Raw genomic sequence first — 55,384 nt, 5'->3', positions numbered from 1 at the left:
CGCTGTGCAGGCCCGGGGTCCATGCGTAGCCCTGCCCGACGGCGGACGGCTGGATGCCCTCCGTGATGATCAGGCCGGCCGAGGCGCGCTGCGCGTAGTACTCGGCGGTCAGGTCGGTGGCGGTGCCGCCCTCGCCGGCCCGGCTGCGGGTCATCGGGGCCATGGCGATGCGGTTGGCGAGCTGGACGCCGGAGAGGTCTATCGGATCGAAGGCGGTGGTCATGGCTACTCCATCCAAGGGCGGGCAAGGCAACGCCGACCAATATGTGGTCGGCCAAGTAATCGAGCCGTGTGCCACTGTAGCCCATTCATTGGCCGACCAAGGTAATCTCTGTGTGAAGAGACCGAACCCCCGTGGAGAGACCGGACTCCACGGCGAGGCCGGAACCGATCAGGAGCTGTCATGACGGACGAGCCACCTTGTAGTGAGCACCTGCCCGAGGCCGCCCGCTGCGGTCCCGTCAGCCATGCGCTCTCCCGCGTGGCACGGCTGCACCGGATCACCGCGGGCAAGCTGCTGCGCGGGCTGGGCCTCTATCCGGGGCAGGAGTTCCTGATGATGCACCTGTGGGACAAGGGGCCGGTGCGTCAGTCGGAGCTCATCAAGGCGGTCGACCTGGACCCGTCCACGGTGACGAAGATGCTCCAGCGACTCGAACAGGCCGGCCATGTACGCCGGTGCCCCGACCCGCGCGACCGGCGGGCCGTGCTCGTGGAGACGACGGACTCCAGCTGCGGCCTGCTCGGCGACGTGCAGCACAAGTGGGGCGACCTGGAGGACCACACGCTGCGCGGCCTCGACAAGGAGGAGCGGACCGAACTCCTGCGGCTGCTCGCCAAGGTCGAGGCGAACCTGTGCACGGATCCGGCGAGCTGCCCGGAGGCGGAACCGGTCGACGGATGATCTCGGCGTTACGGGCGGCGCCGCTCCGGCCCCCGCTGCGGATGGGCGGCGGGGGCCGGAGCGGCCCCGACGGGCAGGGGCCGGATCGGTCTGACGTCTGAAGCGCTCAGCCCGTGGGTTCAGCCGGAGAGCGCCTCAAGGAGCCGGTCGACGTCGGACTCCGTGTTGTACAGGTGGAAGGCCGCCCGCAGGTTGCCCGCGCGGTCGGAGACCTCGATGCCGGCCCGGCTCAGCTCCGGCTGCCGTACGCCGAGCCCAGGGACGGAGACCACGGGCGAACCCGGCGCGGGCACGGGCGCGTGGCCGAGCGTGGCCAGGCCCGCGCGGAAGCGGTCGGCCAGGGCGAGGTCGTGGGCGCGGATCGTGCCGACGCCGAGTTCCTCGACGAGCTCCAGGGAGTGCCGCGCGCCCGCGTACGAGAACAGACTGGGGCTCTCGTCGAACCGCCGTGCGGAGTGCGCGAGCTCCTCCACGGGCCCGTAGCAGCTGTCCCACGGGCGCTCGCCCGCGACCCAGCCCGCGAAGACCGCGCTGAGCGAGCCCAGGTCCTCGGGGACGACGAAGAAGGTCACGCCGCGCGGGCACAGGAGCCACTTGAAGGCGACGGCGGACGTGTAGTCCTGCGCGTCCGCGTCGACGGGAAGCCAGCCGGCCGCCTGGGAGCAGTCGATGTAGGTGCGGGCACCGTGGGCGCGGGCCGCGTCGCGGATCGCGGGCAGGTCGGCGACGCGTCCGTCGGCGGACTGGGCCGCGCTGACGGCGACCAGCGCCGTGCCGGGGCGCACGGCGTCGGCGATCCCTTCCAGGGGCGCGGTGCGGACCTTGAGGTCGCCGCGTACGTGGAAGGGGTTCACGGTGGAGCTGAAGTCGTCCTGCGCGGTGAGGACCTCGGCGCCCGACGGGAGCGAGGCGGCGATGACTCCGGTGTAGACGGCGACCGAGGCGCCGGCCGCCACCCGGTCGGCCGGCACGCCGGCGATCCGGGCGAAGGCGGCGCGGGCGGCCTCGACGTCCGCGAACATGTCGGCGGGCCGGCCGGCCGCGACGGAGGCGACCGCGTCGCTCATGGCCGCCACCGAGCGGGACGGGAGCAGCCCGGTGCTCGCGGTGTTCAGATAGGTGGTGACGGGTGCGAACTCGGCGCGCACGAGGGCGTGATCGAGAGTCTCCATGCGTCCACTGTGCCGCCTCGCCAACTATCGGTCCATTGCGAGTTGTTGAGCAGTACCCCTAAGCGCCTCTTATAAGTGCTGCTCCCGCGGTTGAGCGCTGCTCCCGCGGCGTGTGTCAGTTCTGCGGGACGGCGCATCCGTCCGGGCCGCACGCCTCGGCGTCGCCGCTGTCGATGACCTGGAGCGGCGAGCGGCTGTCCCACGCCTGCTCCAGGGCCTGGGCGAAGACCTCGGCGGGCTGGGCGCCGGAGACGCCGTACTTTCGGTCGAGGACGAAGAAGGGCACGCCGTTCGCGCCGAGCTCGGCGGCCTCGCGCTCGTCGGCGCGCACGTCGTCGGCGTACCGGGCGGGGTCGGCGAGGACGGCGCGGGCCTCGGCGGCGTCGAGACCGGCCTCGGCGGCGAGGCCGATCAGATGCTCGTCGGCGTCGGCGAAGACGGACCGCTCCTCGGCGAAGTTCGCCCGGTACAGGAGGCCGATCAACTCGTCCTGGCGACCCTGCTCCTTCGCGAAGTGGAGGAGGCGGTGCATGTCGAAGGTGTTGCCGTGGTCGCGGCCCTCGGTGAGGTAGGCGAGGCCCTCGGAGGCGGCGTTCTCGCCGAGGTTGCGCTCGGCGGCCTGCGCCTGGTCCTCGGTCATGCCGTACTTCTGCGCGAGCATCGGGATGACGAGTCCGCTGTCGCCCTTGGCGCGCGTCGGGTCGAGCTCGAAGGAGCGGTGGACCACCTCGACGCCGTCACGGTGCGGGAAGGCGGCCAGGGCCTTCTCGAAGCGGGCCTTGCCGACGTAGCACCAGGGGCAGGCTATGTCGGACCAGATCTCGACGCGCATGGGGGTCACTCCAGATTCGTACGGCGCAGGGGGTGCCCTGCGAGCCGTTTCAACACGCGCCTTCGGTGCCTCATTCCCCGGGCCGGGAGGTCAGGTGCAGCCGCATCCGCAGGTGGCTGCCGCCGTCGTCGCCGTATCCCTCGTCGGTCCAGCCCTGGCGGGCGTAGAACGCCTGGGCGCGCGCGTTGTCGCCGTGCACGTCGAGATACGCCTGCTCGACGCCGTCCGCGTGCCACTCCTCGACGCAGGCGGCGTGCAGCTCGGCGCCGACGCCGCGGCGCCAGAGGCCGGGGCTGACGTGGAACTGGAACAGCTTGACCACCTCCTTCGGCTCACCGTCGGGCGTGCGGAAGGAGGCGAGGCCGGCGAGCCCGCCCTCCCGTACGGAGACCAGGACGTGCGAGCGGGGGCGGCTGATCGTCTCCACCCATACCTGCTCCCAGTCGGTGCCGTCGTCCGGCAGACCGTCGGGGTAGTACGTGGCGCGGGCGCGCAGGTGCAGGGCGGCGATGGCCGGGGCGTCGGCAGGGACGGCTGTTCTGATCACGCCGGGAAAGACGTCCCCTCCGGCTCCCGGGTTCCCGCGCCCCCGGGTGTCCGGGGTGTCAGGAACCGTCGCGCAGTCCCTGCGGCCAGCTCGGGCGGAACTCGATGTCCTCGTACGTGACGACGCAGCCGTCGCCGACCGGGGCCTGCGCCATGAAGCCGACCAGAGCCGCGCCCGCGGACTCCTCGTCGCCCAGCGAGAAGATCCGGACGAAGGTCCACTTCTCGCCGTCCGGCGAGGCGTGGAAGGCGAACGCCGAACCGGTGCGGCTGATGCGCAGCCACACCGTGCTGCCGCCCACGACGAACGCGTTCGCGTCGTCGGAGCGGCCGCGCGTGACGACGGTGCACACGGTCGGCTCGTCGGGCGAGCGCTCCAGGCACAGCTTGGCCCACTCGCGCTCGCCGACGTGCAGATACAGCACGCCCGCGTCGAAGGCGGCGGTGAAGCCGACCGTGACCCGGGCGAGCAGCTGGAAGTCGCCCTTCGGCGCCCCGAGCAGGCGGGGCGCGTCGGACGCCGGGTCCAGGGCCGTGCCGGTGGGCGGCACGAAGCGGTCCTGGCGGGGTCCGGCCCAGCCGGTGAGCGCCCCGTCCTCGTACGACCAGTGCCCGTCGGGGCCGTAGGTGCGCAGCGGGAACGGGAGTTCGGGGAGTTCGATGTCCATCGGGTCAGTTTTCCAGGTGACGAGCGGCGGGCGGGTTCAGAGTTCCTGACGGCCTTCGTAGCGACGCGGCAGGCCCAGCGGGTTGTCGTCGCGCAGCTCCGGCGGCAGGAGCGCCTCGGGGGTGTTCTGGTACGCGACCGGGCGCAGCCAGCGCTCGACGGCGGTGCCGCCCACGGACGTCGAGGTGGACGTCGTGGCCGGGTACGGGCCGCCATGGTGCTGGGCAGGGGCGACGGCGACACCGGTGGGCCAGCCGTTGACCAGGACGCGGCCCGCGAGCGGGGTGAGCTCGGCGAGGATCTCGGCGCCACGTCCCTGGCCCGCGGCCTCGCCCTCGGACAGGTGGACGGTGGCCGAGAGGTTGCCGGGCAGCCGCGAGAGCACGGAGGTGACCTCGGCGTCGTCCTCGTAGCGGGCGACGACCGTGACCGGGCCGAAGCACTCCTCCAGAAGGAGGTCGTGATCACCGCCGTCGGTGGCCAGGCGCTGGGCGGGGACGGTGAGGAAGCCGGGGCTGACGGTGTGCTCGCTGCCCGCCCCCGGGGTCACGGGGGCGTCCACGCCGGGGAGCTCCGCGCGTTCGGCGACGCCCGCGACGAAGTTGTCGCGCATGCGGTGGTCGAGGAGCACGCCCGCGTCGGTGTCGCTGACGGCATCGGTGAGGGACTTGACGAGGCGGTCGCCGTCGGCGCCGTTGGGCGCGAAGACGAGGCCGGGCTTCACGCAGAACTGGCCGACGCCGAGCGTCATCGAGCCCGCGAGCCCGGCGCCGATCTGCTCGGCGCGCTCGGCCGCGGCCTCGGCCGTGATGACCACGGGGTTGAGGGAGCCGAGTTCGCCGTGGAAGGGGATCGGCACGGGGCGGGCGGCCGCCGCGTCGAAGAGGGCGCGTCCGCCCCGTACGGAACCGGTGAATCCGGCGGCCGAGACCAGCGGGTGCTTGACGAGCTCGACGCCCGCCTCGAACCCGTGGACCAGGCCGAGGACGCCCTCCGGGATGCCGTGCCGGGCCGCGGCCCTGCGCAGCACGGAGGCGACCAGTTCGGAGGTGGCGGGGTGGTCGGGGTGGGCCTTCACGACGACGGGGCAGCCCGCGGCGAGCGCGCTCGCGGTGTCGCCGCCTGGTACGGAGAAGGCGAACGGGAAGTTCGACGCCGAGTAGACGGCGACGACGCCCAGCGGCACCTTGTAGCGGCGCAGGTCCGGGATCGGCGGGGTCGCCGAGTCGTCGGGGTGGTCGATGACGATGCCCAGGAAGGCGCCCTCGTCGACGATGTCCGCGAAGGCGCGCAACTGGTAGCTGGTGCGGGCGAGTTCACCGGTGAGGCGGACGGGGCCGAGAGCGGTCTCCGCGTCCGCGGCCTCCACCAGGTGGTCCTTCGAGGCGTCGAGGAGCTCGGCGGCGCTGCGCAGGAAGGCGGCGCGCACGGTGCGGTCCGCGAGGGCGCCCGTGGCGGCGCGCGCTGCGCGGACCGCCTGGTCCACCTCTTCGGCTGTGGCTTCCACCGCAACCTGCTCCCGCCGCTTCCCGGTTCGGGGGTCGACACTCCAGACTGGTGCTGCTGCCACCGAGGGTTCCTCCCAGATCTGTGCCGCTCACCTGACGACGAACAGCAGCTGTTCGATATGCTGAACGCTGTCCCTGATGATGAATACGCTACGGACTCAGGACACTAATTCTCGTCGAACGAAGGGGTCAAGGGAATGTCGGCAGGTGAGACGGGCGGCGGGGCGCAGGTCAAGTCCGCGGTACGGACCGTGGAATTGCTCGAATACTTCGCGGGCCGGCCCGGTATGCACTCCCTGGCGGCCGTCCAGGAAGCGGTCGGCTACCCCAAATCCAGCCTCTATATGCTCCTTCGCACGCTCGTCGAGCTCGGCTGGGTGGAGACGGACGCGACGGGCACGCGGTACGGCATCGGCGTACGCGCCCTGCTCGTCGGTACGTCGTACATCGACGGCGACGAGGTGGTGGCCGCGGCCCGCCCCACCCTCGACCGGCTCTCCGACGACACCACGGAGACGATCCACCTGGCGCGCCTCGACGGCACGAACGTCGTCTATCTGGCCACGCGCCAGTCGCAGCACTATCTGCGGCCCTTCACCCGCGTCGGCCGCCGGCTGCCCGCGCACTCCACGTCCCTCGGCAAGGCGCTCCTCGCGACCCACACCGACGAGCAGGTCCGCAAGATGCTCCCCGAGACCCTCCCGGCGCTCACCGAGCACACCATCACCGACCGTGAGAAGCTCATCGAGGAGCTGCACGCGGTGCGCGAGCAGGGCATCGCGGTGGACCGCGAGGAGAACACGCTGGGCCTTCGCTGCTTCGGCGTCGCGATCCCGTACCGCACGCCGGCGCGCGACGCGATCAGCTGCTCGGTGCCGGTGGCGCGCCTGACCCCCGCGCACGAGCAGATGGTGAAGGACGCGCTGTTCGACGCCCGCGACCGGCTGACCCTGGCGACGCGCAGGCTCTGACGCGAGGGCCTTCCGGGGCGGCCCCGTCTCCCCCGTGCGGCGGAGGCGGATCGCCCGCCGGCAGGACGTGTGGCGGGGGTCGGGGCGGGAGCGTGGACGTATGACGCACACGCTCGTCTCCACTCCCCGTACCGCTCCCGGCTCCACGCCCCGCACCGACCGGCTCCGCCGGGTGCTGCGGGCGGTCGCCGTCGTGTCCTGCCTGCCCTATCTGGCCGTCAAGGCCGCCTGGATCGCGGGCAGCCACCTCGGAATCCCCGACGGCAGCCCCCTCCTCGGCCACCGCGCATCGATGATCGTGGCCAACAGCCTCAGCGCGCTGCTCGACAGCGCCGTGATCGTCCTCGCGCTGCTGCTGACCCGGCCGTGGGGTCGGCGCGCCCCGGCCTGGCTCCTCGTGTTCCCGATGTGGGTGGCGACCGGACTGCTCGCCCCGATCATGACCGGGTACCCGCTCCAGCTGCTGGTCAGGGCGTTCGGCGGCTCCGTGAACCACGGCGGGTCCAAGGGCGAACCCTTCCTCGACGAGTGGGTGTTCGGGGTCGTCTACACCGGCTTCATCCTCCAAGGGCTCACCCTCGGCGCCCTGTTCGCGCTGTACGCACGCGACCGCTGGGGCCACACGTGGCACGGCCCGGTCCGGGAGCTGCCGCGCCCCCCGGCCGACGCCGGCCGGCGGACCCTGGCCGTCGCCGCCGCGGTGCTCGCCCTGTTTCCCCTGGCCCTGCACGCGCTGTGGGCGTGCGGCGCGACCACGGGACTCAACACCGCCCGGATCGCGGACCGTTCAAGTGACTTCTACGTCCTGGAGGCGACGGACGTGGCCTTCCTGGCCGCCGCCGCGCTCGGCGCGCTGTCCCTCGTCTTCCGGCGCGGCGGCGGTCTGCCGGTGAAGCTGCCACTGGCCCTCGCGTGGCTCGGCTCCGGGGCCGTGGCCTGCTGGGGCGGCTGGCTCGCGCTCGCCTCCCTCGCCGGTGTCGACGACATCGCCCGGCGGCCGACACCGGCCATGAACCTCACCTACGCTGTCCAGATGATCGTCGGGATCCTGGTCGTCGCCGTCGGCGTCCGCTTCCTCGCGGGCCGCGCGGAGCGACGTACGGCGTCATGAGGGGTTTCTGGACCATATTGTTCGGGCGGCGGGCGCGCCGGCGGTGGATCCATCTGATCCTCGGCGGCGCACTCGCCATGCCGTACGTCCTGGTGGGTTCGGTCGTCATCGGACCGCTCACCGGCGTGAGCGACGTCTTCACCTCGCTGACGCTCCAACTCGGCTCGTTCGCCGTGGGGTTGCCGCTCGCCGCGGTCACCGCGCTGTTCCCGCTGACCCGGCCGATCTCGGTGGCGGCGGTGCGAGCGCTGTGCGGGGTGCCGGCCGACGCACTCGCCGACGGGCCGCCCCGGAGCCGCGCCGCGCGGGGGCGGACCGTCGCCTGGTTCACGCTGCACCTCGGGTTCGGCGGGGTGCTCAGCGGGATGACGCTCGCGCTGCCCCCGTTCGCGGTGACGCTGATGGCGCTTCCCCTGTTCGCCGGGCTACGCGACTCGGCCCTCGCGCTGCCCGAAGTCCTGCACCACACCTGGGCGTTGGCGCTCGCCCCTGTCGCGGGCGCGGCGATGCTCGTGGCGCTCGCGGGCTGCGCCGCGGTGGCCGGCGCCCTCCTGGCGCGGTGGGCTCCGGTGCTCCTCGGGCCGACCCCGGCGGACCGGCTCGCCGCAGCCGAGCGCCGCGCCGCCGACCTCGCCGTACGCAACCGGCTCGCGCGCGAGCTGCACGACTCGGTGGGCCACGCCCTGAGCGCGGTCACCCTCCAGGCGAGCGCGGCCCGCCGGGTCCTCGACCACGACCCGGAGTTCGTCCGTGAGGCCCTCGCGGCGATCGAGGACACCACGCGGCGCACGGTGGGTGAACTCGACGCCGTACTGGGCGTGTTGCGGGAGGCGGGCGACCCCGCGTCCACGGCGCCCGCGCCGACCCTCGCCGCCGATCTGGACGGGCTGCTGAGCCGCACGCGGGCCGGCGGCCTGCGCGTACGGGTGGATGCCGTGGCCCTCGACCCGGCCGCGCTGCCGCCGCTGGTGTCCCGCGAGGCGTACCGGATCGTGCAGGAGGTGCTGAGCAACGCGCTGCGGCACGCGGGCACGTCCCTCACGCTGCGTCTCGCGCGCGACGGCGACGACCTGCTGATCACCGCCGAGAACCCGCTGCCGCCGCACCCGCCGCGCACCCGCCCCGGCGGCGGCCACGGGCTGCGCGGCATCGCGGACCGCGCCCGGCTGCTGGGCGGCACCACCGAGGCGGGTCCTGGGCACGGGTCCTGGCGCGTGACCGTACGGCTGCCCCTGAAGGCGAGCGCATGACATGAGAGGAACCTCCCCATGAGCGCGATCCGTGTCGTCCTCGCCGACGACGAGCGCATGGTGCGCACCGCCCTGCGCGCCATCCTGTCCGCCGAGGACGGCATCGAGGTCGTGGGCGAGGCCGCGACCGGCGCCGAGGCGGTGTCCGTGGTGCGCGAGCTGGCGCCCGACGTGGTCCTCATGGACGTCCGGATGCCGGAGGTCGACGGCATCCGCGCCACGGAACAGATCCTCGGGTCGACGGCCGCGCCCCCGCGCATCGTCGTGGTCACCACCTTCGAGAACGACGCGTACGTGTACGAGGCGCTGCGCGCCGGGGCCGCGGGGTTCCTCCTCAAACGCGCCGAGGCGGACGCGCTCGTGCAGGCGGTGCGCCTGGTCGCACACACGGACTCCCTGCTGTTCCCCGCGGCCGTGCGCGCCCTCGCCGCGGAGTACGGGCGCGCCGAGCCCTCGGCGGCCGCGTGGGTGGCGCGGCTCACGGGCCGTGAGAGCGAGGTACTGCGGCACATGGCCGCGGGCCTGACCAACGCGGAGATCGCGCGGCGGATGGGGGTGGGCCCCGCCACGGTGAAGACGCATGTGGCGGCGGTCCTCGCGAAGACCGGGGCCCGGGACCGTACACAGGCCGTGATCGCGGCGTACGAGGGCGGCTTCATGAAGGCGTGAGCCTCATGGCGACGGGCGTCTCCGGCCGGGGCGTGACGCGGATCTCTTGATGAGGATTCACTGAGAAACCGGGCCGGAACGGAACGATTCGCTCTCGTCCGCTCGTCTTCTGTGCGGGATGAACAAGACGATCAGACGCGCCTCGGTCTTCTGTCTGCTCCTCGTGCTCGCTCTGCTGGTGAGGGCGACGTGGGTGCAGTTCTACGACGGCCGGGCCCTCGCGGACAACAAGAACAACCGGCGGAACGTGATGGAGCAGTACGCGTATCCCCTGGGCGACATCATCGTGGGCGGCGAGGCGGTCACCGGTTCGAAGAGAACGGGCGACGGCAGCGACCTCGCGTACAAGCGCACGTACAAGGACGGCGATCTCTATGCGGGTGTGACGGGCTTCAGCTCGCAGGTGTACGGCCAGACGCAGCTCGAGGGCATCTACCAGGACATCCTCGACGGGACGGACACCCGGCTCAAGAACCCCGTCGACGCGGTCACCGGCAAGCACACCGAGCCGGGTGACGTGGTCACGACCATCGACCCGTCGGTGCAGAAGGCCGCGTACCGCGCGCTCGGCGAGAAGAAGGGCGCGGCCGTCGCGATCGACCCGAAGACCGGGAAGGTGCTCGGCCTCGTCTCGACGCCGTCGTTCGACCCGTCGAAGATCAGCGGATCGGACTCGTCCACGGACGGCAAGGCGTGGACGGCGCTGTCGAAGGACAAGGACCAGCCGACGCTGAACCGAGCGATCAAGCAGGCACTGCCGCCCGGATCCACGTTCAAGCTGGTCGTCGCGGCGGCCGCGCTGGAGGACGGGCTCTACTCGTCGGTGGACGCGAAGACCGACAGCCCGAATCCGTTCCGCCTGCCGGGCACGACCACCGACCTGAAGAACGAGAGCGCGTCCGCGCCCTGCAAGGACGCCTCGATCCGTACGGCGCTGCAGTACTCCTGCAACAACGTCTTCGGGAAGATCGCCGTCGACCTGGGCCAGGACAAGGTCAGGGCGATGGCCGAGAAGTTCGGCTTCAACGACGCCGCGCAGGACATGCCGGTCCGGGCCTCGCAGAGCGTGTACCCGAAGGACATGGACAAGGCGCAGACGGGCCTGTCGGGCATCGGACAGTTCGATGTGACGGCGACGCCGCTGCAGATGGCGATGGTCTCGGCGACGATCGCCAACGGCGGCGAGCAGGCATCCCCGCACATGGTCTCGCAGGTCACGGACGCCGACGGCAACGCGATCAAGAGCTTCGCCGACGGTGACGACACGCGCGTGGTCAGCTCGTCGACGGCCTCGCAGCTCCAGTCGGCGATGGAGACGGTCGTGAACCAGGGCACCGGTACGAACGCGCAGATCGCGGGCGCGACGGTGGGCGGCAAGACGGGCACGGCCCAGCACGGCGAGAACAACAGCAAGACGCCGTACGCCTGGTTCACGTCGTACGCGAAGGACGACTCCACCGGCAAGGAGGTCGCGGTGGCGGTCGTGGTGGAACAGTCGGACGCGGCCCGCTCGGAGGTGAGCGGCAACGGTCTGGCGGCGCCGATCGCGAAGGCGATGATGTCGGCGGCGCTCAAGGGATAGACGGGCTCGGCGAGGGGCCGGAACCGGCGTTCCGGCCCCTCGTCATGAAGCCCTAGCGGCGCCGGCCGCGTACCGCCCAGGCGGTCACCGGCGGCACCAGTGCTCCCGCCGGCAGGCCCACCGCGAGACCGACGCCGAAGCCGGTACCGGTGCTGGCCGCCACCACGACAGCGGCGACGAGGACCAGGGCGCCACCCATGAGTACGCAGCCGCGCCGGCGCCCCGGGAACGTGGGGCGCCGCGGGACCGGCGGCGGTTCGGGCGGCGCGGGTGCCGGGCCGGCGCCGACCTCCTTCTCCCGCTTGAACCACGCGTACACGACCCAGCTGCCGCACGGCTCCCAGCCGTCGCGCACGAGCCGCTCGTCGAGGCGTTCACCGCCCCCGCTGATCAGCTCGCGCCGGTACTCCCAGCGTCGCGGCCGCTCCGGGTCACGGTGGCTGACGAAGCGGCCGAGCGGGTCGACCCGCTCGACCTCCCAGCCCTCGTCGCCGAAGCGGTTCAGGAGGTGCTCGTCGACATACGTGTCGGCGAGCCAGCGCCAGGTCTCCAGGTGCTCGTCGGCTGCGGACGCCCCGCGCGGGGCGAGGCGCCGGGCGAACGCGTCGACCGGACCGAACGCGTCCTGCGGGTCCGCTCCCCCGGCCTGCGCCAGATACGCCGCGAGATCGGCGACCGTGGCGGCGACATGGTCCGGCGGAAGCCCGTGCGCCTCGCGCAGCAGCTCCGCGAGGCGGTCGAGATAGCCGGTCATCGCACCACGGTAGATCACCGGATCCCGCCTACCTGACGCCGAGCAGTTGCTCCAAGGGGTCGATCGCGAAGTACACGAGGAAGAGGGCGGAGGCGCCCCAGAGCAGCCAGTGCACCTCACGCGCCTTGCCGACGACGGTCTTGATGACGACGTACGCAAGGAAGCCGACGCCGATACCGTTCGTGATCGAGTACGTGAACGGCATCACGGCGATGGTCAGGAACGCCGGCACCGCGATGTCGTAGCGGTCCCAGTCGATGTGCTTGACCTGCGTCATCATCAGGAAGCCGACCGCGACGAGGGCGGGGGCCGCGGCCTGGAGCGGCACGATGGTCAGGAGCGGGGACAGGAAGAGGGCGAGCGCGAAGAGGCCGCCCGTGACGAGGTTGGCGAATCCGGTGCGTGCGCCCTCGCCGACACCGGCCGCGGACTCGATGTAGGTGGTCGAGGAGGAGGCGGAGGCCGCGCCGCCCGCGACGGCGGCGGCACCGTCGATGAGCAGCACCCGCCCCAGATTGGGTACTTGACCCTTCTCGTCCAGCAGCCCGGCTTCGGCGGTGATACCCACCACCGTGCCCATCGTGTCGAAGAAGTCCGACAGGATGAGGGTGAAGACGAGCAGGATCACGGTGAGCGCGCCGGTTCTGCCGAACGCGCCCAAGAGGCTGAAGTCGCCGAGCAGCCCGAAGTCGGGCGCGGCGAACACGTCGTCCGGGATCTCGGGCGTGGTCAGGCCCCAACTCTTCACATCGGCGGCTGAGTTGATGATGACGGACACGACCGTCATCACGACGATGCTGATGAGGATGGCGCCCTTCACCTTGCGCGCGAGCAGGCCGATGGTCAGCAGCACGCCGAGACAGAAGACGAGGACGGGCCAGCCGGAGAGGGTGCCCGTGCCGCCGAGCTGCACCGGCACGGTGGACCGCGCGATGTCCGGGATCCTGGTCACGAACCCGGCGTCGACGAAGCCGATGAAGGCGATGAACAGTCCGATGCCGACGCTGATGGCCTGTTTCAGCGGCTGGGGTATCGCGCGCATGACCGCCTCGCGCAGCCCGGTGACGACAAGGACGCAGATCAGCAGGCCCTCCAGGACGATGAGCCCCATCGCGTCCGGCCAGCTCATCAGCGGGGCTATCTGGAAGGCGACGACGGCGTTGAGGCCGAGGCCCGCCGCGAGGGCGAGCGGCAGATTGCCGCCGACGCCCATGATGACGGTCATCACGGCGGCCACGAGGGCGGTGGCGGTGACGAGTTCGGCCCCGTCGAGCTGGTGCCCGAACTTGTCCTTCGCGCTACCCAGGATGATCGGGTTCAGGACGAGGATGTAGGCCATGGTGAAGAACGTGGCGAATCCGCCGCGCACTTCGCGGGAGTACGTGGATCCACGCGCGGTGATGCGGAAGTAACGGTCCAACGGGGCGAGCATGACGGGCTCCTCGGGTCAGCCGTGCCAAGTGGTGGCTGGATTGTTCCCCCGAGGAGCCCGTTTCAGGTTTTCGCAGTGTTACGGAATGCGGCTGCGGGTGGGTGTGCTCACTCGACGAAGTACGTCGGGTTCGGGAACTTGTAGGTCCGGTCGGCGTGCCCGCCCTCGAGGTCCGAGTACTGGTCGCCGAAGTTGGCGACGACGTCGTAGCCGAGGGACTCGATGTGCTTGCGGGTGCCGGACTTGTACTGCACGGTGGTGCAGTTCCAGGCGCTCGCGGTGGCGCAACCGCTCAGATAGGCGGGCGGGTTGGCCTTGTCCTTGAGGAACATGTGGGCGGCGTCGAGGTTGACGCCGATGCCGACCTTCTTCAGGTTCTCGACGGCGGACGCGCGCTGCGCCTCGCCCAGACCGGAGTTGTAGAAGACCTCGACGCCCTTCTTCTGCGCGTACGCGATGAGGTCGGGCGTCCCGAACACGGCGGGCCGGTTCGCCTTGGCGACGTACTCCTTCCACGTGGCGTCGTTGTAGACGTAGTTGGTCTTCTTCTCGTAGTCGAGGCTGAGGAGAAGGGTGTCGTCGATGTCGAAGACGACGGCGGGCTTGTCGCCCTTGTGGTGGTGCCCGGCGGCAGCCTTGGCGATCTGCTTCTTCGCACCCGCCTCGATGCGACCGAGGTCCTGGGCGTACTGACTGGACGGGGACGCCTGGTAGACACCGTTCGCGTCCAGGGCGGTGCCGTAGTAGGAGTCGATCTCCTTGACGAGCTGCCCGATGTTCTTGGGCTCGGCGGTGGTGTGCGCGGACTCTCCACCGGCGTTCGCGACACCGGTCCCGTAGAGGGCGGCACCGGCGAGGGCACAGGATGCGGCGGCAACGGCCGCGATACGTAGGGGCTTCTGCATGACACGCTTTCTACGCGCGTCACACCACTGGACGCGAGGCCCTTTGCCCGATCGATATCTGATCCGCAGCCGAACCCGCAGCCACCGGGCCCGAACCCCCGCCCAGTGACCGGCAGATGATCAACCCATGACCTCCCCTTGACCCGCATCCCCTATGGTCATGGACCGCACACGCGAATGGCGGGGAGGCAGTTGCGCCCCGGGAGGGCAGGGCCGGTGACGGAAAACGGACTCCGTTTCTACGCCGAAGTGCGCGTGGCCACCTTCCCGTCGAAGCCTGAGCTCAAGGGTGTGCTGGGCGCGATCCTCGGAATTTCCGAACCGCGGGACGCCGACGCTCCGTCAGCTACGGAGTCATGCTCGACGATGACGACCGACTCGCGTCCTTCAGCCGGGAACAGATCGAGCCGACGGGGCGGGATCGGAAACGTGAAGATTAGTACTGGCCCCGGTTCTCACCGCTGGCCCCATCAATGGAAAAGAAAATGATCGCAGCTCTCACCCTCGCCGCCGCGACCCACACGCCCTCGCCCGTGCTTCTTTCCGTCGTCTCCCTTGGAGGCCTCGTCGCCTTGTGGTGTGGCGTGAGTTGGGCGTTCGACGTGCGCGGGATCACCACACGTCGCTCCGAGCGGATCCGGCGGAAGAACGCGGACACCTGGGCCGCGATGGGGCGGCTCGACGCGTCGCCCGGCGTTTTCGCCACGCCCGGATACCTCCGCTTCCTGGGCGCGCTCATGGCGTTCGCCGGGCTCGTCCTGCTGGCCGCCTCGTACGCCCTCTGGCACCTGAACTGACTGCTCGTCAGGCAGTCGGCTTCCAGCCGGGGTCCCTGCCGCTCAGGCCCACCGCCCGGTCGAGCAGGGTCGCGGAGTCCTCCACCTGGACCACCGGGCCGAAGATGTCGGGGCGGGGGCCCTCGGCGGACTGGAGCAGGAAGGCGTGGGCCGCTTGCAGGGCGGCCTCGTCGGGGGCGTAATCCTGACCCGTGGCCTTCGCCAGGTCCCAGGCGTGCACGACGAGTTCGTCCAGGGCTACCATCGCCGCCACCGCTCCGGGCAGGTCGACCCCGCCCGCACGGGTCATCCCCTGCCAGGCCGCCGGGTCGCGCCAGACCTCGGCGAGGTCGTCGAGCGCCTTGGCCAGCACGTCGCGCCAGCCGTCCGTGATGTCGGGCCGTTGCGCCCTGGGGCTCGTGTCCGTCGTCGGCCCCAGGTTCTTGCGTCCGGCGTCGCCGAAGGCGACGGTCAGCCCGAGGAGGTGCCCGAGCAGGTGGTGCACCGCGTACTCCGGACACGGGGTCGGCAGGTCCAGCTGGTCCTCGCGTACTCCGTCCGCCAGGCGCGCCACGATCCGCGTCTGCGGGCCGAAGTCCACCATCTGCTGCGCCGTCCGGTCCGTCGCGTCGGTCATGCCGGCTCCTTGATTCACTCATGGTCGGGGCTCGCCTTGCGTACATACCTGTAGACCCCGGCACCGCCCGGAATTCATCGCCGTACCTCACTACGGCATCCTCCCGATCCCGCACCGGGGGCCTTAGAGCCACGATGACCTGGCATGACGTCCACTTCTACCGCCACACGGGGCGGCTTCCGGCTTCTCCTGGCCGGCATCGTCGTCTCCGGGTTCGGGACCTCCGCCATGTGGCTGGCCGCCGGGATCTGGGTGAAGGATCTGACCGGATCGGACAGCCTCGCCGCGCTGTGCGCCTTCGCGCTGTGGGCGCCCGCGCTCGCCGGGCCCCTGCTCGGCACGGTCGCCGACCGCACCCGGCGACGGCCGCTCCTCGTCGCCGCAAATCTGGGCCTCGGTCTGCTGCTCCTGTCGCTGCTCGCCGTCGACTCCGCCGGGAACCTGTGGATCCTGTTCGCGGTCCTCGTGGCGTACGGGGCGTGCGGCGTCGTCACCGACGCTGCGGAGGCCGCGCTCGTACCGGCCGTCGTCGGCAGGGAGTCGATCGGTGACTTCAACGGGCTGCGGACGGCGGCCAACGAGGGCATGAAGCTGGTCGCACCACTCGCGGGGGCGGGTCTCTTCGCGGTGTACGGGGGCGCGGGCGTGGCCCTGCTCGACGCCGCGACCTTCGCCGCCGCGGCCGGGCTGTACGCGCGGCTCCGGGTCGAGGAGTCCGCGCCCGCACGCCGGGCCGCGGGTGTGTGGACCCGCACCGCGGAGGGCGTGCGCGCGCTGTGGCGGCGGGAGCGGCTGCGCCCCCTCGTCCTTGCCGCCGCGGCCACCATGCTCCTGGCGGGCCTGAACGGCGCCGCGATCTACGCGGTCGTCGACGGCGGCCTCGGCCGCTCCCCCTCGTACGCGGGCGTCCTGTACGCCGTGCAGGGCGCCGGTTCGGTCGCGGCCGGGCTCACCGCGGGAGCGCTGCTGCGGCGGCTCGGCGAACGCCGGTTCGCGGCGGCGGGCATCGCCCTGTTCGCGGCCGGCGCGGGCCTGCGCGCGTTCCCGTACGACGCGGTGGCGCTCGGGTGCAGCGCCGCGATCGGGATGGGCCTGCCGTGCGTCCTGGTCGCGGCGCTCACGGCGGTCCAGCGCGAGATCCCGGAGGCGCTCGTCGGCCGCGCCGTGGCGACCGCGCACACTCTGATGTTCGCGCCGAACGCGGTGGCCCTCGCGATGGGCGCGGGCCTCATCGCGGTCGTGGACCACCGCGTCCTGCTGCCGCTGCTCGGTGCGGCCGGACTCGCACTCGCGTGCGCTACTGCACGCCGGCCCAGCGCTTGACGGTGGCGACGGCCTCGGCCTGTTCGTCTGCGGGCAGCTTGGCGATGGACGCGCCGTGGTTGGATCCGGGCACGACGTAGCGGTACGAGTCGTGCTTGCTCGGGGTGAACTTCTCGGCGCTCCACGGGTCGTTCTGCCCGTACACGAACATCATCCGCTCGCCCCGCGTCCTGACCCACTTGTCGACGCCGGAGATCGCGGAACCGTCGTACGTGCCGCGCATCGCGGCGGGCAGGACCGAGTTGGGCTGGTAGATGTCCGGGTAGTGGCGGACGTCCTTGAGGTGCTTGAACTTGAGGTCGGCCCAGCCGAGTTGGGTGGCGGCCTGCCGGTAGTAGGGCCCGGTGCCGTTCGTGCCGAGGGTCTCGTCCTGGTAGACGCTGAAGCCGTGCCCCTTCGACCAGGTGTAGAGCTCGTCGTCGGTGGCCTTCTCGGCGTCGGGCACGGTCGGGCAGTCGTCGATCGTGCCGCTCTGCCAGAAGTTCCACACCTGGTCGAGCACGGCGAACTCGTAGGCCCTGTCGGTGGTTCCGAGAGTCTCCTCGAACGTGTCACCGGCCGCCGCCGCGTCGGCCTCGAACTTGGGGATGAGGGCGTCGCGGCGCACCAGCATCTCTCGCTGTACGGCGTTCAGGGCGGCACGGCACTCGGGCGTGCCGACCGTCCTGAAGAAGTCCTCGTAGCCGCTGTCGTCCTTGTTGTCGGCGTCGTTCGGGGCGACGAACGCGACGACGGCGTCGAGGTCCTTCGGGTAGAAGCGCTCGTGGAACGTGGCGGTCATGCCGCCCTTGCTGCCGCCCGTGCCGAGCCACTTGCCCTTCTCGATGGTGCGCAGTGCCTGCGTGACGCGGTGCTCGTCGCCGGCCTCCTGCTGGACCGTGAGCTTGGACCAGTCGTCGCCCGCCGCGCCCTTGGGGCGGGACTCCGCGAAGTAGCGGTGCTCGATGGAGACCTGGTTGGCGTCGAGCAGCTTGGTGATCTCGCGGGTGCTGGAGGAGAGCGTGTAGCCGCCGGTGTAGAAGACGGTGGGCTTGGCGGCCGCCTTGTGCCAGAGCGTGAGGCGCTGCGTGAACGTGCCGGCCTTGGGGTTGCTGTGGTCGACCGGCTGCGCGTACGTGAGCGTGTAGAAGGGGTAGCCCTCCTTGTCGGTCACCGACACGACCGACATACCCGGGATGGCCGCCAACTGTGCCTGGATGTCATCTCGTTGGACGGCGGAACCGGCCACATCCCCTTGCGCCGCCGCCGCGGGCACCGTTCCGCCGAGCACCGCAGCGCCCGCCATCACCCCCGCGCACAGCAGCGCGGCCGCCCCCTGGCTCCGAACCTGTCTGCGACCCTGGCCCCGCCCCTGGTTACGCACGCGCACCTCGTGTCCCCTCCGTAGGAAGCGTCGATTGTGGTGCGCGGATGGTAACCGCTTTCAGGCGAGGTCCGACAGGGCCTCCGCGATCAGTTCCAGGTCGCTGTCCGACGCCAAGCCCGCGTGATAGAGCCGCAGTTCGGTGGCGCCGAGTCCGGCGGCGCGCCGGGCGTCGGCGGCGAGCGTGCCGGGACTGCCGCCCATCCCGGCGACCACGGTGAGGTTGGCGGCCACCACTCCCCTGCCCTGAGCGGCGAAGGGAGCTATCAGCTCCGCGCCGCCCGTGCACGGCACGACGACGCCGTCCGCGACCGCGAGGATGTGCGCCGGGTCCACGCCCGCGTTCGCCCCGCAGTGGTACGACGCCGGGTCGGCGTGCAGCAGGATGCGGAACCCGTCCGGGGCCTGCGCGCGGACCGCGGCGACGGCGTCCTCCTGGAGGCCGCGGGCGACGCCGTCGCGCCACGCGCGCGTGCCCGCCGCGGCGCGCGCCCCGAGCAGCTTCTCCACTGCCGCCCAGCCGGCGTCCGGGGTGCCGTGTCCGCGCCACAGGGGTTCGAGTGCGCGCCGGACGTCGGCCGCCAACTCGTCGGCCTCCAGGCCCTGTCGGCCGTAGCCGTCGCGGCACGACGGGCAGAAGCAGAGCGACATCAGGTACTGGCCGGCTTCCCCCAGGCCGACGCCCGCGGTCTTGTCGTGGGCGTGCAGATGCGCGAGCCCGTACCAGCCCAGGGATTCGAGTTCGGTGCCCTTCGCGCCGGGCCGCACGGCCGCCTCCGCCGCCAGGTCGACGAGGTACGCGCGCGTGGCGGGCTGTGCGATGCAGGGGGCCCACGGGTAGCGGTCGCCGTAGGCGTTGACGACGGAGGTGTCCGGACGTTCCGCGCCCAGGCGGGAGTTGTGGGCGAGGACGACCCAGGTGTGGACGTCGAGCCCGGCGCCGGCGAGCGCCTCGGCGGCCTGCCCGAAGGCGTCGCCGGGTGCCCAGTCCCCCGCCTCGTACGGCCGCAGGTCCCGGCCCTGCCAGCGGTCGCCGGGCGGGTAGAGGACCGCGGCGTGTTCGGCCGTGACGACGCGACGGCTCGGGTGACGGGGCGTCAGGGCGCGGGTGGAGTGGTAGGCGGAGGCCAGGGTGACCTGCTGGACGCCGAGGCCGGCGATGCGGCCGGCGGCTTCGGGGTCGCCGTTGACGTCCCAGGGGTAGACGAAGGCGGATGCCCTCACGCCTGGTCCCCCGTCTCCGCCAGGAGCGCGCGGCCGCGCTCGACGATGCCGGCGAGCCACTTGACGTGCTCGTCGGTGGGTTCGTGCAGGGGCGGGCGGACCTCGCCGACGTCGAGGCCGGTGAGCCGGACGCCGGCCTTGACGAGGGAGACGGCGTAGCCGCGGCCCTCGTTGCGGAGTTCGACGAGCGGCCGGTAGAAGCCGTCGAGGAGGCGGTTGGCGGTGGCGTCGTCGCCGGTGCGCAGGGCCGTGTGGAAGGCGAGGGCGATGTCGGGCGCGAAGCAGAACACGGCGGACGAGTAGAGGCCGACGCCGATGCCGCGGTAGGCGAGTCCGGTGAGTTCGGCGGTGGGCAGGCCGTTGAAGTAGAGGAAGTCGGTGAGTCCCTCGGCGCGTACGGCGCTGATGGTGCGCTGGAGGAGGTCGAGGTCGCCGAGGCCGTCCTTGAGGCCGAGGATCTTGGGGTGACGGGCGAGGGCGACGACGGTCGCCGGCGTGAACACCGCGTTGTCGCGCTGGTAGACGATGATCTCCAGGGCGGTCGCGTCGGCCAGCTCCGAGTAGTGGCGCAGCAGGCCTTCCTGGCCGGCGACCACGAGGTAGGGCGGCATCGCGAGGAGCCCGTCGGCGCCTGCTTCCTCGGCGAGGCGCGCGTAGCGCACGGCGAGGGCCGTGCCGTACCCGGCGCCCGCGACGACCGGCACCCGCCCCGCGGTCTCCTCGACGGCCGCGGCCACGCACGCCTGGAATTCCTCGGGGGTCAGGGCGTGGAACTCGCCCGTTCCGCAGCACGCGAAGACCGCGGCGGCCCCGGCCTCGACACCCTGGCGCACATGGGTGCGGAAGGTGTCGAGGTCGAGGGTGCCGTCGGGTCCGAAGGCGGTGACCGGGAAGAACAGCGGCCCGCTGGGGATGCTGAGTCGAGCGGCGAGAGGGGCTGACGTCACGGGCTCTCCCTTGGCGTGCACAGTTCTGATTTGCGTCTATATTTCTGAACACGCTCACGCTAATCCGCCCCCAGTGCGTGGGTCAAGCACGCTCACTCGCATCCTGGCAGCGGATTTCGAGCCTCCGCGGGAGACTTGACTCCGCCCGGCGGCAATCTTTAGCGTGTCCACGGATGTGAATGCCGTGCAGGAATGCGGCCATCTGGCTGACTATTCGAGGAGACTCCCGCATGCCCGCTCCCCGCACTGTCCTGCTCACCGGAGCCGCCGGCGGCCTCGGCACCCTGATGCGCGGACTGCTTCCGGCCTACGGCTACGAGCTGCGCCTCCTCGACGCCCGGCCGATCGAGGGCGAGCCGGACGCGATCACGGCCGACCTCGCCGACCGGGACGCCCTGCGCGAGGCCGTGCGCGGAGTGGACGCGATCGTCCATCTCGCGGGCATCTCCCTGGAGTCCACCTTCGACAAGATCCTCAAGGCGAACATCGAAGGGCTCTACAACCTCTACGAGGCCGCACGCGAGGAAGGCGTGCGCCGCATCGTGTTCGCCTCGTCGAACCATGCGATCGGCTACACGCCCCGCCCCGCGGACGGCGACCCCCGCGTACCCGTCGACACACACCGCCGCCCCGACACCTACTACGGCCTGTCGAAGTCGTTCGGCGAGGACCTCGCGCAGTTCTACTGGGACAAGTTCAGCCAGGAGACCGTGTCCGTGCGCATCGGCTCGTGCTTCATGGAGCCGACGAACGTACGGATGATGTCCGTATGGCTGAGCCCGGGCGACGGCGCGAGGCTCTTCGACGCCGCGATCAGGGCCGAGGGCGTCGGGCACACCGTCGTCTACGGCTCGTCCGACAACACGCGCGTGTGGTGGGACCTGTCCCCCGCGCGGGCGCTCGGTTACGAACCGCAGGACGACTCGGAGCAGTTCGCGGAGAAGCTGCTCGCCGAGTTCGGCGAGCTGGACCCGGAGAACCCCGACCACACACGGATGGGCGGGCACTTCGTGACGAACCCGCCCATCTGGCCGTACTGAGGCAGCGGTTCAGAGCCCTGTGTCGCGGCTCCTGAGGTCCTGTGCCGACTCGCGGCGCACCAGGAGCCTGGCCCGCCCGTCCGCCACGGCGACGACGGGCGGCCGTCCCACCGAGTTGCCGCCGGACGCCGTCGACAGGTGGTAGGCGCCCGCCACGGGCACGGCAAGGAGGTCCCCGGGCCGTACGTCGTCCGGCAGCGGCACGTCCGAGGCGAGGACGTCGCCCGCCTCGCAGTGCCGCCCGCCGACCGTGACGGGGCGCGTGGCCGCCGTGGAGCGCCTGCCGACGAGGCGGGGCGCGTAGCGGACGCCGTAGAGCGCGGGCCGCGGGTTGTCACTCGTACCTCCGTCGACGGCGACGAAGACCCGGACGCCGGTGCGCTTCACTGCGAGCACCCGGTACAGGGCCACGCCCGCGCGGGCGACGACGGCGCGGCCCGGCTCGACGGCGAGGCGCGGCACGGGAAGGTCCGACTGGGCGCAGGCGTCGGCGAGTTCCCGGCGCACGCGGCGGGCCAGCTCCGGCACATCGAGCGGGTGCTCGCCGGGCCGGTGGGCGACCGCGTGGCCGCCGCCGAGGTCGAGCTCGGGCAGCGTGATCCCGTGCCGGTCGCGGATGCGGGCCATCAGGCCGACGAGGTGCCGCACGGCGACGACGTACGGCTTCACGGTGTCGATCTGCGAGCCGATGTGGCAGTGCAGCCCGGTCAGTTCGAGCCGCGGCTGCTCGACGAGCCGTGTCACGGCGTGCATCGCGGAGCCGTCGGCGATGGACAGGCCGAACTTCCGGTCGTCCGTCCCGGTGCGGATCGCGGCGTGCCCGCCCGTGGCGACGCCCGGCACGACGCGCGCCATGACGCGCTGCCGGGTGCCCTGAGGGACGTGAGCGGCGAGGCGGGCTGTCCCGGAGGTCGAGTCGACGACGATGCGCCCCACACCGTGCCGCAGGGCCGCACACAGGTCTTCGGGACTCTTGGCGTTGCCGTGGAAGACGATCCGCTCGGGCGGCAGGCCGGCGATGACGGCGAGTTCCAGGTCGCCCGCCGAGCACACGTCGAGCCCGAGGCCCTCCTCGTGGACCCAGTGGACCATCGCACGGCACAGGAACGCCTTGGCCGCGTAGAGGACGTCGGCGCCGGGGAAGGCGCTGCGGTAGGTGCGGCAGCGTTCGCGCACGTCCATCTCGTCGAGTACGTAGACGGGGGTGCCGAACTGCTCGGCCACGTCGGGGAGTTCGACCCCGGAGACGGTCGGGTCGCCGTGCGGTCCCCGGGCGGTGGTGGCGGGCCAGACGGAGAGATCGTCGGGCGACTGCGCCGGAATGGCGGTGGCTACGGTCGTGACGGCCATGTGGACGGGCCCCTTCAGCCGCGGTGACCGGCGGGCGCCGCCGCCGGGCGCGGGTCGACGGTGAGCTCGGTGACACCCACCGGTCCCGTGAGGGCCCGCAGGGCGGGTTCGGCGAGCCTGATCCACGGCTGGCCGGGGCCGAGCACGTCGACGAGGAGGCGCTCGCTGGTGAAGCCGACGGCGGTGCGGCCGCCGCGCGCGGTGCGGAAGAGGCGGGTCGCGCAGGTTCCGGGTCCCGGCCGGACGGGGACGAACAGGGGTCCGGCCGGGGTGGGTTCGCAGGGCTCGGCGTCGTCGGCTTCGATGCGGTCGTTCACGGCTGCTCCTGGGTGGTGACAGAAGGGTGCTGACGAAAGCGTGCTGACGAATGAGTGCTTCGGCAGTGACGTTATGCCCGCGCGCACCCGCTCCGGCCCCGCCGATGACGCGCTGTTGACGCCTTCTCGGCGCTCCTTGACGCAAAGTGAACGCGGCAGACGGGCAGCGAACGGGCGGCCGCGGCGCCCCGAACGGGCATCGCCGTGCCCGCTTGCGCGCACCGCCCCAGGTCCGCGGCGGGCAGATGCCGGTGCGAACGGGCACAGACGGGCAGCATCGGACCGGTGACGAACCTGGTCACGGCCGCGGGCCCGCTGTACAAATTTCCCAGAGTCACCGCACGGGCCCGAACGGGCGGCGGGACCGGACACCGGGCAGGACCCCCACGGCCCGGAACGCACGGCCAGGACCGCACAGAGAGGTGCACAGCATGAGCGCGGAGGAACGCCAGCGGGAGATCGTGCGCGCCGCACGCCACAGCGGCTCCGTCGACGTCACCGTGCTCGCGGCCGAACTCGGCGTCGCGAAGGAGACCGTGCGGCGCGACCTGCGGGCCCTGGAGGACCACGGCCTGGTGCGGCGCACGCACGGCGGCGCCTATCCCGTGGAGAGCGCCGGGTTCGAGACGACGCTCGCCTTCCGGACCACCATGCACGTCCCGGAGAAGCGCCGGATCGCCGCCGCGGCGGCCGAGCTGCTCGGGGACGCGGAGACCGTCTTCGTCGACGAGGGGTTCACGCCCCAGCTCATCGCCGAGGCCCTGCCGCGCGACCGGCCGCTCACCGTGGTCACCGCGTCGCTGGCCACGGCGGGCGCACTCGCCGAGGCGGAGAACACGACGGTGCTGCTGCTCGGCGGCCGGGTGCGGTCCGGCACGCTGGCCACGGTCGACCACTGGACGACGAAGATGCTCGCCGGGTTCGTGATCGACCTGGCGTTCATCGGCGCCAACGGCATCTCGCGCGAGCACGGCCTGACCACGCCCGACCCCGCGGTCAGCGAGGTCAAGGCGCAGGCCGTGCGGGCCTCCCGGCGCACGGTGTTCGCGGGCGTGCACACCAAGTTCGGGGCGGTCAGCTTCTGCCGGTTCGCGCCGGTCTCCTCGCTGGAGGCGATCGTGACCAGCACGCTGCTGCCCCCGTCCGAGGCTCACCGCTATGCGTTGCAGGGACCCCAGGTCATCCGCGTCTGACACCCCTGCCTGCGTACGCCGACGGGTTCCGCACACCTCTGCGTACCCCTTTTCTCCCCATTTGCCACATACGTTCAGGAGCATTCATGCGAACCCAGAGCCGACGGAGGCCGCGCGCGCTGTGCGCCGCGGCCGCCGCAGGGACGCTGCTCGCCCCGCTGCTCTCCGGCTGCTGGGCCGGCGCCGGCGGGACCGGCTCGGGCGGTGACTCCATCAACGTCCTGATGGTGAACAACCCGCAGATGACCGAGCTGCAGAAGCTGACCGCCGCGCACTTCACCAAGGAGACCGGCATCAAGGTGAACTTCACCGTCCTGCCGGAGAACGACGTCCGCGACAAGATCGGCCAGGACTTCGCCAACCAGGCGGGCCAGTACGACGTCGCGACGCTGAGCAACTACGAGATTCCGATCTACGCCCGCAACGGCTGGCTGCACGAACTCGGTTCGTACGCGCGCAAGGACACCGCGTACGACGAGCGGGACATCCTCAAGCCGATGCGCGACTCGCTCACCGGGGACGACGGGAAGCTCTACGGCCAGCCGTTCTACGGCGAGTCGTCCTTCCTCATGTACCGCAGGGACGTCTTCGCCAGGAAGGGGCTGCGCATGCCCGCGCACCCCACCTGGCAACAGGTCGCCGACCTCGCCGCGAAGGCGGACGGCGCCGAGCCCGGGATGAAGGGCATCTGTCTGCGCGGCCTGCCCGGATGGGGCGAGCTCATGGCGCCGCTGACGACGGTGGTGAACACCTTCGGAGGCACCTGGTTCGACAAGAACTGGAAGGCGCAGCTCACCGCGCCCGGGTTCGAGAAGGCGACCCGCTTCTACGTGGACCTCGTCCGCAAGCACGGCGAGTCCGGAGCGGCCCAGTCCGGCTACGCGGAGTGCCTCAACAACCTCACCCAGGGCAAGACCGCCATGTGGTACGACGCCACGGCCGCCGCCGGTTCGCTCGAATCGGCGAAGTCCCCGGTCAAGGGCAAGATCGGCTACGTACCCGCGCCGGTCGAGAGGACGGAGAGCTCGGGCTGGCTCTACACGTGGGCCTGGGGCGTGCAGAACGCCTCTCGCAACCCCGACAAGGCGTGGAAGTTCGTCTCCTGGGCGTCGGGCAAGGGCTACGAGAACCTGGTCGGCAACGAGATCGGCTGGTCGAACGTGCCGGCCGGCAAGCGCGCCTCGACGTACACCGACCCGGAGTACCGCAAGGAGGCCGCGGCCTTCCAGGACGTGACGCGCGCGGCCATCGAAGGGGCCCGCCCCCGCGACCCGGGCGTCCAGCCGCGGCCCGCGCCCGGCATCCAGTTCGTCGGCATCCCCGAGTTCACCGATCTCGGCACCAAGGTCTCGCAGGAGATCAGCGCGGCCATCGCCGGACGCCAGTCGGTCGGCACGGCGCTGAGGAAGTCCCAGAAGCTCGCCGACGAGATCGCGAAGGAGTACGAGGGACGATGACCGCGACCACGACCGTTCCCGTCGCCCACGCGCGCGTGGGCACCGCCAAAACCCCCGGCCGGCTGCGCGCCTGGGCCACCAGGGCCCCGCTCCTGCCCGCCCTCGTGTTCATGATCGTGGTGACCCAGCTGCCCTTCGTGGCGACGCTGGTGATCTCGCTCTTCGACTGGAACGCCCTGTATCCGGACGCCCGTCGCTTCACCTGGTTCGCCAACTACGGCGAGGTGCTCACCGACCCGGACCTGCGCAAGTCCGTCCTGACGACGATCCTGCTGACGGCGACCGTCGTCATCGTGAGCCTGGTCGTCGGGCTCGGCCTCGCGCTGCTCCTCGACCGGAAGTTCCGCGGCCGCGGCCTCGTGCGCACACTCCTCATCGCGCCGTTCCTGCTGGTTCCCGTCGCCGCCGCGCTGCTGTGGAAGCACGTCCTGTACAACCCCGAGTACGGGCTCCTCAACGGCCTGCTGCACTACGTCGGCGGCCCCCAGCCCGACTGGATCTCCAACACCCCGCTGCTCGCCGTCGAGACGGCCCTGGTGTGGCAGTGGACCCCGTTCATGATGCTGATCCTGCTCGCGGGCCTCCAGTCGCGCTCCCCCGAACTCATCGAGGCGGCCCGGATGGACGGCGCGGGCAACTGGCAGGTCTTCCGGTATCTGACGCTGCCCCACCTGCGCCGGTACCTCGAACTGGGCGCCCTGCTCGGTTCGGTGTACATCGTGCAGAACTTCGACGCCGTCTTCACGATCACCTCGGGCGGCCTCGGCACCGCCAACCTGCCGTACACCGTCTACCAGAGCTTCTACCAGGCCCACGAGAACGGCCTCGCGTCGGCCGCCGGCGTCCTGGTCGTCATCGGCTCGATCATCATCGCGACGTTCGCGCTGCGCGTGGTGTCGTCGCTGTTCCGCGAGGAGGCGTCCCGCGCATGAATCTCCGTCCACCGCGTGTGAAAGGGCTCGGGCTCGTCGCCTGGCTCGCCGGCATCCTGTTCTTCCTGCCCATCGCCTGGATGGTGCTGACGTCCTTCCACTCGGAGGAGAGCGCCGCCACCAACCCGCCCTCGTTCGCGGCGTCCCTCACCCTCGACGGCTACCGCGACTTCTTCGGCACGGCGGGCGGCGCGAGCCCGTGGCCCGCGCTCGTCAACTCGACGGTGGCGTCGCTCGCCTCGACGCTGTTCGTACTGGTCCTGGCCCTGCCGGCCGCGTACGCGCTGTCGATCCGGCCCGTGAAGAAGTGGACCGACGTCCTGTTCTTCTTCCTGTCGACGAAGATGCTCCCCGTCGTGGCGGGCCTCCTGCCGATCTACCTGTTCGCCAAGAACACCGGGATGCTCGACAACATCTGGCTCCTGGTCATCCTCTACACGTCGATGAACCTGCCGATCGCGGTGTGGATGATGCAGTCGTTCCTCGCCGAGGTGCCGATCGCGGTCATCGAGGCCGCGCGGATCGACGGGGCCCGCCTGCCGACCCTCCTCGCGCGCGTGGTGGCCCCCATCGCCATGCCGGGCATCGCCGCGACGGCGCTGATCTGCTTCATCTTCAGCTGGAACGAACTCCTCTTCGCGCGCGTGCTCAGCGGTGTCGTCGCGCAGACCGCGCCCGTCTTCCTGACCGGCTTCATCACGAGCCAGGGCCTGTTCCTGGCGAAGGTGTGCGCCGCGTCCCTCGTGATCTCCCTGCCGGTACTCGCCGCGGGATTCGCCGCCCAGGACAAACTGGTCCAGGGCCTGTCGTTGGGAGCTGTGAAATGAAGGCCGCCGTCATCGAGTCCGTCGGCAAGGCAGTGGTCACGGAGGTCCCCGACCCCACGCCAGGACCGCGCGACGTCGTCGTGGAGGTCGCGGCGTGCGGGCTGTGCGGCACCGATCTGCACATCCTCCAGGGCGAGTTCGCGCCGACCCTGCCGGTGGTGCCCGGTCATGAGTTCGCGGGCGTGGTCGTGGGCCTCGGGCGTGACGTGCGCGAGGTGTCGCTCGGCGACCGCGTGGGCGTCGACCCCTCCCTCTACTGCTACGAGTGCCGCTACTGCCGCTCGGGCCACAACAACCTCTGCGAGCGGTGGGCCGCGATCGGCGTCACCACCGCGGGCGGCGCCGCCCGGTACGCCGTCGCGCCCGTGGCCAACTGCGTACGCCTCCCCGACCACGTCCGCACCGAGGACGCGGCCCTCATCGAGCCCCTGTCGTGCGCCGTACGCGGCTACGACGTGCTGAACTCGCGCCTCGGCTCCCATGTGCTGATCTACGGTTCCGGGACGATGGGGCTGATGATGCTGGAGCTCGCCAAGCGGACCGGCGCCGCGAGCGTCGACGTCGTGGACCTGAACGCGGACCGGCTCGCCACCGCCCGGAAGCTGGGCGTCTCGGGGTCCGGGGCGAACGCGGACGAACTCGACCGTCCGCAGGGCTGGGACGTCGTCATCGACGCGACGGGCAACGCGGGCGCGATCCAGGACGGTCTCGAGCGGGTCGCGAAGGCGGGGACGTTCCTCCAGTTCGGCGTCGCGGACTACGCCACGCGTGTGTCCATCGACCCGTACCGGATCTACAACCAGGAGATCACCATCACCGGCTCGATGGCCGTCCTGCACAGCTACGAGCGGGCCGCCGAGCTGTTCGCGGGCGGCGTCCTCGACCCGGACGTGTTCATCAGCGACCGGCTGCCCCTCGACGCGTATCCGCAGGCGCTCGACCAGTTCGCGTCCGGGGTGGGGCGCAAGATCGTGGTGGTGCCGTGAGCCATCGGTGGGAAGTCATCGGCAGGTAAGGGAACGGCAAAGCCGTATCGCTCGTTACCCCGGCATGACCGCTATGACCCCCGGCTCGAACATCCCGCTGTCCACCGCCCGCGTGGCGGTGGACGTCGCCGCCCCGGTGCGGCTCGACGTCTCGGGCCTGCTGCTCACCGCCGACGGCAAGGTGCGTTCCGACGACGACTTCATCTTCTACAACCAGCCCTCGGGCCCGGGCGTGACCTATCGCTCGGGCGGCGGCACGGCACCGGACGCGATCGTGGTGGACACGGCCGCCGTGCCGCCGGGCATCGAGAAGATCGTCGTCACCGCGAGCCCGGACGCGGCCGGCCAGACCTTCCAGGGCATCGAGCCCACGGCCACGATCAGGGGCGTCGACGACGGCTCCGTGCTCGCCACGTTCACGCCGCCGCAGCTCGGCACCGAGACGGCCCTCGTGATCGTCGAGATCTACCGGCGCAACGGCGCGTGGAAGGTGCGCGCGGTGGGCCAGGGCTATGCGAACGGCCTGGCGGGCATCGCCACGGACTTCGGCGTGAGCGTCGAGGAGCCCGCGGCCCCGGCCCCCGCGCCGGTGCAGCCCGCACAGCCCGTGCAGACCATGCCCGCACCGACGACTCCCCCGGTCGACCCGCGTGTGGCGCCGCCCGCGCCGGCCCCCGCGGTACCGGCCGCCGCGCCCGCGGCCCCCACTCCGGGCGCCGGGAAGATCAATCTGGACAAGGGGCGCGTCAGCCTCCAGAAGAACCAGACGGTGTCCCTGGTCAAGGGCGGGCAGCCGCTGCTGTCGCAGGTCAAGATGGGTCTCGGCTGGGAGCCCGCGTTCCGCGGCAAGGACATCGACCTGGACGCGTCGGTCATCGCCTTCGGCCCCCAGCGCAACCACGTGGACAGCTGCTACTTCGGCAAGCTCTCGATCGTGAACGGCGCGATCAAGCACTCCGGCGACAACCTCACGGGCGAGGGCGGCGGGGACGACGAGGTGATCGTCGTCGACCTGGGCCGGCTCCCGCAGGACGTGACGGGCCTGGTGTTCACGGTGAACTCGTTCTCGGGCCAGAAGTTCACCGAGGTCGCCAAGGCGTACTGCCGCCTCATCGACGCGGCGACGGGCGAGGAGCTGGTCCGCTTCGACCTGACGAACGCGGAGGCGCAGACGGGCGTGATGATGGCGAAGCTGATCCGCCAGTTCTCCGGCGAGTGGGACATGACGGCCATGGGCGACTTCGTGAAGTCGCGGACGGTACGCGGCATGGTCAAGCCGGCGGCACAGGCGCTCTGAGGAACGGCCTGCGGCACGGGCTCCCCGGGGACGGCAGTCCCTCGCTCATGCGAGCGAGGGGTTGCCGCCGGGATCCGGGGCGTCACGAGGGGTGACGGGCGGACACGACAGAGACGGTCGGCGGCACGGAAACCCGTGCTGCCGACCGTCTCATGGCGTCAGCCTCCGAAGCCGTGGACACGACCCCCGAATCCAGGGCGCCGGTTCCGAAGCGTCGGATACGTCAGAGCTTGGACAGCTTGGAGAACGGGCTCAGGAATCGGCCCTGCTGCCCGGCGAAGTCGATGAGCACGGCTTCCTCTCCCTCGACTCCGATGATCCTGCCGAGGCCGTACTGATCATGGGAAACGCGGTCGCCCACGGCGAACTGCTCGACCGGCGGAGCGGGCTTTGCCGGAACGTTGAAGGGGCTGCCCGGAAGTTGGCGGCGCGTACTGGGGGGCCTTGTCATTCAACGAGTATGCGCCCCGCGCACCCACGGACACCACGTCTACGTGCTCACACTTCGGTGACGATGTCCGTGAAACACCCCTCGCGACCTGCGCTCACCTGCGCATGAGCCCTTCGGAACGGGCTTTTGCAGCGACGCAGATCACTGGAACAGAGCGCTGTAGGCGTTCAGGGCCGGCTGGCCGCCGAGGTGGGCGTACAGGACGGTCGCGTCGGCGCCGATCTCGCCCCGGGCCACCAGGTCGATCATCCCGGCCATCGACTTTCCCTCGTACACGGGATCGGTCACCATGCCTTCCGTGCGGGCGGCCAGCCGCATTCCGTCGAGGGTGGCCTCGTCGGGGACCCCGTACGTCCCCGCGTGATAGCGCTCATCGAGCTCGACGTCGTCCTCCGTCAGCTCCCGCCGTACGCCGATGAGCCGGGCCGTGCCCCGGGCGATCCGCAGGATCTGCTCGCGGGTGCGGTCCGGCTCGGCGGAGGCGTCGATACCGAGGATGCGGCGGGGGCGGCCGCCGGACTCGACGAGCGCCGCGCATCCCGCCATCATCCCCGCCTGGGTCGACCCGGTGACCGAGCAGACCACGACGGTGTCGAAGAAGACGCCCAGCTCCTGTTCCTGTGCGGCGAGTTCGAAAGCCCACTGGGCGAATCCCAGGCCGCCGAGGCGGTGTTCGGAGCACCCGGCCGGGATCGCGTACGGGCGGCCGCCCGCCTCCTCCACCTCGCGGACCGCCCGCTCCCAGCTCTCCTTGACGCCGATGCCGAACCCGGCCCGCACCAGGCGCACCTCCGCGCCCGCGAGCCGGGAGATGAGAATGTTGCCGACCTTGTCGTAGACGGAGTCGGGCCACTCGACCCAACTCTCCTGCACGAGAACGCACTTGAGGCCCGCGCGGGCCGCGACGGCCGCGACCTGGCGGGTGTGGTTGGACTGCACCCCGCCGATCGACACGAGCGTGTCGCAGCCCTGCGCGAGCGCGTCCGCGACCAGGTACTCCAGCTTGCGGGTCTTGTTCCCGCCGTAGGCGATCCCGGAGTTGCAGTCCTCCCGCTTGGCCCAGAGGGCGGCCCCGCCGAGGTGCGCGGTGAGCCGGTCCAGCGGATGCACGGGCGAGGGGCCGAAGAGAAGGGGGTAGCGCTCGTACGCGTCGATCGTCACGGGACCTCCCGGGGTCGGTTCAGGGTCGCGGGTGCGGGGACCCGCCGTGTGTGCCGGCCGGCTACGCCTCCTCGTCGGCCAGTTCCTCCAGTACGCGCCAGATCTCCGTCGTGATCCGTACCGCGCCCGTCACGTCCCCCGCGGCACAGGCGTCGATGAGGCGGGCGTGCGGCTCGGCGGATCCGCACGCGGCGCCCTGGCCGAAGCGGCGCCGCTCCAGGCGGCGGATGAGCGGCGTGTAACGGGCGACGGTGTCCGCCGCGGCGCGGTTGCCCGAGACACGGACCGGGACGCCGTGCAGCTCGTCGTCCGCGCGCAGGGCCGCGTCCACGTCACCGGCCGCGACGGCCGCGGCGAACCGCCGGTTGGCCTCGCCCATCGCGTCGGTGTCGGCGCGGGTGAGGCGGGGCACGGCGGTGCGGACGGCGAGCTCGTGCATGGCGCGTACGACGGCGGCCGCGTCCCGGACGTCCGCCGCCACCAGGGGGGTGACCCTGGTGTGGCTCTGCGGCTTGGTCTCCAGGAGCCCCTCGTCCACGAGCCGTGAGAACGCCGCGCGGACGGGCGCGCGGGACAGGCCGAGGAGTTCGGCGAGCTCCGCGTCCCGCACGACCGCGCCGGGCGCGAGGTCCCCGTCGACGATGGCGTCACGGATCGCGGTGCACGCCTGGTCTCTGAGGAGGGTGCGCTGCACCCGTCGGATGGCCGCCATGAACTGAAATGTTAGATACCAATGGCGTTCGCGGGAACCCGCCGGTGGCTGTCTGGCGTCGCAGTGATCGTCGGCGGCTCTCGGCGGCCCGGGTCTTCCGGGCGTCCCTGCCCGCCGGCGGCGAGCCGCGGTACCGCTGTTCGAAGCCGTACAGGAGGATGGCGTTCCATGGTGCGTCTCGCGGAATATCGCCTCGTCGGTCAGCTCGGCGACAGCGGCACAGGGACCGCCCACCTGGCGCGCTCCCCCGCGGGCCAGGTCGTGGTGGTCAAGACGGTGCGGGAACCTCTCGCCGCCGAGCCGCTGTTCAGGGCGCGGTACCGGTGGGAGACCGAGGCGGCGCGGGCCGTGCGGGGGCCCTTCACGGCGGCCGTGCTCGACGCCGATCCCGAGGCGGCGGTGCCCTGGCTCGCGGCCGAGTTCTGCGTGGGCCCCTCGCTGTCCGAGGCGGTGGCGGCGCTCGGCCTCCCGGACCCGGGTGCTCTCGCCGCGATCGGCGCCTCGCTCGCCGGGGCGCTCACGTCGATCCACGCGACGGGGCTCGTGCACGGCGATCTCAAGCCGGCGAACGTCGTGGTGACGCCGGCCGGGCCCAAGGTCATCGACTTCGGTCTCGCGAAGGCGGCAATGCCGGGCGGCGGGACGCCCGGCACCGGCGAACCGGCCGCCGAACCGGTCGGCTCGCCCGGCTTCATGGCGCCCGAGCAGATCACCCACGCCGTCCCGGCCGGCGCACCCGCGGACGTGTTCGCGCTCGGCGCGCTGCTCGGCCTCTGCGCGACGGGCCGCAATCCGCACGGCGCGGGCAACGCCCCGCACGTCATCCACCGCACACTGCACGAGCCGCCGGACCTCGTCGGCGTCCCGGACCAGGAGTGGGAGGCGTTCCTCGCCCGCTGCCTGGCCAAGTCCCCGTACGCCCGTCCGACGGTCCCCGAGGTCCTGGCGTGGTGCGTCGCACGGGCTACCCCGTATCCCTGGTGGGAGCAGGAGGAGGTCGCGGCCCTCATCCACGTGCACGAGGAGTCGCTCGCGGAGCGGCTGTCGGCCCAGGAGCAGGACTGACCCGGGAACGACCGCGGCCGGCGCGCACCACAGGTGTGTGCGCGCCGGCCGGAGGATGAGCGCGCTCAGTTCGAGCGCTGGCGCTTCCACGGTCCCGTGATGGCGAGCATGATGCCCGGGGTCTGGATGTTCGCGTAGAGGGTCCGGCCGTCGGGCGAGAACGTGACACCGGTGAACTCGCTGTACTCCGGCTCCTGTTCGGTGCCGATGTTCAGCTCGTTGCGCGCGATCGGGTACGTGCGTCCGCTGTCGGTCGCGCCGAACAGGTGCTGGATGCCGTTGCCGTCCTCGGCGATGACGAGGCCGCCGTACGGGGAGACCGTGATGTTGTCCGGGCCGTCGAAGGCGCCGTCCTTGGACGGGTCGGCGTTCACACCGAGCAGGACCTTGAGCGTCAGGGTGCGGCGCTTGGGGTCGTAGAACCAGACCTGTCCGTCGTGCTGGACGGGGCTCTCCGCACGGGCGAACGAGGAGACGATGTACGTGCCGCCGTCGGCCCACCACATGCCTTCGAGCTTGCGGGCGCGGGTGACCTCACCATCGGCGAACTGCTTGCGCACGGAAACGGTCCTGGCGTCGCGGTCGGGCACGTCGACCCAGTCGACGCCGTAGACCGTGCCGATCCGGGTGGCGCGCGACAGGTCGTCGACGAAGCGGCCACCGGAGTCGAAGCACTTGGTGGCCTGGAGGACGCCCGCGTCGTCGGCGAGCGTGCGCAGCTTGCCGCGGCCGTGGTGGAAGCCCTTCGGCGGGGTCCAGCGGTAGAGCAGGCCGTTGGGGCCGGACGCGTCCTCGGTGAGGTAGGCGTGGCCGCGCTTGGGGTCGATGACGACGGCCTCGTGCGCGTACCGGCCGAAGGCCTTGACCGGCTTGGGCGCGCGGTTCGCGCGGCGGTCCGCGGGGTCGACCTCGAAGACGTAGCCGTGGTCCTTGGTCATGCCGTTGGCGCCGGCCTTGTCCTCGGTCTCCTCGCAGGTCAGCCAGGTGTCCCAAGGGGTGCGCCCGCCCGCGCAGTTGGTGGCGGTGCCGGCGATGCCGACCCACTCGGCGACCTGTCCGTCGCGGCGGACCTCGACGACGGTGCAGCCACCGGCGGCGGCCGGGTCGTAGACGAGTCCCTCGGCGAGCGGCACCGGGTACTTCGCCTTGGTGCGGGCGCCGCCGATCTCGTGGTTGTTGACGAGCAGCGTGGCGCCGCGGGGACCGTCGAAGGTGGCGGTGCCGTCGTGGTTGGACGGGGTGGACTCGCCCGACTCCAGCGTCGTCTTCCCGGTGTACGTGATGACGCGGTACGAGAATCCGGCGGGCAGCGCGAGCAGGCCCTTCGGGTCGTCGACGAGCGGGCCGTAGCCGACACCGGGGTGGTGCCCGTCGTGGCCCTCCTGGCCCTCGGTGTGCGCGTCCTCATGGTCCCCTTCGGCGGCCAGCGCACCGGGAGCGGTGGCGAGCGCGCCGACGGTGCCGGCCAGGGCGATGCCCGCGCCGGTGGCGGCGGAGCGTCTCGTGAAGTCCCTGCGGGTGAGCGACATGGTGTCTCCTGTGACCGGGTGGCTGTGGCGGTGGAGCGGGCGCTGATGCTGTTTCGGCCACACGGTCCCTGCCGTGCCTGAACGGCGGCTGAACGCCGCACGACGCCGGCGGAGCGAACACGTTCACGGTCGCCGGCGGGCGGGACGGGCGGGTACGCGAAAGGGGGCGGGGCGCCCTCGCGCCCCGCCCCCTCCCTGTCCCGGCGTCGCTGTCCGCTACCCGCCCTGCGCGGAACGTGCCTTGAACGCCGCCTTGCGGGCCTCCTTGGCCACCTTCTTGTCGGGGTGCAGACGTCCCATCGCCTCCAGGACGTCCGCCGTCGCCGGGTGGTCCACCTTCCACGCCGCCGCGAAGAACCCGCGGTGCTGCGCGGCGAGCCCCTCGACCAGGCCCTGGAGTTCGTCGGAGTTGCCCTCCAGGGCGAGCTGCGCGGCGATCGTGTCGACGGTGAGCCAGAAGATCAGGGACTCCGGCGGCGCGGGCACGTCGCCCGCCCCGTGCTCGGCGAGCCACACCCGTGCGAGACCGCCCAGCTCCGCGTCGTCGAGCACCTCCCTGAGCGCCGGCTCCGCCTCGCCGCCCACGAGGGACAGCGCCTGCTGGCAGCGCAGCCGCCGCAGCGGCGCCCCGGCGTCCGCTCCGCGCGCCGCGACCAGCAACTCCCTTGCCGCGACGAGCGGTTGGCGTCGCGCGACCCACTGCTCGATCTCGGCCTGCGCCGCGGCCTGCGGGAACGACGACGTGCCGTCGAGCAGCGTGTCCGCTCCCTTGTCCGCGAGGTCGCCGACGAGCGGCGCGTCGAGACCGGCGTCGATCATGCGCGCGCGGACGCCGTAGAGCCCGAGCGGGGTGAGCCGCACCATGCCGTACCGCGTGACGTCCGAGTCGTCGAAGGCGTCGGGCTCGGTGGTCCCCTCGCCCTCCTCGATCTCCGCCATCAGCGCCTCGTCGACCGGCTGGAACTCGACGAGCCCCACCGGGACGAGCAGCCGGAACTGGTCGTCCAGCTTCAGCATCGCGTCCGACACCTGCTCCAGGACGTCGTCCGTGGGCTCGCCCATGTCGTCGGGCAGGATCATCGACGCGGCGAGGGCGGGCAGCGGGACGGGCTCGTCGCCCGCGCCGCCCTCGGTGACCGTCAGGAGGTAGAGGTTGCCGAGGACGCCCTCGAGGAACTCGGCCTCCGCCTCGGGGTCCCAGTCGAGCTGCGAGAAGTCGACCTCTCCGGTCTCCTCCAGGATGTCGACGAGGTCGTCGAGGTCCGGCACGCTCGCGTCGGCGAGCGCGGTGTCCAGGGCGCCGAGCCACAGGGCGAGGACGTCCTGCGGGCTGCCGGAGGCGACGACGGCGAGGTCCTCGCCGGCGGTGACGGTGCCATCCTCCTCGTCCACGATCTCCACGAGCCCGGTGTCGACCGCGACCCGCCAGGCCTCGCTCGCGTCCGCGGCCCCGTCGGCGTCCGCGGCGAGCCCGAGCGCGAGCGCCGCGGCGGGCAGCTGTTCCTCGGCGAGTTCACCGCCCGCGCCGACCCGGGTCGTGGGTCCCGCCCAGCGGGCGAGCCGCACCGCGCGGGAGAGCAGCGGGGTGGCGAGGGCGGCGCGCGCGAGCTCCGCTTCGGGGTGCAGCCTCGCCGGCGGCAGGGGGGAGCTGTCTGACATCGCCTTGTTCTCCTCCGGACGTGTTGTGCGACCGCTCAGCCTAGACGGATTTGGCAGCATGCCGCCCGGTTCATGTACCCGTCAGGAACCGTACACCGCTGAAACCTTGACAACTCCCCTTGCTCCACAAGACATTTACGCGCGTAGAAGAGCACGGAGCGGCTCGCTCGCTCCACCCTCGTCCCGGCGCATCACGCACGTCCCCGGAGGGATCCCTTGCCGAGCAAGAACTCGTCGCGCCTCGCCGCGCTGACCGTCGCCGCCGTCTGCTCCACCGTCTCCGCCGTCGTCCTCACCTCGCCCGCGCACGCGGACGCGATACGCATCCATGACATCCAGGGCGCGACCCGGACGTCCCCGCTGGCCGGGAAACAGGTCACGGACGTGGCCGGTGTGGTCACGGGCGTCAGAACCTACGGCTCGTCCAAGGGCTTCTGGATCCAGGACACGGCGCCCGACGACGACCCCGCCACGAGCGAGGGCGTCTTCGTCTTCACCAGCTCGGCCCCGAAGGCCGCCGCCGGCGACGCGGTGACGGTCTCGGGCACGGTCTCGGAGTACGTCCCCGGCGGCGCCTCGTCGGGCAACCAGTCCGTCACGGAGATCACCAAGCCGACGGTCACGGTCGTCTCGTCGGGCAACGCGCTCCCGGCCGCCACGGCCATCGACGCGAAGTCGGTCCCCGCCGCGTACGCCCCGGCCGGCGACCCGGCGGCGAACGGCTCGGTCAACGCGCTGCCGCTGCGCCCGTCGAAGTACGCCCTGGACCTCTACGAGTCCCTGGAGGGCATGAACGTACGCGTCGGCTCCTCCCGTGTCGTCACCGCCTCCGACGCGTACGCAGAGCTGTGGGTGACGGTCAAGCCGCACGAGAACCCCACGCGCCGCGGCGGCACCGTCTACGGCTCGTACGGGTCCCAGAACACGGGCCGCCTCCAGATCCAGTCGCTCGGCACGGTCGCCGACTTCCCCGCGGCGAACGTCGGGGACACCCTGGCGGGTCGGACCGAAGGCCCCCTGGACTACACCCAGTTCGGCGGTTACACGCTGGTCGCGCGGGAGCTCGGCACCCTGGACAAGGGGGGCCTGGAGCGGGAGACGACGCGGCAGCAGAAGCGCGGCGAGCTGGCCGTGGCCACGTACAACGTCGAGAACCTGGACCCGGCCGACGGCACGTTCGCCGCGCACGCGGCCGCGATCGTCGACCACCTCCAGTCGCCCGACGTCGTGTCGCTGGAGGAGATCCAGGACAACAACGGCGCGAAGGACGACGGAACGGTCGCCGCGGACGTCACGGTGAACAAGCTGATCGACGCGATCGTCGCCGCCGGCGGCCCGAAGTACGACTGGCGCTCCATCGACCCGGTCAACGACCAGGACGGCGGCGAGCCCGGCGGCAACATCCGCCAGGTGTTCCTCTTCAACCCCGAGCGCGTCTCGTTCACCGACCGCGCGGGCGGCGACTCCACGACACCCGTGGGCGTGACCCGGACGCACGGCCGGGCGGCGCTGACCGCGTCCCCGGGCCGGATCGCCCCGGCCGACGAGGCGTGGAAGAACAGCCGCAAGCCGCTCGCGGGCGAGTTCGTCTTCCGCGGGAAGACCGTCTTCGTCATCGCCAACCACTTCGCGTCCAAGGGCGGCGACCAGGGCCTGACGGCTCAGTACCAGCCGCCGGCGCGCAGCTCGGAGACCCAGCGCCACGCGCAGGCGGACGCGGTGAACGGCTTCGTGAAGGACATCCTCAAGGCGCAGAAGGACGCCGACGTCGTGACGCTCGGCGACATCAACGACTTCGAGTTCTCCGGCACGGCGCAGCGCCTCGAGGACGGCGGCGCCCTGTGGTCGGCGATCAAGTCCCTGCCGAGGAGCGAGCGTTACACGTACGACTACCAGGGCAACAGTCAGGTCCTCGACCAGATCCTGATCAGCCCGTCGATCCGGCACGACGCCTTCGCGTACGACAGCGTGCACATCAACAGCGAGTTCAACGACCAGATCAGCGACCACGACCCGCAGGTGCTGCGGTTCCGTCCGTAGCACCTGCGGGCCTGTCCGCAGCACCGGCGGGTTGACCGGCAGGCGGGGTCGTCAGGCGAAGACCCCGTCCAGCCAGCCGCGCCAGGCCGACTCGTCCTGCGCGGCGTCGGCGCCCGGCGCGAAGTCGTGGACGACGATGCCGACGCGCGCGCCCCATCGGCCGCGGCCGAAGAAGCGGTACATGGCGTCGTCGGTGCGCAGGCCGATGAAGTACGGGTTGCGGTAGTCGAGTACGGCTTCCAGGGTCTCGCCGCCGGGGGCCCGGACGCGCAGCTTGGTGCCCTCGGCGGCGTCGTCGGGCAGGCCGAGGGCGCGGCCGACGGCGGCGAGGGCCTCGGGGTTCGCGGACGCGGCGGGCCCGTCGAACATGGCGAAGGCGACGGGCCGGCCCGCGAAGTGCGTCAGGTACTGGCGCAGCGTGTGCAGGTAGAAGTCGGTGTGCTTGTCGGCGCCGTCGTAGTAGTCGTCCCAGTTGTCGACGAAGATCCCGCTGTGGACGTAGCGGACCCAGGCGCGGCTGCCGCCGTCGCGGGCCTCGATGACATGGTCCAGCTGGTTGAGGGTCTGGAACGGGGGCAGCGCGTCCGGGTTGTCCGAGCGGGCGGTGAGCCGGTGCTCCGGGTCCCAGGCGGTGATGGTGGCGCCGTGGGGGCCGCGGCCGCCCTCCTTCGGCTCGTACTCCATCGGCCACAGCCAGCCGCCGGTGCCCGAGGTGAGCGCCTCCCAGACCTGCTCGGGGGTGGCGTCGACCTCGAACTCGCGGGCGATCTCGAATTCCCTGGGTTCGTTCGTCATGGCGGTAACTCCTTGGTGCGGTCAGTCTTCGAGGGACGGTCGGGGCTGCGGATCCTTCACCGAGGGATGCACGGCGATCACCACCCGGTGGTCGCGGCCGCCCTCTGCGGATCCGTCGTGGTATTTGCGGACGAGCGCGCCGACCCCTTGGGTCAGTTCCTCGATGAACGCGGCCCGGTCCGCGGCGGACGCGAACCTGACCTCGCCGTCGAGCGCGTAGGTGGCCAGGCGCTTCTTCGCCTTGGCGGCCCCGGTCAGCAGCGCCCCCACGTCCTGTACGAGGCGTGCCGCGACGGCGAGCAGCCAGCGCGCGGAGAGCTGGTCGCGGGCCCGGTCCGGGTCGGGCCGCACAGCGCCGAGCGCGACCGGCGAGATCACGTACGAGGCGGCCGTGGCCCGCATCAGGCGCTCGGTGACATTGCCCTTGCGCCGCTCCCCCGCCAGCTCGACCAGGCCGTGCTTCTCCAGCGCCTTGAGGTGGTAGTTCACCTTCTGGCGCGGCAGGCCGACCTTGGGGGCGAGCATCGCGGCGGATGCGGGTCCGGCGGCCAGCTCCGCGAGCAGCCGGGCCCTGATCGGGTCGAGGGAGACCGCGGCTGCCGCCGGGTCCTCGATCACGGTGACGTCCAACATGACCCCACCGTCCCACCGAAAACTTTTTTTGTCCAGGCGACTCGATTGTTCGGCGAGTCGGGGAAGTCGAGGAAGGGGACCACTCGCCCGGGCACGGACGGGGCCCCGACCCGATGACATCACGTGGCACCACGTGGCACCACGCGGTGCCACGTGATGCCATCAGAGACGCCAGAGCGGACGGGACCTCACGTGGCACCGCATTGACGCAACTCGATGCCACAACGTTTCCGCAGGTCAGAGCAGCTTGCTCAACCTCGACCCATAATCACCTCCCTCACACGCTTGCGCATGGCGCCAAAGTGGTGCCACTATGACGTCATGGACCTCACGCCGTATGTCGACAACCTCCGCCGCGAACTCGCGGTGGCCGCCGAAGCCGGCGGCGAAGAAGCCCGCGAGCTGGCCGAGCGGCTCACCGCCCCCCTGGAGTCGGCGACCCGCCTGACGATGCTCAACGTGCTCTCCGCCGCGATGGACGAGATCACCCGTGAACTCGCCCCCGGCTCGGTCGACGTACGGCTGCGCGGGCTCGACCCGGACTTCGTCGTGACGCGGCCGGCGGCCGACGAGGCGTACGAGGACAGGAGCGGGCCCGCCGAGCCGCTCAAGGCGCCGGCCCCGGCGCCCGCCGACGGGGACGACGGTGGCACCGCCCGCGTCAATCTGCGCCTGCCCGCCCACCTCAAGACGCGTGCCGAGGAGGCCGCGAGCCGCGAGGGCCTGTCGGTCAACGCGTGGCTGGTACGGGCCGTGTCGGCCGCGCTCGACGGCGGCGCCCCGTCACGTACACCGGGAAGCACCCAAGCCACCCGCACCACCCGCACCGTCGGACAGAGCTTCACGGGCTGGGTGCGCTGACCGCGCATCCCGCCCGCCCGAATTCACCCGGAACTTCACCCTGAGACCCAAGAGGACGGGACAGCCATGCCTTCTTTCGACACGCCCCAGCCGATCTCGGTCATCGCCAACGTGGCCGCCGGTTCCATCCAGTTCTCCGCGAGCGACCGCCTCGACACGGTCGTCGAGCTGCGGCCCCGCGACCCGAAGAAGGACAAGGACGTGCGGGTCGCCGAGCAGACCGAGGTCACCTACGCGAACGGCGTGCTGACCATCAGGACACCCAAGGGGCGCTACCTCGTCGGGCCCACCGGCAGCGTCGACGTGACGGTCGAGCTGCCCACCGGCTCCCGCATCGACACGACCGGCTCCTGGACCCAGGTGCTCGGCGAGGGCCTGCTCGGCGAGGTCCGCGTGAAGACGTCGTCGGGTGACGTCCGCCTGGACGCGACGGGCCCCCTCCAGCTGACCGCGTCGCACGGCTCGATCACCGTGGACCGGGTCGAGGGCCTGGCCGAGATCACCACTAGCTCCGGCAGCCTGCGCGTCGGTGTCGTGGACGGTCCGGCCGTCCTGAAGAACTCGCACGGCTCCACGACCGTGGGCACCGCGATCGGCGATCTGCGGGTGAGCGGCGCCAACGGCGACATCGACATCCGGCGCGCCGAGAGCTCGGTCACCGCGACCACCGCCCACGGCACCCTGCGCGTGGGCGACGTGGCCCGTGGCACCGTCCAGCTGGAGACCTCCTACGGCGCCATCGACATCGGCATCCGCGAGGGCACGGCCGCCTGGCTCGACGCCGGCTCGGGCAACGGACAGGTGCGCAACACGCTCACCGCGTCCGACAGCCCGGAGAAGAGCGAGGAAACGGTCGAGGTCCGCGCCCGGACCAAGTTCGGCAACATCGACATCCGCCGCGCCCGGGCCTGACCCGCCCCAAGCCCCTTACGCCACACGCCACTTCACCGCTCACCACGCCTTCGAATGGGAGGGCCCCATGCCTTCATCTGTCATGATCACGTCCAGGCCCGGCAACGACCGGCAGCCGACCGCCGCCGTCTCCACCGTCGGTCTGCGCAAGTCGTACGGCGACAAGACCGTCCTCGACGGGATCGACCTGCACATCCCGACCGGCACCGTGTTCGCCCTGCTCGGCCCGAACGGCGCCGGCAAGACCACGGCCGTGCAGATCCTGTCCACGCTCATCTCCGCCGACGGCGGCCAGGCCCAGGTCGCGGGCCACGACCTCGCCACGTCACCGGACGGCGTACGTGCCGCGATCGGCGTCACCGGGCAGTTCTCCGCCGTCGACGGCCTCATCACCGGCGAGGAGAACATGCTCCTCATGGCGGACCTGCACCATCTGCCCAAGCGCGAGGGGCGGCGCGTCGCCGCCGAGTTGCTGGAGCGGTTCGATCTCACCGACGCCGCGAAGAAGCCCGCCTCCACCTACTCGGGCGGTATGAAGCGCCGCCTGGACATCGCCATGACGCTGGTCGGCAGCCCGCGGATCATCTTCCTCGACGAGCCGACCACCGGCCTCGACCCCCGCGCCCGTCACAACATGTGGGGCATCATCCGCGAGCTGGTCTCCGACGGCGTCACCGTCTTCCTCACCACGCAGTACCTCGACGAGGCCGACGAGCTCGCCGACCGTATCGCCGTGCTCAACGACGGCAAGATCGCCGCCGAGGGCAGCGCCGAGGAACTCAAGCGGCTCATCCCCGGCGGACACATCCGGCTCCGCTTCACCGACCCCGACGCCTACCAGAACGCCGCCCTCTCCCTGCGCGAGGCCCACCGGGACGACGAGGCCCTCGCCCTGCAGATCCCCAGCGCCGGCAGCCAGCGCGAGCTGCGCTCCATCCTCGACTGGCTGGACTCGGTCGGCATCGAGGCGGACGAGCTGACCGTGCACACCCCCGACCTCGACGACGTGTTCTTCGCCCTGACGGGCGGCGCCGGCGTACCCACCCAGCCGAACCAGCCCAAGGAGGAAGCCCGATGAGCTCCCTGTCCCTCGCCGTGCGCGACTCGTCCACGATGCTGCGCCGCAACCTGCTGCACGCCCGCCGCTACCCCTCCATGACGCTGAATCTGCTGCTGACGCCCGTCGTGCTGCTGTTGCTCTTCGTCTACATCTTCGGCGACGTGATGAGCGCCGGCATCAGCGGCGGCGGCGCCGACCGCTCCGCGTACATCGCGTATCTCGTCCCGGGCATCCTGATGCTGACCATCGGCGGCACCACGATCGGCAGCGCGGTGTCCGTCTCCATGGACATGACCGAGGGCATCATCGCCCGCTTCCGCACGATGGCGATCCACCGCGGATCGGTGCTCATCGGGCACGTCGTCGGCAGTGTCCTGCAGTGCGTGATGAGCGTGGTGCTCGTCGGGGCCGTCGCCGTGGCGATCGGGTTCCGGTCCACGGATGCCACCGCCCTGGAGTGGATCCTGGCGGTCGGGCTGCTGGCGCTCGTCTCCCTTGCGCTCACCTGGATCGCGGTCGGCATGGGCCTGTCCAGCCCGAACGCCGAGGCGGCCAGCAACAACGCGATGCCGCTGATGGTTCTGCCGCTCCTGTCCAGCGCGTTCGTGCCGGTCGACGCGATGCCGGGCTGGTTCCAGCCGATCGCCGAGTACCAGCCGTTCACCCCGGCCATCGAGACCCTGCGCGGACTGCTGCTCGGCACCGAGATCGGCAACAACGGGTGGCTGGCCGTGGTCTGGTGCGTGGCGCTGGCAGTGCTCGGCTACACCTGGTCGCGCTCGCTCTTCAACAACACCGGTAAGCGCTGATCAACAGCACCACCACTCTTTGACACCGCACATGAGGGCGGGGCGTTCACTCACCGGCAGGGAGTGAGCACCCCGTCCTACTGCTGTCCGCCGAGCCGCGCGGCGCTGCGCTCCGCCTCGGCGAGGATCGCGTACCGGTCGGCCACGATCGCCTCCGCGTCGGCCACCGCCCGTTCGGCGACGATGCGGCGCCCGGCATGTGAGCGCAGGTCCGGCGCGGGGTGCCGGCGGCGCCACCAGCCGTCACACGCGGCGTAGATGCCACCCGCGCAGATCAGCAGCGGAGCGGCGAGGGCCAGGACGATGTCACGCACCACGGGGTCCTTATACGTTTTATATGTCTACGCATACGTGCGACTTCTTCCTGATAACTCGGAATCCGGGCGCCCATTCTGAAGGTCGCCCCTCGGCCAATATCCCGTCGGAACTCGGCCATGTATCCCCAACTGATTAGCAAGGCTCGCCACTACCTCGTAGAAGAATTAAGTGGAGCTGTACGGTCGGGGCGCCGAGACTGCACATATGAGCCTCGTGAACTCCCCGCACCCTCCCTTCGGCCGCGCTCTGTGCGCCATGGTCACGCCGTTCGCCGACGACGGCGCCCTTGACCTGGACGGCGCGCAGCGCCTGGCGGCCCACCTGGTCGCCGAGGGCTGCGAGGGCCTCGTCCTGTCCGGCACCACCGGCGAGTCCCCCACGACGTCGGACGACGAGAAGGCCGCGCTCGTGCGGGCCGTGAAGGACGCGGTCGGGGAGCGGGTCCCCGTCGTCGCGGGCGTCGGCACCGCGGACACCCGGCACACCGTGGAGCTTGCGGCCGGGGCCGAAAAGGCGGGCGCGGACGGCCTGTTGGTCGTCAGCCCGTACTACAGCCGCCCGCCGCAGGACGCCCTGGAGGCGCACTTCCGCGAGATCGCGGACGCGTCGGGACTGCCGGTGATGCTGTACGACATCCCGGGCCGCACGGGCACGCGCATCGAGCCGGCCACTCTGATCCGGCTCGCGTCCCACCCCCGGATCGTGGCCGTCAAGGACTGCGCGTACGACATGCTCGCCGCGCAGAAGGTGCTCGGCGCGACCGGTCTCGCGTACTACGCGGGCTGCGAGGAGTTCGCGCTCCCGCTGTACGCGGTGGGCGGGGCGGGCTTCGTGTCGACGGTCGCGAACGTGGCGCCGCGTGCGCTGCGGGCCGTCCTGGACTCCTACGACGCGGGCGACACCCGGGAGGCGGCCCGGCGCCAGCAACTGGCCGCCCCACTCGTCGAGTTGATGATGGCGTCCGGGCTGCCGGGCACGGTCACCGCGAAGGCACTGCTCGGCGCGCTGGGCCTGCCCGGCGGCCCGGTCCGCGCACCACTGCGGCCCGCCGGCCACGAGGCGGCCGACGGGCTGCTGACCGCGTACGAGAAGTTCGTCAGCGTGTCGTGAACTGCGGTGTCCAGCGGCCCGGATAGTCGTCGGACGCCTTGCGGAAGTCGCTGAGCTGGACGACCTTGTCGCTGCCGATGGTGAGCAGGAGCAGCTGGTTGTGGAACTCGCCCTTGCCGCGGCACTTCTTGGGGTCGCAGCCCCAGGCGATGAGCCGCTTGTTGTCGGCCCAGGCGAGCAGCTGCTGCCCCGGCACCTTGGTGATCATCCTGCCGCTGAGCGGATCGACGATCGCCGAGGCGATCTCGTCGCCCTGGCCGGCGAAGTCGCCCCCGACGAGCTTGCCGTCCGGCGAGAGGCCCGCCTCCGCCCACGTCACATGTTTCTCCACGGCGGGTGTGGCCACCTTGCGGCCGTTCAGGTCGTAGTAGATCCGGCCGGGCGCCGTCGGGATCTGCTCGTAGACGAGCTTGCCGTCGTGGCTGAACGCGAGGTCGGCGCGCGCGTTCGGCGACCAGCCCATCTCGTCCTTCCAGAAGGGCAGTTCGTGCCAGCCGGCCTTGCCGGAGGAGACGTCGACGACGGCGAACCCGGTCCGGCTGGCGACCGGCCCCGGCTGGTTCTTGCCGTTCACGTTCATCTTGTGCGACCAGTAGAGATGGTCGGGGCTCTTGGAGTACGTCGTGGCGAGGAGCTTCCTGCCGTCCGGCGAGAACTTCACCCCGCCCACGCCCTTGTCGAGCTCGATCCACCGCTCCACCTTGCCGGTGATCAGGTCGAGCAGGCCGATGCGGTCCACGGGCAGCCGCTGCTCCAGGACGGCGGCCGTCCGCATGCCGGGCGCCACGTCGACCCACGACCACCGCGTGGTCCTGTCGTACTTGCCGGTCTTCTGGTTGAGCAGCCCGAAGGTGCGCCGCATCTCGGCGTCCCGGCCCGGCAGTCCGACCTTCTTGTACGTGGAGAACGCGGCCAGCGCCGTGTCCCCCGCCGCGATCAGGTCCCGCGGAGGCGACTGGTCCGGGTGCGCGATGATGTCGCTCTGGTTCATCCGGCTCGCGGGGCGCACGTCCTGGCCGCCCGAGTGCAGGACGGGCACGGCGACCGCCGTGGCCACGACCGCCGCCGTGGCGACCGCGGCTCCCGCGATGGTGCGGACCCGGCGGCGGTGCCGCACGGCGAGCACCCGGTCGGCGAAGCCGGACGGCACGGACGCGCTGTCGGCGGCCTGTTCGCGCAGTGCGTCGCGCAGCAGTTCATCGACGTTCACGGACGCACCTCCATGGGTGAGAAGTCGCGGGACGGCAGCTCTTCGGCGTCGGCCTGACCGAGCGCGGCGAGTTCGGGCGCGAGGCTGCGCAGCTTGGCGAGCGAGCGGTGCGTGGTCGAGCGCACGGTGCCCACCGAGCAGCCCAGGAGGCGGGCGACATCCGCCTCCGGCAGGTCCTCGAAGTAGCGCAGGACGAGTACGGTGCGCTGCCGGGCGGTGAGCCTGGCGAGCGCGGTGCGCATCACGATGCGCAGGTCGGCGGCGTAGGAAGAGTCGACCCCTGTACGACTCTCCGGCGGCTCGGCGACGGTCAGTTCCCGTCCGCGCCACTTCAGGCGCCATCTGCTGATCTGCTGGCGGTAGAGGATCTTCCGTACGTAGGCCTCCGGTTCGTCGATCCGGTGCCAGCGTCCGGCCGCCTTGATCAGCGCGTTCTGGAGCAGGTCCTCGGCGGCGTGCCGGTCGCCCCCGCTGAGGAGCACCGCGGTCTTCAGGAGGGCGGACGACCTGCTCGCCACGAACTCGCGGAAGCTGTCCCAGCGATCCGCGCCTGCCTCACCCGCCGTCTGTCCGGCATGCCCCGCTGGTGCTTCCCTGCCGGCATCCATCGTCACCTTCTCTTCCCCGTCGGGCGGCCCTGGTGCCCCCGTGCTGTTCCTTGTGACGCGCGCGGCGGCCCCTCGCTATGCCTGCGTGCGCGAGAAATGCGCGGGAGTTGTGCGAGGCATGACGCGAGTGGCCCGCACCGGACGCCGGTGCGGGCCACTTCGCTTGCGGGGTGCGTCAGTTGTGGCTGTTCTGAGGAACGTACAGGTCACGGGGGCATGCTGCCCATTGGGCCGCCTCAGGGCCCTCGTCGGTGTCCCCCGGGTTCCGGAAGACCCGATCCACGGCGGCCCGGGTGCGAGCCTCGCTGTTCGGCATCAGGCGCGTGTACGTGCGGAGTGTGAAGCTCGGGTCGCGGTGACCGAGGCACTCGCTCAGGGCCTTGATCTCTCCCCCGCGTCCAGGAGCGAAACGGACGTTGTGGCCGCTGTCGATGACCTCTGCATCCACCCGTCCATGCGGCTTCGCATCATGCCCGGCCTGGACCGATCACCGTCTATTGGACGGACTCGGCGTCGGCTCAGAGTGTGGGGAGGCCGGAGTGGGGAGGGTCTGTTCGCTCCAGACCGTCTTGCCTTCGGTGGTGTAGCGGGTGCCCCAGCTTTGGGCGAGTTGAGCGACGATGAACAGGCCCCGCCCCCCTTCGTCGACCGTGCGGGCGTGGCGCAGGCGGGGGGAAGTAGCACTGTCGTCGTGGACTTCGCAGGTGAGGGTGCGGTTCTTGATGAGGCGTAGCTGCAGGGGTGGGGTGCCGTAGCGGATCGCGTTGGTGACGAGTTCGCTGACGATCAGTTCGGCCGCGTAAGCGGTGTCTTCGTTCACGTTCCAGTCTGCGAGTGTCCGGCGGGTGTGCCCGCGGGCGGTGGCGGCTGCTGTGGTGTCGTGGTCGAGGAGCCAGGTGGCCAGGGAGTGGGCGGCGAAGGGCCGGGTGCGGGCGAGGAGGAGGACGGCGTCGCCGGGGCGGTCCTTGTTGCGCAGGGTGTAGAGGATGTCGTTGCACAGGTGCTCGAGGGGCCGGCCGGGTTGAGCGAGGACGTCGTGCAGGCGCGCGGGGGCACCGTCGGAATCGACGGGGGGTGTGGGCAGGATCGCGGGGGTGTAGAGGGCGAGGATGCTGCCGTGGGGGACGTCGGTGGTGGTGGCGGCGAAGGGGGGACCTTCCGCGCTGCCCAGGAGCGGCCCTGGGGTGCTGTCCGGGACCTCGGTGCTGCTGTCGGGGCGGATGATCACGGGTGTGGTGTGCCCGGCCCGTGCGAAGGTGCATGTGCGGGTGACCGGGTCGTAGACCGCGTAGACGCAGTTCGCGGAGAGCGGTTGCGGGTGCAGGGGGTCGCTGGGGTGCCGAGCCGCGCGCTCCGCTGCCAGGAAGGCCGCGGTGTCGTTGAGGCGTGCGAGGAGCTCGTCGGGTTGCAGGTCCAGTGCGGCCAGAGAGCGGATGACGGTGCGCAGTTGTCCCATGGTGGTGGCGGTTTGGATGCCGCGGCCGGTGACCTCTCCGACGACCAGGGCGGTGCGGGCGCCGGACAAGGGAATCGTGTCGAACCAGCCTCCCCCGCCGCCGGCTCCGAGCACGTGCAGGTGGGCGGTTTCGACAGTGCTGTGTGAGGCGGGACAGCGGGGGAACTGGTGGCGCTGGACTGTCGCGGCGATGGTGTACTCGCGGGTGAACCGGCGGGCGTTGTCGATGCACAGGGCGGTGTGGGAGGCCACATCGGCAGCAAGGCCGACATCGTCCTCGTTGTACGGATCGGACCCGCCGGCGCGGATGAGGCTCAGCACTCCCAGGGCCGTTCCGCGCAGAACCAGCGGCGCCACGATGAGCGTGTGCGCTCCGACTGCGCGGACCCCGCCGGCCCTGGCGGCGTCGAGCCACGGGATGCCGGGACTCACGGGCACGAGGCGGGGACGAAAGTCGCTCATGGCCTGCGCGTAGGGGGTCAGCAAGTTGAGACTCCGCACGTCACTCACCGGATGGTCCTGTGCCTTCAGGCCGTCGCGGGCGCGGTAGGCGGCACGGCGCAGGGCAACATCCTGAGCCAGTGGCCCTGTCGGGGACTCCTCGCCGTGTACCACGGCATCCACGATGTCCACCATGGCGATGTCGGCAAAGCCGGGCACCAAGGTCTCCACCAGCTCCTGGCAGGTGGCGATCACGTCCAGAGTCCGTCCCACACGCTCGCGCACGGTGTTCAGGACACGCTTCCGGGCACGCGCCTGTTCCTGTTCCGTGACGTCGACCACCGTGACAGTCAGTCCCAGGACCGTCCCTTGCGGGTCCTGGAGGCGGAACACCGACACCGACCCGATTCCTTCCCGCCCCTGTTCGGAAGCCATCCGCGCGCGGACCAGATACTCGCGCACGGGCACACCGCTTTCCAGCACTCCACGGAGCATTTCCTCCACCTCGTCGGGCGCGGACAGGCCGGCATACGCCTCGGCGAAATGCAATCCGACCAGACCTTCGACCGACACACCACGCATGCTCCGCGCGGCGGAGTTGACCCGCACAACCCGCAGCCCCGTATCCAGAACGTGCAGCCCCACCGGCGACCGGGTGAACAAGGCATCCAAGATCGCCCCACCCACCCGGTCCACCGCGTCCCCACCCTCCGGCGTTCGGCGCATCGGGTCCTTGTCCGCCACAAAGATCACCTCCACCACCCAGATTGCCCGGCGCGGCGTGCCGATAGACGGCCACGCCACGTCGGGTACCCGAACAGCCCCCAGCACGACTGCGGACCACCAGACGGGTGGTGTTCCTACGGCGCTTCGCTCCCGCCACCCGCGTTGAGGGACCTGGCAGCTCAACCACAGGTCAGCGTCTCCGCAGGTCAGGCCCCATCCGCATACGGGGACGGGTCTGCCGAACCAGGGCTGGTCATCCACGCGACCACCACCAGGGGTAGCCTTCCCGTCCGTTCGAAGGTCCCCGGAGGCTCCCTGTGAACACCACCGCTTTCCTGCTGCGGAGCACGCTGGGCCTCAGTGGCGGTCTGGTGGGCATCTGGGAGCTGACCCGCCAGGCTTCGGGACCGGGCTGGAGGAAGCCGCGGGTCTTCTTTGCGGTGGCGGCTCTGACGCTCGCCGGGCTGCTCGCCGTCTAGCGATGGCCGGTCGACGCGCCCCTCCCGTGCCCGTTCGGTCGGAGACAGCAGGGAACAGCGGTCGCTGACGGACAACGCTCATGAGAAAGGCTCATGACCGAGCTACCTGGTCAGGGGCCTTTCACGTGCGGTGGGTGTGGGATTTGAACCCACGGTGACGTCGCTGCCACGACGGTTGTCAGGACCGTTCCCTTCCCCACCGACCTTCTCTGTTGCACGTCTGTGATCGGAGCACACCGTCACGCGTGGGCAAGCCCGTCAGGAGGTGAGGATGCCGATGCCGTCTCCGAGCAGTTTCACCCCGAGGACGAAGAACAGGACCGCCATGACGGCGACGTTGTGCTGCGCGGCCCAGTCTTTCCAGTTGCCCAGCGTGGTCTTCGCTCGCTCTCCCCCGAGCAGGAAGACTCCCAGTGGGGCCAGCAGGCCGAGGGTGGCGATCAGGACGAAGACGGCCAGCGAAGCGATCTGCTGCCCGACCGGCAGTCCGGCTGAGCCGATGGAGGCGGCCGCGGCGATGGTCAACGGGGCGTTCTTGGCGTTGAGCGCGGCCAGGGCCAGTCCGAGTCCGAAGACCTTGACCGGCGTGAGGCGGTCTATCGCGCCCATCCATTTCGGCAGCTGGGCTTGCGAGGGATCTCTCGGACGCCGGTGCCACAGCCGGGCGCCGAAGAGGACGAGGAACACGCCCAGAGCGAGCTTGACGGCTCCCACCCAGGTGGCCGGCTGATTGTGGGCGGAGGCACCAGCGGGGGAAGCGATCGCCAGCATCACCGCCCCCAGCGCCGAGAGTCCCAGAATCCAGCCGACGGTGAAGAGGAGTCCGTTGAGGCGTCCCCGAGGCGTCGCCAGGATGAGGATGATTGCGATGATCGGGAGCGGGCTGATCGCGACGGCGGCCGCAAAACCCAGCACGTCACCGAGAACTGCGCCCATGGTTGCCTCCAGAAGGGGATCAGGGCGGCGATCCGGTTGAGCAACGCTCGGGTGGGTGCCCCTGACGGCCCTGCGCCCATCGTGGGCCTGCCGTGGACGTGCCCGGGTCTGCAGACGGACCCTGGGCCGTGGGCCGCGGTCTCTCCCGACGCGGCCGTTCTGAACGGCGGATTCCCTCGGCGGTCAGCACCTCTCCGGCGCCTTTCCCGGACATTTCACTGCGGACCGCCTCGTCGCTTACGACCGCTCACGTCCGCTTGCGGTGCAGCTTGGACGGCGCCTGGGCGGAGCGACGGGTTGTCGCGCGGTCGGCTGCGCCGCTGTCTCCATGGCCACGCTGAAGCGGCTGCCCGAGAGCGTGACGACGACGTGGTCGGCACGTCCCGATTCCATCTTCCTGCGCCTTTCCGGATCTGTCCTCGGGAGCTCCTCAGGACGAGGGGACCCTGGCCGTTGCCTGATCACCCGCGTTGCTGCCTTCCCGGAACTGGACGGCAAGTCGGCGGCCGAGGCGGCCTTCTTCCTCGGCATCGTGACGGACGAGGTACGGCCCTACGGTCTATCGAGCACGGACCGTAGCCCCCCATCGCGGGGGGATCGTGAAGTCATTCAGGCTGGATCCCGCTGTGGCGGAGCGTCGCGAGAATCCGCCCACGGGTGATCACATGCCCCATGGCCGGGAGTGCGAGGCGGTGCGTGCGGAGTAAGGATTGAAGGTGAGGGCGATGGCGCCTCATGTCTGAGCGCTTGGCGACCCTCGCGTCGATCTGTGGCAGGAGGACCTCGCGATGGCTGCGACAGATGCAACCCAGCCGGCTCACCCTGAGCACCCGGGCAGGACGGATGGGGTCAGTAACGAGTTCACCGTTTTCACCAAGATCAAGCCGGGCGAGGCCGATGCGTTGCGTGAGGATCTCACCTGGCTCAGCGACGCGGCGAATGACGAGAATGTCCATGCGGCGCTGCACCAGATCGGCACGCTGCATGACGCACGGCACGTCATTTTCGACAACGACACCAGGTTCATGTTTGCCAGCGTCTTCGACGGCTCCTGGGACACCTACATCGACGACTTCGCCAAGACGGTAGTCGGGGAACGCTTCGACAAGGTCTTCTCACACAGCGAAGGGTTCCCCGGCATCAAAGATCCAGGGGTCAAGGACTGGTTCCTCGCCCACCAGGAGCCCGCGGGCGTCTTCGTCAGCGCGTATCCCGATCTGACCGTTCAGCAGATCTACAAGGACCAGCGCGTGGACGACGCGTTCCAGGCGGTGCTGGACACCGCCGAATTCCGGGCGATGCTGGATGACCCGGCCAACGCGGCGCTGGTGGGCACGCCGGCCTTTCAGAAGCTGCTGGAGGAAGCCGCGGTCTAGCAGTCGGACGCACCCGACCCTCAGAGCTAGACCAGCATCGGTGGACGGCGACGGACGCGGGTCGGCCGCTGCAGGTCTGCCCATGCAGAGGCCGATATGGAGGCACAAGCGAGCATGAACACGACGGCAAGCAGCAGCGCAGCCAGCGTGCGCGTCGAGATCGACGACGTCCAAAGCGGGGCACTGCGTCCACGGCCCGTGCCGTACGAGGGAAAGTTCGTCTTCCTGCGGGTCGATGACCGCCACGCCGGGCGCGCCCTGCTGCGGCGGCTGCTTCCGGTGACGGCGAGCGGTCTGCCTGGCGTGGACCCGAGCCAGGATGCCTGGGTGGCTGTGGCGCTCACCTACCAGGGGCTGAGGGCCCTGGGGTTGCCCCAGGAGTCGCTGGACAGCTTTCCGCGGGCGTTTCGTGAGGGCATGGCCGCTCGGGCGGAGCTGATCGGCGATGTGGGCGAGAGCGCCCCGGCCCACTGGGAGGCGCCGTTTGGAACGGGCGATGTTCATATCGCGTTGAGCGCTCTCTCCTCCGATGCGGCGCAGCTGGACAAGGAGCTGGAGCGGGCCCGCGTCGCCTACGAGGACACGCCCGGTGTCCAGGTCATCTGGCAGCAGGATGTTCACCAGCTCCCGACCGGGCGAACCACCTTCGGATTCCGCGACGGCATCAGCCATCCGAATATCGAGGGCGTCGGACTGCCCGGCTCGAACCCGCAGGAAGCCCCCATCAAGGCGGGCGAGTTCATCCTCGGCTACCCCGACGAAACCGGCAATCTGCCGCCCATGCCCAGCCCCGATGTGCTGGGGCGCAACGGGACCTACGCGGCCGTTCGCAAGGTCCACACCAACGTGGCGGCCTGGCGCCGGTACCTGAGCGCGAACAGCTCCGGTGCCGAGGAGGAGGCACTCCTGGCGGCGAAGATGGTCGGGCGCTGGCCCAGCGGGGCGCCGCTGACGCTGGCGCCGGAGCACGATGATCCGGAGCTGGCGGCCGATCCGCACCGCGTCAACAATTTTCTGTACCGGGAGAACGACGATCGCGGCTTCCGGTGCCCCGCCGGTGCGCACATCCGGCGCGTCAACCCCCGCGATTCCACCATCATCGGCGACGCACGGATGCACCGCCTCGTCCGCCGCGGCACCACCTACGGCCCACCGCTACCGGAGGGCGTCCTGGAGGACGACGGCGCCGACCGGGGCCTGGTCGGAGTCTTCCTGGGGGCCCACCTGGAACGGCAGTTCGAGTTCATCAAGGCCGAATGGGTCAACGACGGCAACTTCATCGGCTATCCCGGCGAGAAGGACCCGGTGGCCGGGCATCACAGCGGAACCGGCAGCGTCACCATCCCGGAGAGGCCGGTCCGGCGCCGTCTGCAGAATCTGCCGAGCTTCGTGGTCACCCGGGGCGGTGAGTACTGCTTCGTGCCGGGTCTGCGCGCCCTGCGCTGGCTTGCCGAACTGGAGGACTGACGGCAATTGCCGCCCCCCTGAGGTCCCACCACGGTCTCCGAGGAGAGGTCGCAGTCATGGCAACACAGTTCGTCCCCTACACGCCTGATGTCGAAGACGATGACCCGAACTTCGAACGCAACCTGCAGACGGTGATCGAGAAGACCGAGAGCTACATCGCCGATTCGGTCAAGGCCGGTGGCACCGGCCGGGCCCTCCGCGACGCCCATGCCAAGGGCTACGGGCTGGTCAGAGGGGAAGTGGAGATCCTGGACGGGCTTCCGCCCGAGTACGCCCAGGGAATCTATGCGACTCCGGGAACTCACGATGCGCTCATCCGCTTCTCCAACGGCTCGCCTCACGCGGGAGCCGACGCGCGACTGGGCGCCGCCACCGGGCTGGCGCTGAAGATCTTCGACATCCCCGGCCCGACCCTGCTGGAAGACGAACCGGACACGGGCACATTCGACTACGCCAACATCAACGGGCCCATCTTCTTCTGCAACACAATCGAGCACTACCTGTTCATCCAGGAATTGTTCCTGAACGCGCCGGCCTACTTCTCCCAGGGCCGACCCGGTGCGCGTCGCTTCTTCACCGAGTTCGTGACCGGAAAGGGAACGCTGGACCAGGACAACTGGGCGTGGGACGAGTTCCTCGCCTTCCTGCGCCTGTCAAAGACCCCTCCGGCGAACCTGCTGCTGTCGAGCTACTGGACGATGGGCGCGGTCCGGCACGGGGACTACATCGCCAAGGTACGCATCACCCCCGATCCGTCCTTCGCCGCCGCGGTGGTCCGGCGCACCCTCGACCCGGCCTCCGCGCAGGAGGTCTTCCGACCGGCCTTGAAAGCCGAGCTGCAGGAGCGGCCCTACGCCTTCGACATCCAGGTCCAACTCTGCACCGACCTGGAGCGCATGCCAGTGGAGGACACCACCGTGGAGTGGCCCGAGCAGCTCTCGCCGTCCGTCACCGTGGCCAGACTGCGGCTGCCGCAGCAGGACATCTCCGGCCCGGAAAACCTGGAGAAGATGGACTCACTGTCCTTCACGCCCTGGCGGGTCACCGCCGAACACGCACCCCTGGGCAACATCATGCGGGCCCGTAAGGAGGTCTACCGGCGATCCTCCATCGAGCGCCACAAGCTCAACCAACAGCCGCGTACAGAGCCCCGCAGCGCCGACGAGGTACTCGGCCCGGCCCAATGAAGCCGACCGATGTGACGGCACGCGCCCACCCCGGTCAGAATTCCTGCTGTACAGCACGGAAGTACAGCAACCTCGGCTGCCGGACATATCCAGCAATCACCCTGTAGGGCCTTACTGCGATCGCTATGACCGTCGCTGACTGATCCACATAGAGCAGGTGTCTTCGCCGATGCGCGGAGCGCCCTCCCGGGCCGTCCTAGGGCCGTGGAAGGGCGCTCGACGATGACCAACGTCGACAACTGCCGACAGCTCAGCGGCAGGTCAGAGCATTGATCGATCAGGCGGCCGCACGTCACGGCCGCCTGTGATCAGTTGTGGCTGTGCAGTACCTCGTTCAGGCCGCCCCACACCGCGTTGTTCGGGCGGGCCTCGACGGCGCCGGTGACCGAGTTGCGGCGGAAAAGGATGTTC

Annotated in this window: 54 protein-coding genes (2 of these 54 running past the window's edge); 26 read left to right on the top strand and 28 right to left on the bottom strand. The window is 71.0% G+C overall.

Going from position 1 to position 55,384, the window contains the following annotated elements; all coding sequences use genetic code 11:
* Window positions 1-223 carry the 5' end (the start) of an alkene reductase gene (locus OG758_RS35435; RefSeq protein ID WP_326713642.1) on the bottom strand. The gene continues 845 nt to the left of window position 1, outside the view, so only the first 223 of its 1,068 coding nucleotides appear in the window; the start codon lies at window positions 221-223; its stop codon lies off the left edge, out of view.
* Window positions 224-403: 180 nt separating this feature from the next.
* On the opposite strand from OG758_RS35435, the gene OG758_RS35430 reads away from it, so the two are divergent.
* Window positions 404-904 carry a MarR family winged helix-turn-helix transcriptional regulator gene (locus tag OG758_RS35430; RefSeq protein WP_326713641.1) on the top strand — a complete coding sequence of 167 codons (501 nt, stop codon included), beginning with the start codon at window positions 404-406 and terminating at the stop codon, window positions 902-904.
* Window positions 905-1,023: 119 nt separating this feature from the next.
* On the opposite strand, the gene OG758_RS35425 is transcribed toward OG758_RS35430, so the two are convergent.
* The 5 genes from OG758_RS35425 to OG758_RS35405 form a co-directional block, all read right to left on the bottom strand.
* Window positions 1,024-2,076 (bottom strand): aminotransferase class V-fold PLP-dependent enzyme, encoded by a 1,053-nt coding sequence (locus OG758_RS35425; RefSeq protein ID WP_326713640.1) that lies wholly within the window; start codon window positions 2,074-2,076, stop codon window positions 1,024-1,026.
* Window positions 2,077-2,191: 115 nt separating this feature from the next.
* The gene (locus OG758_RS35420; RefSeq protein ID WP_326713639.1) at window positions 2,192-2,908 is read right to left on the bottom strand and encodes a DsbA family oxidoreductase; all 717 of its coding nucleotides are present in this window, start codon (window positions 2,906-2,908) and stop codon (window positions 2,192-2,194) included.
* A gap of 70 nt (window positions 2,909-2,978) precedes the next feature.
* On the bottom strand, window positions 2,979-3,455 hold the full coding sequence (locus OG758_RS35415; RefSeq protein WP_326713638.1) for a GNAT family N-acetyltransferase: 477 nt from the start codon (window positions 3,453-3,455) through the stop codon (window positions 2,979-2,981).
* A gap of 58 nt (window positions 3,456-3,513) precedes the next feature.
* A complete protein-coding gene (locus OG758_RS35410) occupies window positions 3,514-4,122 on the bottom strand; it encodes a DUF1349 domain-containing protein (RefSeq protein WP_266565699.1) in 609 nt (202 codons plus the stop codon).
* 36 nt (window positions 4,123-4,158) lie between these two features.
* On the bottom strand, window positions 4,159-5,691 hold the full coding sequence (locus tag OG758_RS35405; protein ID WP_326713637.1) for an aldehyde dehydrogenase (NADP(+)): 1,533 nt from the start codon (window positions 5,689-5,691) through the stop codon (window positions 4,159-4,161).
* Window positions 5,692-5,826: 135 nt separating this feature from the next.
* On the opposite strand from OG758_RS35405, the gene OG758_RS35400 reads away from it, so the two are divergent.
* The 5 genes from OG758_RS35400 to OG758_RS35380 all read left to right on the top strand — a co-directional run bounded on the left by OG758_RS35400 (window position 5,827) and on the right by OG758_RS35380 (window position 11,212).
* The gene (locus tag OG758_RS35400; RefSeq protein WP_116502788.1) at window positions 5,827-6,600 is read left to right on the top strand and encodes an IclR family transcriptional regulator; all 774 of its coding nucleotides are present in this window, start codon (window positions 5,827-5,829) and stop codon (window positions 6,598-6,600) included.
* Window positions 6,601-6,700: 100 nt separating this feature from the next.
* A complete protein-coding gene (locus OG758_RS35395) occupies window positions 6,701-7,711 on the top strand; it encodes a hypothetical protein (protein ID WP_326713636.1) in 1,011 nt (336 codons plus the stop codon).
* Window positions 7,708-8,961: a sensor histidine kinase gene (locus OG758_RS35390; protein ID WP_326713635.1), complete on the top strand. Its 1,254-nt coding sequence runs from the start codon at window positions 7,708-7,710 to the stop codon at window positions 8,959-8,961. Before OG758_RS35395 ends, OG758_RS35390 begins: the two co-directional genes overlap by 4 nt.
* An 18-nt stretch (window positions 8,962-8,979) precedes the next feature.
* Window positions 8,980-9,630 carry a response regulator transcription factor gene (locus OG758_RS35385; RefSeq protein ID WP_326713634.1) on the top strand — a complete coding sequence of 217 codons (651 nt, stop codon included), beginning with the start codon at window positions 8,980-8,982 and terminating at the stop codon, window positions 9,628-9,630.
* Window positions 9,631-9,748: 118 nt separating this feature from the next.
* The gene (locus OG758_RS35380; protein ID WP_326713633.1) at window positions 9,749-11,212 is read left to right on the top strand and encodes a peptidoglycan D,D-transpeptidase FtsI family protein; all 1,464 of its coding nucleotides are present in this window, start codon (window positions 9,749-9,751) and stop codon (window positions 11,210-11,212) included.
* 52 nt (window positions 11,213-11,264) lie between these two features.
* Here the strand turns inward: OG758_RS35380 and OG758_RS35375 are convergent, their stop codons facing one another.
* The 3 genes from OG758_RS35375 to OG758_RS35365 form a co-directional block, all read right to left on the bottom strand.
* A complete protein-coding gene (locus OG758_RS35375; RefSeq protein WP_326713632.1) occupies window positions 11,265-11,966 on the bottom strand; it encodes a hypothetical protein in 702 nt (233 codons plus the stop codon).
* Window positions 11,967-11,994: 28 nt separating this feature from the next.
* Entirely contained in the window at window positions 11,995-13,398 is a 1,404-nt protein-coding gene (locus OG758_RS35370) for an NCS2 family permease (RefSeq protein ID WP_326713631.1), read from the bottom strand.
* A gap of 107 nt (window positions 13,399-13,505) precedes the next feature.
* Window positions 13,506-14,303 (bottom strand): HAD family acid phosphatase, encoded by a 798-nt coding sequence (locus OG758_RS35365; RefSeq protein ID WP_326713630.1) that lies wholly within the window; start codon window positions 14,301-14,303, stop codon window positions 13,506-13,508.
* A 485-nt stretch (window positions 14,304-14,788) separates the two neighbouring features.
* Between OG758_RS35365 and OG758_RS35360 the strand changes: the two genes are divergently transcribed.
* Window positions 14,789-15,100: a hypothetical protein gene (locus OG758_RS35360; protein ID WP_326713629.1), complete on the top strand. Its 312-nt coding sequence runs from the start codon at window positions 14,789-14,791 to the stop codon at window positions 15,098-15,100.
* Window positions 15,101-15,107: 7 nt separating this feature from the next.
* Here OG758_RS35360 and OG758_RS35355 read toward each other — a convergent pair whose 3' ends face one another.
* Window positions 15,108-15,716 carry a TIGR03086 family metal-binding protein gene (locus tag OG758_RS35355; RefSeq protein WP_326713628.1) on the bottom strand — a complete coding sequence of 203 codons (609 nt, stop codon included), beginning with the start codon at window positions 15,714-15,716 and terminating at the stop codon, window positions 15,108-15,110.
* A 144-nt stretch (window positions 15,717-15,860) separates the two neighbouring features.
* Here OG758_RS35355 and OG758_RS35350 point away from each other — a divergent pair, with 144 nt between their 5' ends.
* Window positions 15,861-17,039 carry an MFS transporter gene (locus OG758_RS35350; protein WP_326713627.1) on the top strand — a complete coding sequence of 393 codons (1,179 nt, stop codon included), beginning with the start codon at window positions 15,861-15,863 and terminating at the stop codon, window positions 17,037-17,039.
* Here OG758_RS35350 and OG758_RS35345 read toward each other — a convergent pair.
* From OG758_RS35345 to OG758_RS35335, 3 genes are read right to left on the bottom strand one after another with little or no spacing between them, the layout of a single operon-like run.
* Window positions 17,014-18,408, bottom strand: coding sequence for a S28 family serine protease (locus tag OG758_RS35345; RefSeq protein ID WP_326713626.1), 1,395 nt, complete (start codon window positions 18,406-18,408; stop codon window positions 17,014-17,016). The two genes, OG758_RS35350 and OG758_RS35345, sit on opposite strands and share 26 nt — an antisense overlap.
* Window positions 18,409-18,462: 54 nt before the next feature.
* Window positions 18,463-19,626: a hypothetical protein gene (locus tag OG758_RS35340; protein ID WP_326713625.1), complete on the bottom strand. Its 1,164-nt coding sequence runs from the start codon at window positions 19,624-19,626 to the stop codon at window positions 18,463-18,465.
* Complete coding sequence (locus OG758_RS35335; RefSeq protein WP_326713624.1) at window positions 19,623-20,573, bottom strand: 5-dehydro-4-deoxyglucarate dehydratase; 951 nt, start codon at window positions 20,571-20,573, stop codon at window positions 19,623-19,625. The genes OG758_RS35340 and OG758_RS35335 overlap by 4 nt, the downstream gene beginning before the upstream one ends.
* Before the next feature lie 230 nt (window positions 20,574-20,803).
* Here OG758_RS35335 and OG758_RS35330 point away from each other — a divergent pair, with 230 nt between their 5' ends.
* On the top strand, window positions 20,804-21,613 hold the full coding sequence (locus tag OG758_RS35330) for an NAD-dependent epimerase/dehydratase family protein (protein ID WP_326713623.1): 810 nt from the start codon (window positions 20,804-20,806) through the stop codon (window positions 21,611-21,613).
* A 9-nt stretch (window positions 21,614-21,622) separates the two neighbouring features.
* Here the strand turns inward: OG758_RS35330 and lysA are convergent, their stop codons facing one another.
* Window positions 21,623-22,963, bottom strand: coding sequence for a diaminopimelate decarboxylase (gene lysA / locus OG758_RS35325; RefSeq protein ID WP_326713622.1), 1,341 nt, complete (start codon window positions 22,961-22,963; stop codon window positions 21,623-21,625).
* 14 nt (window positions 22,964-22,977) lie between these two features.
* Entirely contained in the window at window positions 22,978-23,280 is a 303-nt protein-coding gene (locus OG758_RS35320) for an SAV_915 family protein (RefSeq protein WP_326713621.1), read from the bottom strand.
* A gap of 431 nt (window positions 23,281-23,711) precedes the next feature.
* Between OG758_RS35320 and OG758_RS35315 the strand changes: the two genes are divergently transcribed.
* From OG758_RS35315 to OG758_RS35290, 6 genes are all read left to right on the top strand, one after another.
* Window positions 23,712-24,473 (top strand): DeoR/GlpR family DNA-binding transcription regulator, encoded by a 762-nt coding sequence (locus tag OG758_RS35315; RefSeq protein ID WP_326713620.1) that lies wholly within the window; start codon window positions 23,712-23,714, stop codon window positions 24,471-24,473.
* An 86-nt stretch (window positions 24,474-24,559) separates the two neighbouring features.
* A complete protein-coding gene (locus tag OG758_RS35310) occupies window positions 24,560-25,930 on the top strand; it encodes an ABC transporter substrate-binding protein (protein ID WP_326713619.1) in 1,371 nt (456 codons plus the stop codon).
* The gene (locus OG758_RS35305) at window positions 25,927-26,862 is read left to right on the top strand and encodes a carbohydrate ABC transporter permease (RefSeq protein WP_326713618.1); all 936 of its coding nucleotides are present in this window, start codon (window positions 25,927-25,929) and stop codon (window positions 26,860-26,862) included. The genes OG758_RS35310 and OG758_RS35305 overlap by 4 nt, the downstream gene beginning before the upstream one ends.
* Window positions 26,859-27,689 carry a carbohydrate ABC transporter permease gene (locus tag OG758_RS35300; RefSeq protein WP_326713617.1) on the top strand — a complete coding sequence of 277 codons (831 nt, stop codon included), beginning with the start codon at window positions 26,859-26,861 and terminating at the stop codon, window positions 27,687-27,689. Before OG758_RS35305 ends, OG758_RS35300 begins: the two co-directional genes overlap by 4 nt.
* Window positions 27,686-28,675, top strand: coding sequence for a zinc-dependent alcohol dehydrogenase family protein (locus tag OG758_RS35295; protein ID WP_326713616.1), 990 nt, complete (start codon window positions 27,686-27,688; stop codon window positions 28,673-28,675). Before OG758_RS35300 ends, OG758_RS35295 begins: the two co-directional genes overlap by 4 nt.
* A 73-nt stretch (window positions 28,676-28,748) precedes the next feature.
* The gene (locus tag OG758_RS35290; protein WP_326716141.1) at window positions 28,749-29,972 is read left to right on the top strand and encodes a TerD family protein; all 1,224 of its coding nucleotides are present in this window, start codon (window positions 28,749-28,751) and stop codon (window positions 29,970-29,972) included.
* 223 nt (window positions 29,973-30,195) lie between these two features.
* Here OG758_RS35290 and OG758_RS35285 read toward each other — a convergent pair whose 3' ends face one another.
* The 3 genes from OG758_RS35285 to OG758_RS35275 all read right to left on the bottom strand — a co-directional run bounded on the left by OG758_RS35285 (window position 30,196) and on the right by OG758_RS35275 (window position 32,296).
* Complete coding sequence (locus OG758_RS35285) at window positions 30,196-30,423, bottom strand: CarD family transcriptional regulator (RefSeq protein ID WP_266565655.1); 228 nt, start codon at window positions 30,421-30,423, stop codon at window positions 30,196-30,198.
* 141 nt (window positions 30,424-30,564) lie between these two features.
* Window positions 30,565-31,584: a 1-aminocyclopropane-1-carboxylate deaminase gene (locus OG758_RS35280; protein WP_326713615.1), complete on the bottom strand. Its 1,020-nt coding sequence runs from the start codon at window positions 31,582-31,584 to the stop codon at window positions 30,565-30,567.
* 61 nt (window positions 31,585-31,645) lie between these two features.
* Window positions 31,646-32,296: a GntR family transcriptional regulator gene (locus OG758_RS35275; RefSeq protein ID WP_326713614.1), complete on the bottom strand. Its 651-nt coding sequence runs from the start codon at window positions 32,294-32,296 to the stop codon at window positions 31,646-31,648.
* Between the two features lie 168 nt (window positions 32,297-32,464).
* Here OG758_RS35275 and OG758_RS35270 point away from each other — a divergent pair, with 168 nt between their 5' ends.
* Complete coding sequence (locus OG758_RS35270) at window positions 32,465-33,361, top strand: serine/threonine-protein kinase (RefSeq protein ID WP_326713613.1); 897 nt, start codon at window positions 32,465-32,467, stop codon at window positions 33,359-33,361.
* 65 nt (window positions 33,362-33,426) lie between these two features.
* Here the strand turns inward: OG758_RS35270 and OG758_RS35265 are convergent, their stop codons facing one another.
* Window positions 33,427-34,890: an alkaline phosphatase PhoX gene (locus OG758_RS35265; RefSeq protein ID WP_326713612.1), complete on the bottom strand. Its 1,464-nt coding sequence runs from the start codon at window positions 34,888-34,890 to the stop codon at window positions 33,427-33,429.
* A 216-nt stretch (window positions 34,891-35,106) separates the two neighbouring features.
* Window positions 35,107-36,549 carry a hypothetical protein gene (locus OG758_RS35260; protein WP_326713611.1) on the bottom strand — a complete coding sequence of 481 codons (1,443 nt, stop codon included), beginning with the start codon at window positions 36,547-36,549 and terminating at the stop codon, window positions 35,107-35,109.
* Between the two features lie 216 nt (window positions 36,550-36,765).
* On the opposite strand from OG758_RS35260, the gene OG758_RS35255 reads away from it, so the two are divergent.
* Window positions 36,766-38,589 (top strand): endonuclease/exonuclease/phosphatase family protein, encoded by a 1,824-nt coding sequence (locus OG758_RS35255; protein ID WP_326713610.1) that lies wholly within the window; start codon window positions 36,766-36,768, stop codon window positions 38,587-38,589.
* Window positions 38,590-38,640: 51 nt separating this feature from the next.
* Here the strand turns inward: OG758_RS35255 and OG758_RS35250 are convergent, their stop codons facing one another.
* Both OG758_RS35250 and OG758_RS35245 read right to left on the bottom strand, forming a co-directional pair.
* Window positions 38,641-39,384 (bottom strand): SRPBCC family protein, encoded by a 744-nt coding sequence (locus tag OG758_RS35250; protein WP_326713609.1) that lies wholly within the window; start codon window positions 39,382-39,384, stop codon window positions 38,641-38,643.
* 21 nt (window positions 39,385-39,405) lie between these two features.
* Window positions 39,406-40,017 carry an ArsR/SmtB family transcription factor gene (locus OG758_RS35245; protein ID WP_326713608.1) on the bottom strand — a complete coding sequence of 204 codons (612 nt, stop codon included), beginning with the start codon at window positions 40,015-40,017 and terminating at the stop codon, window positions 39,406-39,408.
* A 321-nt stretch (window positions 40,018-40,338) separates the two neighbouring features.
* Here OG758_RS35245 and OG758_RS35240 point away from each other — a divergent pair, with 321 nt between their 5' ends.
* The 4 genes from OG758_RS35240 (at window position 40,339) to OG758_RS35225 (ending at window position 43,659) form a co-directional block, all read left to right on the top strand.
* On the top strand, window positions 40,339-40,878 hold the full coding sequence (locus OG758_RS35240) for a hypothetical protein (RefSeq protein ID WP_326713607.1): 540 nt from the start codon (window positions 40,339-40,341) through the stop codon (window positions 40,876-40,878).
* Window positions 40,879-40,944: 66 nt separating this feature from the next.
* A complete protein-coding gene (locus OG758_RS35235; protein WP_326713606.1) occupies window positions 40,945-41,790 on the top strand; it encodes a DUF4097 family beta strand repeat-containing protein in 846 nt (281 codons plus the stop codon).
* A gap of 67 nt (window positions 41,791-41,857) precedes the next feature.
* On the top strand, window positions 41,858-42,868 hold the full coding sequence (locus OG758_RS35230; RefSeq protein WP_326713605.1) for an ATP-binding cassette domain-containing protein: 1,011 nt from the start codon (window positions 41,858-41,860) through the stop codon (window positions 42,866-42,868).
* Window positions 42,865-43,659 (top strand): ABC transporter permease, encoded by a 795-nt coding sequence (locus OG758_RS35225; protein WP_227294048.1) that lies wholly within the window; start codon window positions 42,865-42,867, stop codon window positions 43,657-43,659. The genes OG758_RS35230 and OG758_RS35225 overlap by 4 nt, the downstream gene beginning before the upstream one ends.
* Before the next feature lie 77 nt (window positions 43,660-43,736).
* Here the strand turns inward: OG758_RS35225 and OG758_RS35220 are convergent, their stop codons facing one another.
* Window positions 43,737-43,973, bottom strand: a complete 237-nt coding sequence (locus tag OG758_RS35220; RefSeq protein ID WP_326713604.1) for a hypothetical protein — start codon at window positions 43,971-43,973, stop codon at window positions 43,737-43,739.
* A gap of 208 nt (window positions 43,974-44,181) precedes the next feature.
* Between OG758_RS35220 and dapA the strand changes: the two genes are divergently transcribed.
* Window positions 44,182-45,087 (top strand): 4-hydroxy-tetrahydrodipicolinate synthase, encoded by a 906-nt coding sequence (gene dapA, locus OG758_RS35215; RefSeq protein ID WP_326713603.1) that lies wholly within the window; start codon window positions 44,182-44,184, stop codon window positions 45,085-45,087.
* Here the strand turns inward: dapA and OG758_RS35210 are convergent.
* The 3 genes from OG758_RS35210 to OG758_RS35195 all read right to left on the bottom strand — a co-directional run bounded on the left by OG758_RS35210 (window position 45,074) and on the right by OG758_RS35195 (window position 49,528).
* A complete protein-coding gene (locus OG758_RS35210) occupies window positions 45,074-46,297 on the bottom strand; it encodes a WD40 repeat domain-containing protein (RefSeq protein WP_326713602.1) in 1,224 nt (407 codons plus the stop codon). The two genes, dapA and OG758_RS35210, sit on opposite strands and share 14 nt — an antisense overlap.
* Complete coding sequence (locus tag OG758_RS35205; protein ID WP_329058145.1) at window positions 46,294-46,905, bottom strand: SigE family RNA polymerase sigma factor; 612 nt, start codon at window positions 46,903-46,905, stop codon at window positions 46,294-46,296. Before OG758_RS35205 ends, OG758_RS35210 begins: the two co-directional genes overlap by 4 nt.
* 487 nt (window positions 46,906-47,392) lie before the next feature.
* Window positions 47,393-49,528: a SpoIIE family protein phosphatase gene (locus tag OG758_RS35195; RefSeq protein ID WP_326716140.1), complete on the bottom strand. Its 2,136-nt coding sequence runs from the start codon at window positions 49,526-49,528 to the stop codon at window positions 47,393-47,395.
* 317 nt (window positions 49,529-49,845) lie between these two features.
* Here OG758_RS35195 and OG758_RS35190 point away from each other — a divergent pair, with 317 nt between their 5' ends.
* Entirely contained in the window at window positions 49,846-50,007 is a 162-nt protein-coding gene (locus tag OG758_RS35190; protein ID WP_326713600.1) for a hypothetical protein, read from the top strand.
* Window positions 50,008-50,265: 258 nt separating this feature from the next.
* On the opposite strand, the gene OG758_RS35185 is transcribed toward OG758_RS35190, so the two are convergent.
* Entirely contained in the window at window positions 50,266-50,943 is a 678-nt protein-coding gene (locus OG758_RS35185; RefSeq protein ID WP_326713599.1) for a GAP family protein, read from the bottom strand.
* Window positions 50,944-51,731: 788 nt separating this feature from the next.
* Between OG758_RS35185 and OG758_RS35180 the strand changes: the two genes are divergently transcribed.
* The 3 genes from OG758_RS35180 to OG758_RS35170 all read left to right on the top strand — a co-directional run bounded on the left by OG758_RS35180 (window position 51,732) and on the right by OG758_RS35170 (window position 54,973).
* On the top strand, window positions 51,732-52,319 hold the full coding sequence (locus OG758_RS35180) for a hypothetical protein (RefSeq protein ID WP_326713598.1): 588 nt from the start codon (window positions 51,732-51,734) through the stop codon (window positions 52,317-52,319).
* 114 nt (window positions 52,320-52,433) lie between these two features.
* Window positions 52,434-53,786: a Dyp-type peroxidase gene (locus OG758_RS35175; RefSeq protein WP_326713597.1), complete on the top strand. Its 1,353-nt coding sequence runs from the start codon at window positions 52,434-52,436 to the stop codon at window positions 53,784-53,786.
* 56 nt (window positions 53,787-53,842) lie between these two features.
* Entirely contained in the window at window positions 53,843-54,973 is a 1,131-nt protein-coding gene (locus tag OG758_RS35170; protein WP_326713596.1) for a catalase family protein, read from the top strand.
* Window positions 54,974-55,281: 308 nt separating this feature from the next.
* Here OG758_RS35170 and dapD read toward each other — a convergent pair whose 3' ends face one another.
* Window positions 55,282-55,384, bottom strand: partial view of a 2,3,4,5-tetrahydropyridine-2,6-dicarboxylate N-succinyltransferase gene (gene dapD, locus OG758_RS35165; RefSeq protein ID WP_326713595.1) — the final stretch only. 899 nt of this gene lie beyond the right edge of the window; only the last 103 of its 1,002 coding nucleotides appear in the window; the start codon falls outside the window, past its right edge; its stop codon occupies window positions 55,282-55,284.

The sequence above is a fragment of the Streptomyces sp. NBC_01474 genome (genome assembly GCF_035918215.1).
In the GTDB taxonomy this organism is placed as follows: domain Bacteria; phylum Actinomycetota; class Actinomycetes; order Streptomycetales; family Streptomycetaceae; genus Streptomyces; species Streptomyces aureus.
This window is presented reverse-complemented; position numbering and strand designations above follow the sequence as displayed.

Excerpts from the sequence above, each read along its gene's own strand:
- OG758_RS35430 (WP_326713641.1), top strand. The coding sequence starts at position 404 with ATGACGGACGAGCCACCTTGTAGTGAGCACCTGCCCGAGGCCGCCCGC.
- OG758_RS35425 (WP_326713640.1), bottom strand. The coding sequence starts at position 2,076 with ATGGAGACTCTCGATCACGCCCTCGTGCGCGCCGAGTTCGCACCCGTC.
- OG758_RS35420 (WP_326713639.1), bottom strand. The coding sequence starts at position 2,908 with ATGCGCGTCGAGATCTGGTCCGACATAGCCTGCCCCTGGTGCTACGTC.
- OG758_RS35410 (WP_266565699.1), bottom strand. The coding sequence starts at position 4,122 with ATGGACATCGAACTCCCCGAACTCCCGTTCCCGCTGCGCACCTACGGC.
- OG758_RS35400 (WP_116502788.1), top strand. The coding sequence starts at position 5,827 with ATGTCGGCAGGTGAGACGGGCGGCGGGGCGCAGGTCAAGTCCGCGGTA.
- OG758_RS35395 (WP_326713636.1), top strand. The coding sequence starts at position 6,701 with ATGACGCACACGCTCGTCTCCACTCCCCGTACCGCTCCCGGCTCCACG.
- OG758_RS35390 (WP_326713635.1), top strand. The coding sequence starts at position 7,708 with ATGAGGGGTTTCTGGACCATATTGTTCGGGCGGCGGGCGCGCCGGCGG.
- OG758_RS35385 (WP_326713634.1), top strand. The coding sequence starts at position 8,980 with ATGAGCGCGATCCGTGTCGTCCTCGCCGACGACGAGCGCATGGTGCGC.
- OG758_RS35380 (WP_326713633.1), top strand. The coding sequence starts at position 9,749 with ATGAACAAGACGATCAGACGCGCCTCGGTCTTCTGTCTGCTCCTCGTG.
- OG758_RS35375 (WP_326713632.1), bottom strand. The coding sequence starts at position 11,966 with ATGACCGGCTATCTCGACCGCCTCGCGGAGCTGCTGCGCGAGGCGCAC.
- OG758_RS35370 (WP_326713631.1), bottom strand. The coding sequence starts at position 13,398 with ATGCTCGCCCCGTTGGACCGTTACTTCCGCATCACCGCGCGTGGATCC.
- OG758_RS35365 (WP_326713630.1), bottom strand. The coding sequence starts at position 14,303 with ATGCAGAAGCCCCTACGTATCGCGGCCGTTGCCGCCGCATCCTGTGCC.
- OG758_RS35360 (WP_326713629.1), top strand. The coding sequence starts at position 14,789 with ATGATCGCAGCTCTCACCCTCGCCGCCGCGACCCACACGCCCTCGCCC.
- OG758_RS35355 (WP_326713628.1), bottom strand. The coding sequence starts at position 15,716 with ATGACCGACGCGACGGACCGGACGGCGCAGCAGATGGTGGACTTCGGC.
- OG758_RS35350 (WP_326713627.1), top strand. The coding sequence starts at position 15,861 with ATGACGTCCACTTCTACCGCCACACGGGGCGGCTTCCGGCTTCTCCTG.
- OG758_RS35330 (WP_326713623.1), top strand. The coding sequence starts at position 20,804 with ATGCCCGCTCCCCGCACTGTCCTGCTCACCGGAGCCGCCGGCGGCCTC.
- lysA (WP_326713622.1), bottom strand. The coding sequence starts at position 22,963 with ATGGCCGTCACGACCGTAGCCACCGCCATTCCGGCGCAGTCGCCCGAC.
- OG758_RS35315 (WP_326713620.1), top strand. The coding sequence starts at position 23,712 with ATGAGCGCGGAGGAACGCCAGCGGGAGATCGTGCGCGCCGCACGCCAC.
- OG758_RS35310 (WP_326713619.1), top strand. The coding sequence starts at position 24,560 with ATGCGAACCCAGAGCCGACGGAGGCCGCGCGCGCTGTGCGCCGCGGCC.
- OG758_RS35305 (WP_326713618.1), top strand. The coding sequence starts at position 25,927 with ATGACCGCGACCACGACCGTTCCCGTCGCCCACGCGCGCGTGGGCACC.
- OG758_RS35300 (WP_326713617.1), top strand. The coding sequence starts at position 26,859 with ATGAATCTCCGTCCACCGCGTGTGAAAGGGCTCGGGCTCGTCGCCTGG.
- OG758_RS35295 (WP_326713616.1), top strand. The coding sequence starts at position 27,686 with ATGAAGGCCGCCGTCATCGAGTCCGTCGGCAAGGCAGTGGTCACGGAG.
- OG758_RS35290 (WP_326716141.1), top strand. The coding sequence starts at position 28,749 with ATGACCCCCGGCTCGAACATCCCGCTGTCCACCGCCCGCGTGGCGGTG.
- OG758_RS35285 (WP_266565655.1), bottom strand. The coding sequence starts at position 30,423 with ATGACAAGGCCCCCCAGTACGCGCCGCCAACTTCCGGGCAGCCCCTTC.
- OG758_RS35275 (WP_326713614.1), bottom strand. The coding sequence starts at position 32,296 with ATGGCGGCCATCCGACGGGTGCAGCGCACCCTCCTCAGAGACCAGGCG.
- OG758_RS35270 (WP_326713613.1), top strand. The coding sequence starts at position 32,465 with ATGGTGCGTCTCGCGGAATATCGCCTCGTCGGTCAGCTCGGCGACAGC.
- OG758_RS35265 (WP_326713612.1), bottom strand. The coding sequence starts at position 34,890 with ATGTCGCTCACCCGCAGGGACTTCACGAGACGCTCCGCCGCCACCGGC.
- OG758_RS35260 (WP_326713611.1), bottom strand. The coding sequence starts at position 36,549 with ATGTCAGACAGCTCCCCCCTGCCGCCGGCGAGGCTGCACCCCGAAGCG.
- OG758_RS35250 (WP_326713609.1), bottom strand. The coding sequence starts at position 39,384 with ATGACGAACGAACCCAGGGAATTCGAGATCGCCCGCGAGTTCGAGGTC.
- OG758_RS35245 (WP_326713608.1), bottom strand. The coding sequence starts at position 40,017 with ATGTTGGACGTCACCGTGATCGAGGACCCGGCGGCAGCCGCGGTCTCC.
- OG758_RS35240 (WP_326713607.1), top strand. The coding sequence starts at position 40,339 with ATGGACCTCACGCCGTATGTCGACAACCTCCGCCGCGAACTCGCGGTG.
- OG758_RS35235 (WP_326713606.1), top strand. The coding sequence starts at position 40,945 with ATGCCTTCTTTCGACACGCCCCAGCCGATCTCGGTCATCGCCAACGTG.
- OG758_RS35230 (WP_326713605.1), top strand. The coding sequence starts at position 41,858 with ATGCCTTCATCTGTCATGATCACGTCCAGGCCCGGCAACGACCGGCAG.
- OG758_RS35225 (WP_227294048.1), top strand. The coding sequence starts at position 42,865 with ATGAGCTCCCTGTCCCTCGCCGTGCGCGACTCGTCCACGATGCTGCGC.
- dapA (WP_326713603.1), top strand. The coding sequence starts at position 44,182 with ATGAGCCTCGTGAACTCCCCGCACCCTCCCTTCGGCCGCGCTCTGTGC.
- OG758_RS35205 (WP_329058145.1), bottom strand. The coding sequence starts at position 46,905 with ATGGATGCCGGCAGGGAAGCACCAGCGGGGCATGCCGGACAGACGGCG.
- OG758_RS35195 (WP_326716140.1), bottom strand. The coding sequence starts at position 49,528 with ATGCGCCGAACGCCGGAGGGTGGGGACGCGGTGGACCGGGTGGGTGGG.
- OG758_RS35185 (WP_326713599.1), bottom strand. The coding sequence starts at position 50,943 with ATGGGCGCAGTTCTCGGTGACGTGCTGGGTTTTGCGGCCGCCGTCGCG.
- OG758_RS35180 (WP_326713598.1), top strand. The coding sequence starts at position 51,732 with ATGGCTGCGACAGATGCAACCCAGCCGGCTCACCCTGAGCACCCGGGC.
- OG758_RS35175 (WP_326713597.1), top strand. The coding sequence starts at position 52,434 with ATGAACACGACGGCAAGCAGCAGCGCAGCCAGCGTGCGCGTCGAGATC.
- OG758_RS35170 (WP_326713596.1), top strand. The coding sequence starts at position 53,843 with ATGGCAACACAGTTCGTCCCCTACACGCCTGATGTCGAAGACGATGAC.